Source organism: Prochlorococcus marinus str. MIT 9401, from assembly GCF_000760095.1.
GTDB lineage: Bacteria > Cyanobacteriota > Cyanobacteriia > PCC-6307 > Cyanobiaceae > Prochlorococcus_A > Prochlorococcus_A marinus_I.
The window spans coordinates 57,672-110,519 of sequence record NZ_JNAR01000002.1 but is presented as its reverse complement, the minus strand read 5'-3'; the positions used below and the strand labels follow the sequence as shown (position 1 = coordinate 110,519).

The following is a 52,848-nucleotide window of genomic DNA, read 5'->3' as shown; positions in this document are numbered from 1 at the left end:
TTTTGCGGGATTAATATTTTCCCACCTCAATTTTGCCTTTGGACATAAAGAATTACACAAATTTGAAACAACAAATGAATGTAAAAGATGTGATTTCAAAAATATTGATTTTTCTGGGCAGGATTTATCAGAATTAGATTTTTATCTTGCAAATTTTATTGGTGCTGACTTAACTAACACTAATTTATCTAAATCTTATTTATCTCTGACAAATTTATCCGGTGCTAATTTATCTGGCGCAAACCTATCTGATGCAAATTTATCTGGCGCAAACTTATCTGATGCAAATTTATCTGGGGCAAATTTATCTGGTGCAAACTTATCATATACAGAGTTATCCGGAGCAAATTTTGGTGGAGCAAATTTATCCGGTACAAAATTGTACGGGGCAAATTTTTCCGAAGCGTATTTTGATAGCACAAAAAAAATTCGAGTCCATAATCAGTCTCATTTCTAACAATACTTTTAGATAAAAAAGATATTGCCTGAACTCACCTGATATTGTCAGATACTAATTTAGAGAAAAGAATACCGATATTTATTTTTATTGCAATTATTTCAAAGATTTTGAAATTAGCAGAATTTCTCTGACACCGTCAGATACTAAAAAAATCCGGAGAGGGTGGGATTCGAACCCACGAATAGATCCCTATTAAACGATTTCGAGTCGTTCGCTTTCGACCACTCAGCCACCTCTCCTTATTTAAAGAATATCTATAAATAAATAAAATATTATTTTTTTCCTTAATGTGTAATTATTTCAATCCCAACCAGTCTCTTTCATTAATCTTATAGCAAGAGAATTGTTAATCCCGAGTTCTTCAATTGTAACTTTATCAGAAGTAAATTTCCCAAATTTTCTGACTATTTCATTCTGGTTTACTTCTTTTAGAGGGTGCTCAAAAGTTGGAGCCGCTAAACCTTTACTTCCTTTTGGGGATGCCAAATACTCAAGTAATTTAATAGCTTCAGTTTTATTTGTTGAATATTTAGCAATTCCTCCAGCACTTATATTCACGTGAGCTGGATTAGGTGTAATAACTGATGTTTTTTTTGCATACAAAGCATCTCTCCTCCCATTTACACCTGCAAGCATTCTTGCTACATAATAGTGATTTACTATACCTACTCCACACTTTTTCTTAGCAACAGCTCTAACTATAGAAATATCTCCTGGGAAAAAAGGTTGAGAAACATTTGAAATCATTCCACTCAACCAAGCTTTAGTTTGCATCTCACCTTTATTGACTATTTGATTAGCTACTAAAGACTGATTATATGGACTTTTTCTATTTCTTAAACAAACTTTACCCTTCAAAGATGGATCAGCAAGATCGGTGTAGTCTTTAATTTTTTCAACATCTACCACTTTTGGGTTTGCCACCATAACTCTGACTCTTCTTGTTAATGCATACCATTCCTTACCAGGATCTTTCAAACCATCTGGGACGTCATTTTCTAAATTTGATGATTGAATACTCTGAAGTAAGCCAGCTTTTGCTGCATTAGTAATTCTTGCTGCATCAACAAGCAAAATCAAATCAGCCTGTGAATTTTTCCCTTCCCTTTTTAATCTCTCAATTAAAGAAATACCTGAAGCTTCAATTAACCGTACTTTAATCCCTGTTTCCTCAGCAAATTTTTTATAAACACCTCTATCAGTGTTGTAATGTCTTCCTGAATAAACCTTAACTTCTCTTTCTGTAGCATTAACAGGAGCAATAACATTAAAAAGAAAAGTACATGATAAAGCTGAATAGAATAATTTTTTAAATTTTTGCACTTTTACAAATTAGTATCTATGGTTACTTTATATCTATCTTCTCTACTAAGCCTTTAAAAGATATTTTCTATACCTTCACTTGTATCATTTTTTATACATCAAATGAATTATTTAACTTGCGAACTTCTCATTGAAGATGAAATTGAAATATTAATTAAAGACCTAAATAAAGAATCCCAAGCTTGGGAGGATGGTAAAAAAACAGCTGGAAGTCATGCCTCAAAAGTTAAAAATAATATGCAACTAAATAGGGACTCAAAAACTTCAAGAAAATACTCTCATTTAATACTTAATAAAATTCTATCTAATTCATTAATAAAAAGTTTTGCCTTACCCAAAACAATTCATGGAATTATGTTCACGAAGTCTCTTGAAAATATGGAATATGGTAGACATATAGATAATCCATTTATGTCATCTGGAAGATCAGATTTATCTTTTACCATAGCATTAACAGATAAAAGTTCATATGGAGGAGGAGAACTAATTATTGAGGAGATAAATAACGAAAAAGAAGTCAAATTAAAAGCTGGAGAGATAATTATTTATCCTAGTTCTCACCTGCATTCAGTTAAGAAAGTTGAATACGGAGAAAGAATAGTATGTGTAGGTTGGATTGAAAGTTATGTAAAATCAATAGAAAAAAGAGAATATTTGTTTGATCTTGATGCAGGTGCTAGAGGTTTACTCGCTAAAAATGGTAGATCTGATGAATTGGATTTAATTTTTAAGTCATATTCAAATCTCTTAAGATTACTTGGTGACTAAAGAATCATTTTATACATTAAATAGAAAACTTAAAAAAAACTATCTACAATATATGGGAATATCAAAAGTTTTGAAATGCCAAAAAAAAGTTCTATCGCAATATTCATAGCTGCTACAAGTGCACTAACAATCTCATCATCTGTGAATAGTGGAGAAAACGATATGGGTGGACTTAAAGAATGGAACACAGATATGGACGTAGATGCAGATTTTGTCTTAGATGCTCAAGCCCAGAAGCTTGCTGATGAAGCAGCCAAATCTAGTGCTTGCATTCCTATTGGAGAAGGGGAAAATTGTTGGTAGATTTATAACTTATTTTTATGAAAAAAATAAGCTTTTAAAAAATTTCAATTAAAAAAAACGCCCTTTTCAGGGCGTTTTTTAATTTTCATATAGAAGTTTAGAATTTGAAAGTTGTGTTAAGAACGTAACCGAACATATCAACTTCAACATCGCTGGAGTTCTTATGAGTTCCACCGAAGACTGTAGGAGTTAGAGTTACTGAATCATTAACCTTGTATTCATAATAAACCTCATACAAGAATGGATCTACTGTATCATCCTCATGCTTTTGAGGCTGACCAATAGCTGCACCGATTCTGTCATCAGCATTGAAAATATCCTGCCAGTTAAGACCAACAAAATATGCTGTTGTATTTGAATTACCTGTGGCATCTGTTTCAGAAGTGTCATAACCTACTGAAATTGAAGGTGTAGCAGATCCAGTTTCTTCTGGTCTCCACCAAGCTCTTAAACCAATGTTTGTACTACTACCATCTCCTGGCCTTACAGCACCATCATCAGATGTGAAGTAAGAAGTATCAGCCCAACCATTATACTTTTGGTTAACTATAGCTGAAACAGAATATCTTGGTTGTGTATAACCAACTTGGGTAGCCCAACTTGTAGCTCCTTCATCTGTTAATAATCCTGTTGAATTTCCAGATTTAGTTGTGAAGTTTGAACTTACAGCAAAGCCATTATCAGCTTTATAAGCCCATCCTGCTCCAGGACTTGTGCTTGCACCATAAGCTGCAGCGTTACCTCCAAGTGTAAATGCCTTTAAAACAGGCTTATATATTGAAGGGGTTGTTGCGTGCATGTAATAGTTTTCAATTTTAGGTCCAACCCAAATTGTGTTGCTCTCACCTATTGGAGTTGTGTACCAAATTTTATCAACTTTAAGTGCATCTGAACTTCCTTTAGCAGCACTGATGTAAGTATTAGCTTCACCTTTTCCGACTGCGGCGCCAGAAGCATTACCAGTCTTAATTCTTACGTAAAGATTATCGTCACCAGTAAAACTTGAATTCAAGTTCATTGTGTAACTATACATACCTACAACATCGCCTTCAGTTGTAACAGTGTGTGGATCACTATCAAAAGCACCTATTGTAAATACAGCTTTACCATCAAGAGTTGTTGTATCAGAGAAGCTGCCAGCCTCAAAATTATTCTGCTGAGCCTGTAGTCCATCAATACGACCTTTAAGAGTCGCGAGTTCTTCACTAACTTCGTTAATGAATGTTTTATTATCGAATCTTTGAGATTTTGAATCTTTACGTCCGTAACTATTCATATCTTCAAGATTCATTGTTTCGGAAGCTTGTGCAGCTATTGGCGCAAAAAGACCAACTGCTGTACTAGCAACCAACAATTTTTGGAAGAGTTTCATTTTGCCTCACACGGAAAAAACCCATACGAATGGGTAACTATACTGTATCGTGTGTAACCAAAGAGGGAAGAAAAATTAGATATATGAGGATGTATATTTTGTTACATCCTTCCATCCTCAAAGGGTATTATGAAAATTCCTTTTTTTTTCTAATGGATATCCCAACAAATCTCTTTCTTCAATCCATGTCAATGCTACTTCTCTAGCTAACTTTCTAATCTTTTCAATATACTGTGCACGATCTGTAACTGATATTACTCCTCTTGCATCAAGTAAATTAAAAGAGTGGCTGCATTTAAGTACAAAATCAAGTGCAGGGTACGTAAGTTTCTTCTCGATTAGAGCACTTGCTTCATTCTGATAAATTTCAAATAATTTTATTATATTTTCAGGATTTGATTCACTAAAATTATAAGCACATTGACTCTTTTCAAATTGAAGCCAAATATCGCTATATTTTAAATCTTTATTCCATTTTAAATCCCAAATACTTTCCTTATCTTGCAAAAACATTGAAATTCTCTCTAAACCATAAGTTATTTCAATTGGAATTGGTTTACAATCTATGCCACCGCATTGTTGAAAATACGTAAACTGCGTAACTTCCATCCCGTCTAACCAAACTTCCCAACCAACTCCCCAAGCTCCTAAAGTAGGAGACTCCCAATTATCTTCAACAAATCTTATATCATGTCTTTTAGGATTAATTCCTAATTTTTCTAATGAAGCTAAATATTTTTCCTGTATTCCATCTGGTGAAGGTTTTATTATTACTTGATACTGAAAGTAATGTTGTGCTCTATTTGGATTCTCACCAAATCTTCCATCTGTAGGCCTTCTGCATGGCTCAACATATGCTACATTCCATGGTTCTGGTCCAATAGCTCTTAAAAAAGTATGAGGATTCATTGTTCCAGCACCCTTTTCGGTATCATATGGTTGCATTATTAGGCATCCTTCTTCAGACCAATATTCGTTTAAGTTCTGAATTATCTCTTGAAATAACATCTATTTTAAAAATTTGAGAAATTTGGGGCAATTCCTTAAGACATAATAACAAAGCTTCTAATAAAGGAAGAAATAAAAAATTTTTAAATATTACTTTTTTAAAAGAAAAATTATATTCTCAACTGTAGAAAATTAAAAGTTTTTTTTGATAATTGGAATTATGAAAAATACTTACCAAATTTAACTTCAGAATTATTTCTCCAGCAAATAAATTCAGGCATTAACATGCTATAAATTATTTAAAAAAATCTAATGGTAATGGTCCAAAAGTGCTAGATTCTTTAGATTCGTGATCATACTGACAAGTCAATAAAATTCCCTCTCCAAGACCATTCTCAGATCTAATAAAAACATTGCCAGTTTTTTGATTGCCTTTTAAAAAAACACTTCCCCTAGCATGAAGCGATTCTAAATCTCTGAACTTAACAGAGACATACTTTTTAGAAATTGAATTTAATGTCGAGATAGCATCATTATCAGAGTTTGCCATAATCCCTATAGTTATCCAATCGGCATCATTAATTTTCACTTCAAGCTCTTCAAGTAGTGTTTTTATTTGTTTTCTGCTTAATTTAGGTGCTGATCTAAGAGTATTTAGATCAAACAAACTATTTATTTCCATTTATCAATCCAATAAGAAGTTGACTGCTATCCAAATGTTCTACCATTCCATGCCCACATTGAAGCGGAAACATCATTAAAAGAAATATATATCTTATCTAATGGAATCCCCATTTTCTCATTGACAAAATTTGATAATGGCCTTGACATTTCTGAAGGGTTTAAAGAGCCTATTGAACTAAGTTCTAAAAAGCAGCAAGGTCTTTCGTCGTCAAAATACATTTCGCAATTATCTTCTAATTTTGCCATAACAAATCTTTTTGATTTATTAGTTAAAGAGGAAATTAATATTGAAATTTCTTCAAGTAATTTTTTTTTATCTTCCAGTATTACTGAAGTCGAAATATTAATGTAAGGCATCTCTAAGCAGCCAAATATTCTTTTTGCTTATGAGATTTTCGATGAACATTTTTGTTTTTTAAACTTTTTTTGGATGAAAGATATGCTATGTCATAGGTACTTATTCCATTTTCATAAGGATTGAAAAGAGCACTTTTAGACCTACTTTTTTTTGTCCTTTTGAATTCAATCATCTTAGTTAAATTATTAATTAATAATTTAACTTTTTTTGAATAGATGTCTAGTTCTTTTAAAAATTTTTAATTAATGTAAAAAAAATTGCTAAACACATTTTGAATTTCTATTTACTAGATTTGAGATATATTATTAAATAAATTGTTTTGGAAGTTTTAAATAAATATCAAAGAGCAAAACTTGATGAAAGCAATGACGAAGAATTTTATTCAAACCCAAAATTTGTTTATCATCTAGACGGAAACTTTAGAAAATATCTATCAGGTATTTATGAAAAGGAAATAGCAGAAAGTTCAACTGTCCTTGATTTAATGTCAAGTTGGGATAGCTATTTACCTAATGGGAAAAGATACAAAAAAGTTATTGGGCATGGATTAAACAAACAAGAACTGGAAAAAAACAAAATTTTTGATTCTTATTGGATCCAAAATTTTAATTTAAATCAAGAAATCCCTTTAGATAATGAAAGTGTTGATTATTGTCTAATGGTCGCAGCTTGGCAATATCTACAATATCCAGAAAATTTAACAAGAGAAATTCTAAGAATTTTGAGTAATAAGGGCAAATTTATAATTGCCTTTTCAAATAGAGCATTTTGGCATAAGGCTCCTAATATATGGACTACCTCTAATGAGGAAGAGAGAGTCAAATATGTAAGAAAAGTATTAATCACAAACGGATTTAAAGAACCAAAAATTATTAAAAAATTCAATCAACCTTCCCTTAATATCTTTAACTTGATAAACAAAGATCCATTTTATTGCTTAATTGCGGCTAAAGGATAAAAACTTTCTTAAGGACATTTAAGAAAGCTAATTAAAAAAATCTGCCATTTCAAAGACCAATAGCCATATATTTGAATCTTTACTACTATTGGATAGTTAGTATAAATAATATGGGATCTAAAAGAGAAAAGTATCCTGAAAAATGTCCTTGGGATCTTGGCCCTAATCAGCATTTAGCCAAAGAAGAAAACTGGACTTTAAGATTAGGAGAGGCAAACGTATGTTTCAGCAAAAATAAACTAGATAATAATTATTTTCATGTAATTAGTAATGAGAATGAAGAACAAATTTTAGCCTTCAGAGCCAGGCTACTTTACCAAAAACTACTTGATAAAGGATTTAGATTGGTAGAATAAATGAAGAAATTTTATTTTAATAAACTTAAATCCTCGAAGACAAACTTTTGTGTTTCTTCTTCTTGATTTAGATTTAAGTATTTTATTGTCCTAGAATTTAATATCCAATAATCGTCTTTACCCATATTTAGAAATTCATCTTCGTATTCCAATTTTTGAGAATTTGTCTCAAGTGTATTTGGATCAATTTGTTGACTAGTGTATTTTTTACTAAGGGAACCTGAGCCTGTATCAAAAAATTCTTCAACAAAAATTTCAATTATAGTTCCATGAATTTTTCTATAGACCATATTGATGCAGTTATTCTTAACTCTATATTTATCACCTTGATTCTTACCTGAAACACTCATTTCAATCCCACTTTCAGAATTTTTTAGTAAATTAAAATTATTTTCTGAATGAACGGTTTTAAATTCTCTCTTTACCCTGTGTATACATACTTCAAATAATTGAGAGGCGATACTTTTAACAATTTTCTCATCCTCTATTTTTTGAATATTTGGTTTAAAGTCTTTTCCTAATAAGAATTCACCTTCATGGATATTATTATTAATCAAAAAAATACATTTACCTTTGTAACCTTTAAATTCATTCTTCCAGGTGTACCTATTTTCATAAGCCTTTCGAAAAATCTCCTTACAATCAATTTCTCTGAAATTCTCCATTAATTTATCGAATATATTCAATAGTCTACAAAAAAAAACCTCCCTATTAAAGGAGAGGTTTTTTTATTAGTTTGAACTAGTTTTGAGTAATTTTTGTATTTTCAATATTGTCAAATGCTTGACCAATTTTCTTAAAGTCAAATCCCATTGCTCTTAATGCATGCCAAAGATGACCTTGTAAGAAAAAGAATCCCAAATAGAAATGAGTATTAGCAAGCCAAGCTCTTGAGCTGTATGCTCCTGAACCTAAATCAACTGTATCAGTAAAATAAGGTGCAAATTCAAATTGAAGCTTTAAAGGCTCTCCATAAAGATCTACTGGATATATGGTTGTATTTGAAGCACACCAAAAAGCAGCAACAAAAGCCATATAAGAAACACCAACTACTGAGTAAGATAAAATAGCCTCTGCTCCGAGTAATCCTTTTCCTTTAAATTCTGTATATTCTCCAAATTGTTTAGTACAAATATGGAAAACTCCTCCAATTATTTCGAGGAAAGCTAAGAAAGCATGCCCTCCCATAACATCTTCAAGACTATCAATTTTTAAAAAATCAAATTGATGATTCCAAATTGCAGCAATATCTAAATTGTAGACAACTTGTCTTGTAGATCCTATCGCTGGGTCGTAAATTCCATGAATTCTTGCCCATTCTACGAACATTATTGCTCCAAGACCAAGAAAAATCAGATGATGACCAAGAATAAAAGTTAATTTATCGGGATCATCCCACTCAAAATCAAATTTTTGTGGCTTGCTATTCTCTGGATAATCTCCAAGATCGCCTGCAAATTTGTTGGAATGTAATAATCCTCCAGCACCTAATACCGCTGAGAAAATTAGATGTAATGTGCAAATTACAACAATTCCATATGGTTCCGTAATAACACCATTTTCAATACCACCAATTCCAATACCCGCTAGGTGAGGCAAAACAATTGCTTTCTGTGCACCCATTGGAATACTGGCGTCGTAACGAGCCAATTCGAATAATCCAAAAGCTCCTGCCCAGAACATCATTAATCCTGCATGGGCAGCATGAGCTGCTATGAATTTACCTGAACGGCCAACAACACCCGAATTCCCTGCGTACCAGTCATAGGTGACATCAGATTTTCCGTAAGTTTGTAACACTTGATTTAAGTAAACAGCAAGTTGAGCTTATTGCTATTCAGTATTCTTTTTGACATGTTCTTTACAGATTTAATTACTTATGTAAAAAAAACATATTTTGAAAGAACAAATGTTACAAATTTATGGGAGTAATATCTTTGAAAGCTTACGCCAATGAGGGGATTTCGCCTTTCAGCTGAGAAGCCCATGTTTCAAGACGAGAATCAGTCAAATCAGATTCACTGTCTTCATCGAGAGGTAATCCACAAAAGCTTTCTCCAATGACGCTTTTAGATTCATCAAATGTATAAGAAGATTTATCCACATAACCGACCATTTCGGCACCTGCTTTGGTGAAGTAGCTATGAAGCTCTTCCATTGCGTCACAATAATTTTCTGTATATGTAGAAGAATCTCCTAAGCCAAAAATTGCAACTTTTTTTCCTGATAAACTTAGTTCACCAATATCCTCTAAGATTGAATCCCAAGCAGTTCCTGATCTTTCTTCATCAGCTCCGGTATTCCAAGTAGGTATCCCACAGATAATCCCGTCAAGACCTTCGAATTCCGAAAGATCATCTACATCAGATACATCTTTAGGTGCTTCTGCTGAAGAAATAAAGTTGTGGAGACGATCAGCTACGTCTTCAGTTTTTCCAGTTGTAGTTGCGTAATAAATTCCTACAGTCATAACTTCAAATTGTTTACCTTAAAATAATAAAATCTAGAAACATTAAATTAATTTCTTAAAAAACTTTTTCATGTAAAATTTTATACTAATTAAAGTAAGAAAATTTTTTTTAGAATAATTCATAAAAATATTTACACCATCGTGACTGACAAATTTCAAAATGATATTAATAATCTTGTTGAAAAACATAACTTTAAAGGAGAGAAAAAATTTAAATTAATTATTTTGTTTGGGTTGTTGGGAGATTTTGACAGCTTTGAATATGCAATTAATTTAAAAAATTTTATTGATAATGATCAAAATAAAAATTTAGATATTTTTGCCATTGCCATAGGCAACCAAAATGGGAAACAAAAATTCTGCGAATTTACTGGCTTTCCTGAAGAAAATTTAATTATTGTATCTGACAATAAAATCCATAATAATCTTAAAGTCGCAAAGGGATTAGATATTGGCCTAGGAGGCTGGATCAATATGCTTTTAATGCTTTCTGGAATAAATTCTTTTAAAACAATCAAGGAGGTGATTAGAGGTTATACGGGAGACCGTAAAGCAAAGCAAATTTATTCAGAATTTGACGAAATTGAAGTTTTAAAATTTCTAAAATTTTCAGGTAATTCTTTTAGACAAGTTTTCGGGGATGGTTTTTTGAGACCATTTGAATTGGCAACATTTAGGTTAAATAACATGAATGAGATAATCCAAAATTGGGGTGATTATATACTTGATGAAAAATACCTACCTCAAAGAGGAGCCTCTTTTTTATTAAATAATGACAATCAAGTTATTTATAAATTTTTTTCCAGTGATGTACTTGGATATTCATCAAATATGAGAGATCCTTTAGAATTTTTATCCAATTTAATTAAAAAATAGTTTTAACTTTTATGAAAACAGATATATTTGGATATTTTGCAGCGATTTTAACAACAGCCGCATTTCTACCTCAATTAATAAAGACTCTTAAAACAAAAAAGGCTGATGACGTTTCATTAGCAACTCTAATAATGTTTATTATTGGCGTCTTATCTTGGATTATTTACGGTTATAAAATTTCTTCTGCACCAATATTGATAGCTAATTTCATTACCTTAATTTTAAATCTCTTGATACTAATCTCAAAAGTATATTTTTCAAAAGTCGTAAATTAGCAATAATTATCTTGATAGTATTAAATTTATAGAGAAATTACTTAAATTTTATTTAACATAAGACTAAATTTTTGCTTATCTTGAAAACTTCAAAATGCTGGGTTTGGTTCAAAGGTAGCCTTAATAATGGCGGTTTTTGGAAAGAAGGCTTTTCTTGTACTTTTGATGAGAACCCCGGGGTTTTAATAGAGAGTCCTGCTTATGTCAGTTGTAGAGTTCCAAATTGGAGAGTATTGACTAAAGAACCAGAAGATCTATATAAATCTCCTTTAATTCCTGACAATGCAATATGGAAAATAATTTAATGTATTCATGCATAAAAAACTTTTTGACTGTTCTTCGGTAAGTTAATATTTCTTATATTGAATATTTAATTAATACCATCTACTCTCTCTTTATAAATATTATCCCTTTCTTAATTTCTGGATTCCTTCTTGGAAAAAAGAATCCAAAAATTTCTAAGTATATTGCAAGACCTTTAATAAGATTTGGCATTCCATTAAGTGTAATGGGCCTTTTATTAAAGGAGGGTGTAGATGTAAACCTTATCAAAAGCGCATTTTTAGCATTCTCACTAATTGGATTTTTAATATTTCTAATAAACATATTCCCAATATTAAAGAATAGACTTTCAAACTATACTTTGCAGCTAGCAGGCCTAATCGGCAATACTTCATTTCTTGGAATACCAATTGCAATAGCTCTTCTCCCTTCATCTACTATTAACTTCACTATTGGATTTGATTTAGGAACAACACTATTCGCTTGGATATTTGGACCTTTTTTCCTTCAAGGTAAATCCCAAAACAATAGTATTCCAAAGATCGAAGGCTTATTAAATGCTTTGATAAATAGTCCTGCATCAAGAGGGATTATTGGAGTACTTTTGGCATATCTTTTTCATCTAGATGAAATATTAAGCAATTACCTTTGGATACCTGCAAGAATAGTTATCGCTTTGGCGATAATAATTGTAGGAACAAGACTCGGAATAATAACAAATCAAAAAGATAAATTTTTTGATATTAGTGAAGAAATAAAATTCTCAATTTTATTAAAGTTATTTATTCTTCCTTTTATTGTTTTTTTAATCAGTAAATTATTAAATTTTGACTTCTATCAATCATCAGCAGTAATACTTCAGGCAGGAACCCCAACAGCAATTTCAACAATTTTAATGGCAGAGGCTTATGACGTAAAACAAAAAATTGCTTCAAAAATTCTTTTTACTACAACTTTAATTTCAATAGCTACAATTCCTCTCATGAAAATTCTAATGAATGCTTTTAACTAAAAAGCACATTGCATAATTAATGAATATTGTAAAGAAAATATCCCCATAACTACATAATGTCTTAAGATTTAGGTTATGAAGTCAGCGAACCCTGAAAATGAATATATCCCTTTAGATCTCAGGATTTCTGTGAGGAGGGATACTCTAAGACTAATCTCGGAGATGGCTCAAGATATGGGAATAAGCATTAATGAAGTTTTTAGCTTTTTAGCCGAAGATTCTGTCATCGATCTCGAATTACTTGAAGATTTAAATGAAATTGAAATCCCCAACAAGTGCAGTCTTAGTGACCTTAAAAACGCTCTTCTTAAAAAGAAGCTAAGTTAAAATTTCTCAACTTTTCTTTTTTTCCAGTTAGGTTTATAACCATTATTGATTAAAAATTCCGAATATTTATTCAAATCACTTTTCTGAATTCGCCATAAATTATATATTCCATATTCGCCCAATTTTTGATAATTGATGTTAGACCAGTGCTTTTCTCTCGAAGAGGATTCATCTATCACTACCAACAAAGATTTATATTCATAATCTGGTTGGTCCTTATGATTTTCTCTCCTATCATTATTAAGCCTGTCTGAAAGATTAATTAATCCTTCTTTAGTATTTGGTTCATAAAAAACTATTTGTCCTGAATAATAATGTAAAGAAGGTTTTCTTACCCCGATCATTGCTAAAGTTTCATTTCCTTCACGAATATCTAAAATTAATTTTGAGATATTCCTCAAGGGTAATTGCCTAGAATTATCCGCTAATTTTCTTATTGGCGACATCAAAAAAGGTTGACCTATTAAAAGTAAAATTTGAAGATAAAGAAATATATTTTTGGATCTTAAATAAAATAAAATTATTGCAAGAAGTGTAAGTACAGAGAAGAATAATTTGGCTTTAAAAATTATCCCAGAACTTATTAATTCAGATCCAAGATCAGGCATTTCAGGATCATTTATTGAAGTTAACCAAATATTTGAGAAAAAGAATGCTATTGAGACACCAAAAAATATTAAAATATTAAAGATCCATAAAATTGAATAAATTTTATTTGAATTTTTTAAGCTTATAAAGCTTCTACTAATTAAAATTGATGCCGCAGGAATTGCTGGCAGCCAATAGCTTGGAAGTTTCGTAGCAGAAATACTAAAGAATATTAAAACCGATATTAACCAACATAAGGAATATATATATAAGGTATCAGAGACATTGCTAATATCTTTTGAACTTTTCAAGAAATCCTCAAAAGCCTTAATTATCCCGTGATACAAAAAAGGAGTGAATGGTAATGAAGCAATTATCATCATGTAAAGAAAAAACCAGAATGGTTCAGAATGATTATTTACAACTGAGGTATATCTTTGAAAATTATGATATCCAAAAAAATTGTCCCAAAAAGGCTTTCCCTCTTTTACAAGTTCTAAGATGTACCATGGAACACTTATTAAAGTTGTTATTAAAAACCCTTTCTTAAGATTTATCCTGCAAAGCAAAGTTCTCCAATCCTTCTGACTAATAAAGAAAAATGAAATAGTCAATGTTGCCAAAACAAATGCAACAGGTCCTTTAGTTAAAATTGCAAGTCCTAAAAATACCCATGCTGAAATGCATTGATCATTATTCTCACTTACCATTCGTCTCCAAAACAACAGCAGACTAATCCCTAAGGTTCCAGTTAAAAGAGAGTCACTTACAGCAGTTCTACTCCAGATGATTATAAATGGAGAAAGGGCAAATCCTAATGATGCAACTATTGGGGTAAGGAATTGCTTATCACCCTTCTGAGGCCAACAAAACAAAGTATCTCCTATCATCAACATTAAAAATAATGATCCCAAAGCTGAAGGGAGTCTTGCTGAGATTGTTCCGAAACTATCCCAAATCTCGTTTTTCGGTAATGAGTAAAAAAAACCCATTAGCCAATATATTAGTGGGGGCTTATCAAAACGGAACATGCCATTGACTTTTGGAGTTAACCAATCACCAGATTCACTCATTGCCCGTCCAGCAGCGGCAAATAATGGAGGAGTTTCATCTATCAGTCCTGTACTGCCTAAACCTAAAATAAATATTATGATCCCACAAACTAAAACTATCAGTAAGGTTATAGGCCTTTTTTTTGATTTAAGAAGAATCATTTTATAGTTTTCTCTATTTATCTTCGTGCATTACCTTATTAAGCCAATTCACAACCTTCTTAGCAAATATATCTGTAGAGGCATTTTTTTCTACCCATTCTCTACATTTTTTACGCTTTATTTTTTCAACAATCTCTACATAATAAAGCATATTTTTTTTATCATCAGGATCAGCAAGATACCCGGTTTCCCCATGCTGAATAATTTCACAAGGTCCTCCCCTCTTATAGGCAATGACTGGCACCCCGCAGGCTAAAGCTTCAACAACTACGTTCCCATATGCCTCATTCCATTTTGGCGTATTTAGTAAAGCCCTACATTTACCAAGTTCTTTTTGTAATTCATTGGTTGATAAAAAACCCATCCAATCTATAGTTCCTTGAGGAAAAGATTTTTGTATCTTTGCGGCATAGTTCACATCTTCTTTAACTCCCCAAACCTTTAGTTTTTCGCCAAGTTCATTTGCAACATAAACTGCATCCTCTAAACCTTTCTCGGGTGCCACCCTTCCAACCCACGCCAATGGTCCCGTCACTGCATCTTGAAAAGTATAATTATCCAATTTAAAACCATTACCAATAACAATTGGTTCATTTATAAATGGATAATCATCAGCTTGTATTTTTGAATGAAAAGCAAAATTATATGGATGTTTAGCATATACCTTTGATATTAAATTACTAATTACCGAACTTTCCGAGCCCATACTAATAAGATGTGCAATGGGTAGCTCTACATTTAGAGTCATCCAGATAGGCAACCAATCATAAGACATATTCAACAATACATCTGCCTTTTTAGCGATAGCCAATCCCTTTTCAAGCATTCCGGCCAGAAGTGAATTATCTGGGATACTTACAAGAGAATTATAATTTTGATGCTGCCAACTAATTTGATCAACACCTTCTACAAAATGTAGTTTTGCTTTTTCGTTTCCTTTACTTAATTTAGAATTTTTAGGAGCAATTACATCAACTGAGTGACCTAAATTAAGCAAACCTGTCACTAAGGAATTTAAAGTTAATTCAACTCCACCACCTCTTCCACTTCCTAGGAAACCTATTGGAGTACTAATCAAAACTATTCGCATTATTTAAACTTTTTTCACAACAAGAAACTAACTAAATATTAGTATCAGTCATTTTATTTTCCCATAAAGATCTTCTCTGACTTACAAAAAATACTGATATAAGAACAAAAACTACCCCTATCCATTGAAGAATAGTAAGTCTTTCATCTAACCAAATACCTCCACTTAAAAGAGCAAATACTGGTGTTAAAAAAGCTAGTGTACTAAAACCAGTTATTTCTTTATTATTAGCGAAGTAGAAAAACAGTCCATAAGCTATTGCCCCTCCAAAAACACTAGCGAATGACATTAGTCCCCAATCAAATATTGACCAATCAGGGATTATTTGAAAATTTGATTTAAGACAATGCTTAATAATTAAGGGAACGCTTCCTATAACCATATGCCAGCCTGTAACGGCGACTGGATCACTTTTAGTACAGGTGAATCTGATTAAAATTGTTCCTAGTGCCATAGCTAGCGAAGCTGCAAGCATCCAAAGTTCTCCAAAATTAAAAGCCACATTAGTCATGGAAGTATCAGACATTAACCACCAATTTTCTAAAAATTCCTGCGGAACCCCTAAGAATATTATTCCTCCCAATCCAAAAAGTAACCCTAACCAACCTATTGGATTAATTAAATTCCCAAAAATTGCTCTTGCTAAAATAGCAACCAAAAGTGGCTGAGAATCAATCAATATTGAGCCGAGACCCGCTCCAGTTTTTTCAATACCGTAAGTTAAAAACAACTGAAAAAAAGTAGCATCTACAATTGTAAAAACCAAAAACCATTTCAAATCGCATTTATAAATTTTCAAATCTCTTTTAAATAAATATGTTGTAATTAGAACAAGAATTCCTGCAGGAAGTAATCTTAAAGAAGCTACAAACTCTGGTCCAGCACTAGATACTAAGGGAGTCATAGCCGCCATTGAAGTACCCCAAAGTGCAAAAGGGAGTATCATTAAAAACCAATTTAGGATTGAATTCATTAGTTCTGCTGATAATCTTTTTAAAGTAGTTTTATGTATTTACCTTAAAAGAATGATTTGGCCTTTTAGACGAAAGTCAAAAAAAAGAATGGCTCGTATTGTAATTGAAGAGCCTATTACAAGTTCAACAAGAGTTTCTGTCCTTAAAGCTCTTAAACAAATTGAGGATAGAGAATTTCCTGCTCTAATCGTGAGAATTGATTCTCCAGGAGGTACTGTTGGGGATAGCCAAGAGATATACTCTGCCATTAAAAGACTAAAAAATAAAGGGTGTAAAGTAATTGCTAGTTTTGGGAACATCTCAGCATCGGGAGGGGTATACATTGGTGTTGCAGCTGACAAAATAGTTGCAAATCCTGGCACAATTACAGGTTCTATTGGTGTGATTATAAGAGGAAATAATCTATCTCAATTATTAGATAAAATTGGCATTAAATTTGAAACTGTTAAAAGCGGCGTATTTAAAGATATACTTTCTCCAGATAAACCTCTGAGTAAGGAAGGTAGAGAACTTCTTCAAGGGCTGATAGATGAGAGCTACAAACAATTTACTGAAGCTGTTTCTGAAGGAAGAAATTTACCTGTTGAAGAAGTAAGAAAATTTGCTGATGGAAGAATTTTCACTGGAACACAAGCAAAAGAATTAGGTCTTGTTGATGAGATTGGGGATGAATTTGTTGCGAGGGAACTTGCTTCAAAAATGGTTAATATTGATCCTAAAATTCAGCCTTTAACATTTGGGAAGAAAAAAAAGAAAATTCTTGGAATAATTCCTGGGAATAGAGTGATTGAAAAAATTATCAATAATATCTTTTTTGAGTTTGACTCATCTAATAAAGTACTTTGGTTATATAAGCCTTAAATAAATATGTCTGAAAAAATAAAAGATGATTATAAAATGAAATTTATTCGAGGTGCTACAACAGCATCTGGAAATTCTGTTAAGGAAATAGAGGCTGCAGTAGTGGAATTAATTGATGAATTGATTTTGCGTAACAATCTTAATAAGACAAACTTATTGTCTATTATTTTTACCGCAACAAAAGATTTGGATGCATGCTTCCCTGCTTCCATTGCTAGAAAATGTAATGGACTTGATTCAGTAGCATTTTTAGACTGTCAACAAATGTATGTTAATGATGATGTCGATTTTTGTATAAGAATAATGGCACAAGTATTATTACCATCAAATAATACTATTAAGCATCCATACTTAAGAGGTGCTTCAAAATTAAGGACTGATAGGTGTTAACCTAAAAAACAATTATTCCACTTTAATCTGGATAGAACCAATTAACTCTCGAAACATTCATTTTATTTAGTGTAAAAAACAATGAAAATTACTTTAAATTTTAAAATTCTAAAATTTCTTCTAATCCCCACAATTTTATTTTCAGCTCCACTTTTAAATGATATCCAAGATGCTAAGGCAGGGTTGGAATTTCAATGGGACCAAAACTCCGGGCACAGACGATTAAAATGGCTACAAAAACAAAATAAAAGAAATTTTAGAAATAAGATTTATTTTTTCTTGAGACCATTTGATAGAAATAGTGATCTACTAAAAGTAAATCTAGCCGTCCCAAAATCTTTTAAATCAACTTTAAAGAAAGAAAAAATTAGTTTTTGCAAGGTAAGAATAGGTGGTTTTGAAAATCGTACAAAATGTATAGAAGACATTCCAGCTGATATTGAAATCAATACAGATGAATCATCCTTACGATCAATAAATATCTACCCTTATAAGGCAATTCCTGCTAATAAAGAAAGCTATGCGATTGTCTTAAAAGTATTTAATCCAAAAAAATCGGGCCTATATCAATTTCATTCATATGGGCAACCTAAAGGGAAATCAGTTTCAAGTTATTTAGGAAGCTGGACTATAGTGATCGATTAAATGATAAATTAATTAAGGATAATTAAAAAAATGACTAAAAGAACTTTTGGTGGAACTTCAAGAAAAAGAAAACGTGTATCTGGTTTTAGAGTTAGAATGCGTTCTCATACTGGTAGAAGAGTAATTAAGAGTAGAAGACAAAAAGGCAGAGAAAGAATAGCCGTCTAACGCAAAACTACAATGGCCTTACCTAGTGAAATGCGTTTAAAGGGTCATAGGACTTTTAACTATATTCATAAAAATTCAATAAAATATTACGGGAAATTAATGACTTTTAAGGTCGCAAGATCAAACCCAAAAATTTTTTTATCCCATAACAATAGATCTACATCAAATAATTTAAGGGTAGCAATAGCTATTAGTAAAAAAGTTTCTAAAAAAGCTGTAGTTAGAAATAAAATCAAGAGAATAATGCAAGAGTGGTTATTAACAAATATCCAGAAAATTCATAGCCACAAACCTTATTGGTTACTTGTTAACCTTAAAATTGGAGATTTCTACAATGATAAAAATAAACTTTTGGAGGAATTTCAAAACTTGATGTTCAAATCTAGACTAATCAAATGATTAACATGACGGAAGAAACCTTTTATGAAGGTGGCCCTGCAAAAAGTGATTTAATATTAAATCTACTTGGAAGTATAACTATTCTTGGTTTGCCATTTACCTTCGCAGCAATAGTTAGAGCCTTATGGTTGAGATTCAAAATCACAAATAAAAGAATTACTATAGATGGTGGTTGGTTTGGCAAAAATAAAACACAAGTTTCATTGAGTAACATTGAAGAAATAAGATCTATTCCTAGAGGATTTGGATCATATGGTGATATGGTTCTTATTCTTAACGATGGATCAAAGGTTGAAATGAAGTCATTACCACTATTCAGAGATAAGCAAAAATTTATTGAAGAACATATAAATAAAAGAACACAAATCCCAAATCTTAACGAGGTACAAGGATTTGCAACTAAATCCTAAAGAAATTAATTACAAAAACCTTTTTTTCCTGTAAAATAAAATGTCTAGTAAAATTACACTCTCTTTAATATCGTGATAGGGTTCATTTCTGAAAAATTACTTATCCCGATTCTAGATTTTTTCTACGGTCTAGTCCCCAGTTATGGATTAGCGATTGTTGCATTAACAGTCGTAATCAGAATTGCACTTTTTCCTCTTAGCGCTGGTTCCATTAGAAGCGCACGAAGAATGAAAATTGCTCAACCCGTAATGCAAAAAAGGCAAGCAGAAATAAAATCTAAGTTTTCAGGTGATCCTAAGAAACAGCAAGAAGAACTTGGGAAACTAATGAATGAATTTGGCAGTCCTCTCGCGGGTTGCCTTCCTTTAATTGTTCAGATGCCTGTGCTATTTGCATTGTTTGCAACCCTAAGGGGGTCTCCATTTGCTGATGTTCCCTACAACATAAACCTCAAAGTATTACCTCAAGATCAAATAGCAGCTATTGACCCAAAACCGTATAAATCGCCAAGACACTCAATTTTTATTACAGAGAAATCACATTTCCCTGTAATAGCGACCATTCCTAATGGAACAAAATTAGGTACAGAAGAATCAATAAAAATAAATTTAGAAACAACAAATGGTAATAGCTATTCAGAAGTTTTATCTAAATACGACAATGGATCAAAATTTCTCCCGACTTGGAAGGTTTCTAAAGGATCCGAAAATCTTAAAGTTTCCCAGGACGGTATAGTTACAGCAATCAAACCAGGGGATGCAACAATCGAGGCAAAAATCCCTGGTCTAGCTGCTAAAAGTGGATTTTTATTTATTAAAGCTCTTGGTCAAGTTGGTTTTTATGTGGATGGGGCAATTAATTGGGATATTGCTGCATTAGTTGGTGCCTTTGGATTAACCCTACTTCTTTCTCAAGTTTTATCTAGTCAGGGGATGCCTGCGAATCCACAGCAATCAACGGCGAACAAAATTACACCAGTAATGATTACTGGAATGTTTCTGTTTTTCCCACTTCCTGCAGGAGTTTTGCTATATATGGTTGTTGCTAACATTTTCCAAGCATTTCAAACTTTTCTGCTTAATAAAGAAGCTCTTCCTGAGAATTTACAGAAAATCCTGGATCAGCAATTATTAGCCAAAAATGAAGTGATAACAACTTCTACCTCAACGATCACAGATAAAAGATTACCTTTTGAACCTAATAGTAAAAAATAGTCTGAATCTTACATAATGAATTCTTGGTGTAGAAATTTAGAATTACTCATAAAATCAAGAACTGCATTAATTTGGGTCAGGACTAAAGAAGAGGAGAGATTAGAAAAACTGGTTAATTTCTCTTGTGAAAGACTGAATATAAAAAGATTCGTTTGCTGGGATTGTGTTAACGGAATAAAAGGGTTAATCAATGAAGAAGGTAAATTTTCTAACAATCCGTTAGGGGTGCTCAATTGGCTCAAAGAACAAAGTTCTGAAGTCTCAACTATTTTGCTAGTAAAAGATTTTCATAAATTTTATGACGATCCCTCTATCAATAGAACTATTAAGGAACTATCTTCAAAGCTTAAAAAAACTAATCACAATTTAATTATTTGTTCTCATTTATTTCCATCTTCAGAAGAGCTGGATGAATTAATGACAATTTTAAATTTACCACTACCTAATCAACAAGAATTGAAAAATCTAATAAAAAAAATTGCTATCAATACCAATTCAAATCTTGAAGAACAAGACTTAAACGAACTTTCTATAGCCTCAAGCGGACTTACCGAAATAAAAGTAAAGCAAGTCACGGCAAAGGCCCTTGCTCAAAGAGGAAAAATAAGTAAAGAAGATATTCAAGATATTCTTGAGGAAAAAAAACAAGTGATCGCAAGAAGTGAAATTTTAGAATTTTTCGAGGCTAAATCAAGTCAAGATGATATTGGTGGTTTAAATGTTTTAAAAGTTTGGCTTAAGCAAAGATATAGTGCATTTTCTAAAGAAGCTAGAGATTATGGATTACCTATCCCCAAGGGCGTCTTACTCGTCGGAGCACAAGGTACAGGGAAATCGCTTACCGCAAAATCAATTTCTAAGAGTTGGTCGATGCCTCTACTTAGGTTAGATGTTGGAAGACTGTTTTCTAGCCTCGTTGGTTCAAGCGAAGCAAGAACTAGAGAAACAATTTTAAGAGCTGAAGCCATGTCTCCGTGTATCCTGTGGATCGATGAAATTGACAAGGGCTTTGGTGGCGACGCTAGAAGCGATGGAGGAACAAGTCAGAGGGTTTTGGCAAGTCTGCTAACCTGGATGGCTGAAAAAGAATCCACCGTATTTGTCATTGCTACAGCTAACGCTATAGACAAGCTTCCTGCTGAATTATTAAGGAAAGGTAGGTTTGATGAGATATTTTTTCTTGATTTGCCAAATTCCGAAGAAAGACTAAGTATTTTGGATTTGCATCTAAAAAAAAGAAGACCAAATTACAGTTTTCCTCTATCTACGATTGTGGATAGAACAGATGGATTCTCAGGGGCAGAACTTGAACAAGCAGTAATAGAGGGGATGCACATTTCATTCTCTGAAAATAGAGAGCTAATGGAGAAAGATTTAATAAAAGCAGTTTCTGAACTAGTTCCTTTATCGAGAACCGCTAAAGAGCAAATTGATTTCCTAAAAGAATGGTCATCCACAGGAAGGGCCCGCTCTGCATCTTAAATAAAGTTAAATTTTTAAAATATCCATAAGTCAGGAATCATTAATTAAGTTAATTTTTAATCAAAAAACCCAAATAATTAATTGAGATTAACTATCTTAATTAATGTATAAAAAAAAAAGAGTGTTAGATCAAAAATTAATAAGAGAAAATCCAAAATCTGTTGGAGAGAATTTATCCTTGAGAGGAAAGGTTTATAATATATCCCACATTCACGAATTAACTGTTAAGAAAAAAGATATTGATATAGAAATATCCAGCCTTAAATCTGAGAGCAAAAAATTAAGCAAATTAATTGGTAAAGAAATCAGCCAATCTAAAAACAATGATTCTCCAGAATTAATTTCTTTAAAAAAGAAGGGAAACCAATACAGAATTAAAATTTCTGAACTCGAAGAGAAACAAAGAATACTAGACAAAGAAGTAGATGAAGAGATTTATAATTTGCCAAATTTTCCTAGCAAAGACGCGCCTATTGGGAAAGATGAAAGTGATAATTTACAAATAAAAACTTGGGGGGATCCTTTAATAAAAGAGAATATAAAATCACACTGGGAGATAGGAGAAAGTCTGAATATTTTTGACTCTGTAAAATCAACAAAAACATCAAAAAGTCGTTTTATCACTCTTATAGGTAATGGTGCCAGATTAGAGAGGGCATTAATTAATTTTATGCTCGATATGCATACTAAAAATGGTTACTTGGAGTTAATGCCGCCAGCTTTAGTAAATTCAGAAAGTCTTACTGGATCTGGTCAATTACCTAAATTTTCAAATGAAAGTTTTAAGTGCTCCAATGACGATTTATGGCTTTCTCCAACAGCTGAAGTTCCGCTAACTGCTTTTCATAGAAACGAGCTTATTGATCCTAATCAGCTACCTATAAAGTATGTTGCATATAGTCCATGTTTTAGGAGAGAAGCTGGAAGTTATGGAAAGGATACTAAAGGTTTAATAAGACTTCATCAATTTAATAAGGTTGAACTCTATTGGTTTTGTGATCCAAGTAAATCTTTAGAAGCTCATAAAAAAATTACCTCTGATGCAGAGAGCATTTTAAAAAAGCTCAACTTACCCTACAGATTAGTAGATATTTGTACTGGAGACTTAGGTTTTTCTTCCAGTAGAACTTTTGATCTTGAAGTTTGGCTTCCAAGTAGTAAATGTTATAGAGAAATTTCTAGTTGCAGCAATTGCCTTGACTTTCAAGCACGTAGATCATCAATAAGATCAAAAATTGATAAAAAAAATATATATATACATACCTTAAATGGCAGTGGTCTTGCTATTGGAAGAACAATGGCGGCGATTCTTGAGAATGGCCAACAAACAGATGGAAGCGTTAAGATCCCAGATGCTCTGGTTCCATATTTTGGATCAAATTTTTTAAAAACTGCTTAATATAACAAAATGAATGTTTTAACCTCAATAACAGTACTTGGATTCCTCATATTTTTTCATGAGATGGGGCATTTTCTTGCGGCCATTTTACAAGGTATTTATGTTGATGGATTTTCAATTGGCTTTGGGCCCTCAATTATTCAAAAAAAATTTAGAGATATTACTTATTCATTCAGGGCATTTCCTCTTGGAGGCTTTGTATCCTTCCCTGATGAAGAACTTAATAATATTGACCCTAAAGATCCAAACCTATTAAAAAATAGGCCAATAATTCAAAGAGTCATTGTAATTTCCGCTGGAGTATTTGCCAACTTGATACTTGCTTACTCAATCTTGATTATAAATGTAACTACTGTTGGTATTCCATTTGATCCAGAACCAGGTATTTTAGTTTTGGCTACTCAACCTGAAAAGGCTGCCTCTCTTGCTGGTTTAGAACCAGGTGATAAAATTTTAGAAATAGAATCTAGTACTTTGGGAGTTGGTGACCAAGCCGTTTCCACTTTAGTAAAAGAAATTCAAAATTCATCAGACGAACCAATTTCAATAAAAATTGAAAGAGATGGGAGTTTCAAAGATTTAACTTTGGTACCAAAAAATATTGATGGGAAAGGAACAATAGGTGCTCAATTGCAACCGAATGTAAGAAAAGAAACAAAAAAAACTAAAAACGTTTTTGAACTTTTTAAATACACTAATAATGAATTTTCATCACTTTTGGTAAAAACAATTCAAGGTTATAAAGGTTTAATAACAAATTTCTCCTCAACAGCTCAACAATTAAGTGGGCCAGTAAAAATCGTTGAAATCGGTGCACAATTATCTCAACAAGGAGGAACAGGCATATTATTATTTGCGGCTTTAATTTCTATTAATTTAGCAGTACTTAATTCATTACCTTTACCATTGTTAGATGGTGGACAACTTGTTTTCACTTTAATTGAAGGGTTTAGGGGGAAACCTGTTCCAGTCAAGGTACAAATGGTTGTTACTCAGTCCAGTTTTTTCCTTTTAGTTGGACTAAGCGTTCTGCTTATTATCAGAGATACTAGTCAACTATTAATCGTTCAAAGATTATTAAACCAATAAATAAATTTTAAAAACTGTTCTATAAGCTGTTAGTATAATATCTAGATTTAAATATTCTGACTAAATGGCGAAAAAGTCCATGATTGCGAGAGAAGTTAAACGCAAAAAACTTGTGAATAAATATGCTGCAAAAAGAAAAGCATTATTAGATGAATTTAATGCCGCAAAAGATCCAATGGAAAGGTTAGAAATACATAGAAAGATTCAAGGTCTGCCAAGGAACTCTGCACCAAACAGAGTAAGAAATAGGTGTTGGGCAACTGGTAAACCTAGAGGAGTATATAGAGATTTTGGTCTTTGCAGGAATCAGTTAAGACAAAGAGCTCATAACGGTGAACTTCCTGGAGTTGTTAAATCTAGTTGGTAGTATAAGTTTTTAACTTAAGTACGATATTTCTCAAGAAAAAAAATACTACTTTTAAAAATTAAACTCATTTTTAAGGCATTTTTAAAAATTTTTATAGCTTATCTAAATAATTTACTCAATATGTCCCTATTAAATGTAAGAATAAATTATGTATAGATTTATAATTTAAAAAGTGGAAGGACAAAATAAGTCGATCACGTTTGACGGACGAGAGATACGACTAACTACAGGACTATATGCTCCTCAAGCAAATGGATCAGTAATGATTGAGTGTGGTGATACCTCACTATTAGTTACAGCTACAAAAACTACCAAAAAAGAACCATCAGACTTTCTACCTCTGATATGCGACTATGAAGAAAAACTTTATGCTGCGGGGAGAATTCCTGGTGGTTTTATGAGGAGAGAAGGTCGCCCACCAGAAAGAGCGACTCTAATTGCAAGATTAATTGATAGGCCAATGAGGCCACTTTTTCCCACATGGATGAGAGATGAGATTCAAATAGTCGCATCATGCCTTTCTCTAGATGAAAGAGTTCCAGCAGATGTTTTGGCTGTTACGGGGGCTTCAATAGCAACTTTAGTTGGAGAGATTCCATTTTATGGGCCAATGGCTGCGGTAAGAGTTGGGCTTATAGGGGATGATTTCATCTTAAATCCTAGCTATAGAGAGATTGAGAAAGGCGATTTAGACATTGTTGTTGCAGGATCACCAGACGGTATCGTCATGATTGAAGCAGGTGCAAATCAATTATCAGAACAAGATACAATCGAAGCTATAGATTTTGGATATGAGGCTGTTACTGAACTGATTAAATCGCAAGAAGATTTGCTAAAAGATTTAGGAATAAAACAGATTAAGCCATCTGACCCTGAAGAAGATAAAACATTGCCCTCTTATCTAGAAAAAAATTGCACAAAACCTATTGAGTTAGTTTTAAAGAAATTTGAACTTTCAAAGGAAGAGAGAGATCTTGAACTCGAAAATATTAAAACTGAAACTCAAAGCAAAATTGATTCACTTAAAGATGACAATCAAGTAAAAGTTCTAACCTCCGAAAATGAAAAATTAATTCATTCCGACTTTAAAAAATTAACGAAAAAATTAATGAGGTCGCAAATCATAAATGATGGGAAAAGAGTTGATGGAAGGGATCTAGATGAAGTTAGAAAAATATCAGCCTCTGCAGGAATTCTTCCAAAAAGAGTTCATGGTTCTGCATTATTCCAGAGAGGTTTAACCCAAGTTTTATCGACAACCACATTAGGTACTCCTAGTGATGCTCAAGAAATGGATGACCTGAATCCAAGCACTGAAAAAACTTATCTACATCACTACAATTTCCCTCCTTATTCAGTGGGAGAAACAAGACCAATGAGAACTCCTGGCAGAAGAGAAATTGGTCATGGAGCGCTTGCAGAAAGAGCACTAATTCCAGTTCTACCTGGTAAAGAAACATTTCCATATGTACTAAGAGTTGTTAGTGAAGTTTTAAGTTCCAACGGATCAACCTCTATGGGTTCAGTTTGTGGAAGCACACTCTCACTACTAGATGCAGGTGTTCCTTTGAAAGCTCCTGTGAGTGGTACTGCTATGGGATTAATCAAAGAAGATAAAGAAGTTAGAATTCTCACAGATATACAAGGTATTGAAGATTTTCTTGGGGACATGGATTTTAAAGTTGCAGGAACAGAAAAAGGAATTACTGCTTTACAAATGGATATGAAAATTACAGGTTTGCCAGTATCAATTATTTCTGATGCAATAAAAAAAGCTCGCCCTGCCAGAATACATATTTTAGAAAAGATGCAAGAGGCTATAAATAAGCCCCAAGAATCTTTATCTCCTCATGCCCCAAGACTTTTAAGCTTTAGGATTGACCCTGAGCTCATAGGAACAGTTATTGGACCAGGTGGTAGAACTATAAAAGGTATTACAGAGAGAACTAATACCAAAATAGACATCGAGGATGGAGGTATAGTGACCATTGCTTCTCATGACGGAGCTGCCGCGGAAGAAGCTCAAAAAATAATAGAGGGATTAACCAGAAAAGTTCACGAAGGAGAAATCTTCTCTGGGGTTGTTACTCGAATTATTCCAATTGGTGCTTTCGTTGAAATTCTCCCTGGGAAAGAAGGAATGGTTCATATATCTCAACTTTCTGAAGCTAGAGTAGAGAGAGTTGAAGATGTTGTTAGACAAGGTGATGAAGTCACTGTAAGGGTCCGCGAAATTGATAGCCGAGGGAGGATAAATTTAACTTTGAGAGGAGTTTCTCAAAATAGCGGGATGTCTTATCCTGAGCCAACACCTACCCCGGTAGCCCCTCTCAATTAAATGAAAAGCTAAATCGAGCAAATATCGTATTTTTCGATTATTTCTTTTATTTGTAAGCATACGTTTCTATGGTTATTTTTATTGTTGGAAGCAATAATTATTCCAGGATGCTCAAAGCTTTTACTGTTATATACCAGTTCCTTATTATTAATAGTAGTTATTGCACCTCCTGCAGCTTTTAAAATAGCTTCAGGGGCTGCAAAATCCCAATCTTTCGGGGAGCTTTGACCTGGCAAACTCAAAGATATATAAATATCACTATCTCCTCTTAAAATAGAGGCTACCTTACACCCAATACTACCCATAACATTAATTTTTTTAAAATTTGCCTTATAAATTAAATCTTTTAGTATTTCATTTCTGTGATTCTTACTTGTTACTACAGACATATCTTTAATAATTCTTTTTTTGGAGATATTAATTTTTTTATTAATACCCTCTTTATTTTCACAATAAAGTGTAGTCCCGTCTGATATCCATAATTCGCCTCTTTCTGGAATAAGAACCACTCCTATGAGGGGTTTTTGCTTATAGTTTAGTGCTAAATGCATCGCAAAATCTTTTGTACCTTGAATAAAATCTTTTGTCCCATCCAATGGATCAAGAACCCATAACCATTCTGAATAAGTATTACAAGAAGAACTATTAATTTTGACATTTTCTTCACTCAAAATTTCCCAACTTATATTTTTATATTTCTCCTTTATTCTTCTAATAATTAATTGATTTACTTCTAAATCAGCTAATGTTACAGGATCGTCATTATTACTATTTTTGATAATATTGTTTTTTTTATTGATATCTTTAATCTTTTTTGAATAGAACAATAAAATTTCTGCTGCTTCCCAGCTAATAATCCTAAGATCCTCGATAAGATTAATAATATCTACTCCAATAGGTAATTTAATCACAAAATGAATAATAATCTCCCATTATCCCACAGAACCCAAGAACCTGAAAGAAGTGTTTTATATATGGTTGGGACCCCTATTGGGAATTTAAATGATATTTCTTATAGAGCAATAAATATTCTTAAAAATGTTTCTTTGATTGCCTGCGAAGATACCAGACATACAAAAAAAATAATGAATAAATACAATATTACTAATAATCTTATAAGTTTTAATAAACACAACTCCTACAACAAGATCCCAAGAATAGTAAAAGATCTTAAGGAAAGAAAATCAATTGCAATCGTCAGTGATGCTGGAATGCCAGGCATTTGTGATCCGGGAGAAAATATTGCCAAGGAAGTTAAATTAGAAGGATTTGATGTTATATGTATCCCTGGGCCGTGTGCTGCCTTAACCGCTCTAATCTCTAGCGGAATGCCTTCATCAAGTTTTATTTTTGAAGGTTTTCTTCCGAAAAAGAAGTGTGAAAGGGAAAAAATTCTTTTTGAAATAAGTAAAAATGACAAAACAACAATACTATTTGAATCCCCACATCGTCTAAAGAAATTATTGAGAGAATTATCTGAATATTGTGGGGGAGAAAGGGAAATCGAAATTTTCAGAGAGTTGACAAAAAAGTTTGAAGAGCACATTGGCAATAACATAAAAAGTGTAATAAGTTTTTTTGAAAAAGAAGAAGTCAAAGGCGAAATAACAATTGTTATCAAAGGAATTACGAAAAAAAAAGGGTTAGATTTTTGTGAGTCAGATCTTAAGAATGAGCTTAAGGAATTAATTAATGCAGGTTTAAGCTTATCTTCAGCTTCTAAATATTTAGCGAAGAAAACAGGTTTAAAAAAAAGCGTAATTTATGATTTAAGCTAAAATTTTAGAAGTTAAAAAAAATATGTTCTTGTTAATTAGAAAAGTAATTTTTGCGTTTTTATTCAATTCATCTCTATTTTTAATATTATTTATTGGATTACAAAATAATTCAAATAAAAGCAAGGTTAATTTTCTACTTGGGAAAACAGTAAGTCTTCCAATAGGTTTTATCGTAGGCACAAGTTTTATAAGCGGATCGATTTTAGGTGGTCTTTTGAATGTACAATTTAGTGATGAGAATTGATTTTAGAGAGAGATTAAAGTGTCTGCGCTTACGATTCTTGAGATGCCTTTTGAGATTAAAAATGGAGCGGCAATTTTAAATACATTCGTATTTGGAACTTTGATTACTTTTTGTTCCTTATTACAAAACCTTTTTGCAATTTTCAAATCATAGAATATTTCTATTGTTTTTCTATTCAAATCTTCAATTGGTAGAAATCCCCATTCTGGGAACTCTTTCAATAATTTTATTTCTAATTCAATTTTTTTGTCTACGATCATATATACAATTTGAGGGAAATCAATATCTGAAATAGGAACAGAAGATAGCTCTTTACGATGATCATTATCAATTTCATAATCAAGTGGAGTAATTTCCATAAATGATTGTTTATAGAAATCATCCTCACTCGCAATATTAAGGTTATTTTTAATCCCTTGAATATCTTCTTTAATATCTTCTTTATGAATTTCTGAATATTGTTGAATATTAAAATCTTTATTATTATCGTCTTTAAAAAGAATATTTTTTTTATTTAAATTTTTATTAGTTTCTCTTAATTCCTTAAAAGTTAGTTCTCCAAGAGCAATTTTAAGATTTCTTATGATAGTAAGTTTTGTACAATTAAATTCCCTTGAAAGAAAATCAACAGTTTTTCCATCTTTGAAGCACTGTATTATTTCCTTTTTCTGTTTTTCAGTAAGTCTTTTGGCCAATTCAAATGTATAACTAAAGGATATAATAAGCAAAATCTGGAATAAAGGAAATAAGATCAAAATACAAAACAAATTAATAATAAAAAAAGGGATATTTTAATTGTTTAAGCCTTTCCATTCAGATATAATAAAATGATGCTTCCTTAGCTCAGCTGGATAGAGCAACTGCCTTCTAAGCAGTGGGCCGCAGGTTCGAATCCTGCAGGAAGCGTTAAATAAAAGTTTTATTAGGGTTTGAAAACTTATAATAACATTGAAGATTCTTTATAAAATTAGCTAAAATCTTAGATGCTAGGAATACAGAAAACATCTGAATTTAAACCAAGCAATTTAGGAATTAAATTTCTATATATTGGAGTTTTAGTACTACCAACAGCCCCAGCTATAGCCTTATTATCACTAATATTTTCATTACTTTTAAGTAGTAATAATAATCCCATAAATTTCTTTAAAGAAAAGTCAAATAAGTATTTCATAATAATTTCTTTCTTAATGATTCTTAGTTGTATCGTTAATTCTTTTGACAATTCAAATAAAATCATCGAAGAAATTGGTTCCTTATCATGGATAAGTTTAATTAATTGGATTCCATTCTTTTGGCTTTTTTGGAGTTTTGAACCCTACCTAAAAGAAATTCGAGTAAGAAAAGCTATTGCTAAATTTCTTTTAATAGGAACGATCCCAGTTATATTTTCAGGATTTCTACAATACTTCTTCAATATAACTGGTCCATTTGAAATACTAAATGGTTTGATAATTTGGTATCAAAGACCATTAAGCATTACAGATGGAATTACTGGTCCTTTTAATAACGCAAATTATGCAGGTGCTTGGTTAGCTTTAGTTTGGCCATTTTCGTTTTCACTTTTTATAACTAACAAAAATAAATTTAAAAAATTAATAACAACCTTATTTTGCTTATTATTTATAACAGCTTTGTTACTTACTAACTCAAGGAATGCATGGTTGGGCATGTTTCTTACAATTCCAGTAATTATTGGATTTGAGTATATATTTTGGCTAATCCCGTTAATTATATTAATTGGGCTTTTTTTAACGTTTTTGATTTCACTTATTCCAGATTATTTAAGAGAAAATTTGGTATCTTTTTTGACAATAAATATATTTAATAATTTCCCTGAAAATTCATTATCATTACAAGAAGCATTCCCTAGGTTAAATATATGGTCTTTTAGTATAAAAGCTATTTTTGAAAGACCACTTTTCGGATGGGGTGGCGGAACTTTCCCAGTGATACATAAAGCAATTAATGGCAGATGGATTGGCCACACTCATAATATTATTCTTGAATTAGCAATTAATTATGGTATCTTAACTTCTCTTATTCTCTCAATTACAGTTTTTAGATATTTAGAGAAATACTATAAATTTATAATTTTAAATTCTAAAACCACACTAGAAAAAATTAAAAATAACTTAACTTTTGAGAAAGCTTGGTTCGCTTCTATTTTATTTATATCGTACTCTCATCTTTTTGATATTCAATACTTTGATTTAAGAATAAGTATTATAACTTGGATCTTATTAACAGGATTAAAGGCATCAATGATTTAAAATCAAAAAATATTGATAAATTCTTCTTTTTTTATTCAGCAAAATGAAGATTAAAGTAAAGACAATTTGCTGCATCGGAGCAGGATATGTTGGCGGTCCTACTATGGCAGTAATTGCTGATAAGTGTAAGGATTTAAAAGTAATTGTTGTTGACCTAGACAAAAAACGAATAAGTGATTGGAATAGTGAAGATTTAACTAAGTTGCCTGTTTATGAACCTGGGTTAGGAGAAATAATAGAAAGATGCAGAGGCAAAAACCTTTTCTTTACAAATAAGGTAAGCGAATCTATTGCACAATCAGACATGATATTCATTTCAGTAAATACGCCTACGAAAACAACTGGATTAGGTGCAGGAGAAGCAAGTGACTTAAAATACGTAGAGAATTGCGCTAGAGAAATAGCATCGTCCGCTAGGGGACACACTATAGTTGTTGAAAAAAGCACAATACCTGTCAAAACAGCCGAGGTCATTAAAAATATTCTTTCCTCATCCCAAAAAAATTCTCAAAAGAATAAAACCAAATCTTTTTCGGTTCTTTCAAGTCCTGAATTCCTAGCTGAGGGAACTGCTATTAACGATTTAATAAATCCAAGTAGAGTTTTAATTGGAGGAGAAAATAATCTAGCAATAAATGCTTTGATAGATATATATAAAAATTGGGTTAGTGAAGATAAAATTATTAAAACAAATATATGGAGTTCTGAATTATCCAAATTAACCGCTAATGCATTCTTAGCTCAAAGAGTAAGTTCTATAAATTCAATTTCAGCTTTATGCGAAAAAACAGGTGCTGATATATCTGAAGTTGCAAAGGCAGTTGGAATGGATTACAGAATTGGAGAACACTTCCTTAAATCAGGGCCAGGTTTTGGAGGAAGTTGTTTTAAAAAAGATATTTTGAATTTAATTTATATATCCAAATTATATGGTCTTGAAGAAGTAGCTAAATATTGGAAACAAGTTATTGAAATTAACCAGTGGCAACAAGAAAGATTGACAAATATTATTGTGAAAAATTTGTTTGGGACAGTTTCAAATAAAAAAATTGCTATTTTAGGTTTTGCTTTCAAAGAGAATACAAATGATACTAGAGAATCACCTGCAATTAATATTTGTACTAATCTTCTAATAGAGGGAGCTAAGTTATCAATCTATGATCCAAAAGTTGATGAATCGAAAATAACTTATGACTTAAATCAATCGATATCAGCTATTGATCCTTCTTTGATAATTAACGATAAAGTTGAAACTGTTTCTTCATATGAAAACCTTGCAGAAGGTGCTGATGCAATTGTAATTTTGACAGAATGGTATGATTTTAAAAAAATTGATTGGTCTAATCTTTCTAAACTAATGCGAAAACCTTCCTGGATATTTGATTGTAGAGATGTAGTGGATTTTGGGGAACTTCAAGAAAATAGTTTAAACATATGGAAACTAGGGCATGGATTTAATATTAATTTTAAAAATAATTATCAAATAAATTAAAAGTGAAAGGGATTATATTAGCTGGGGGCAAAGGTTCACGGCTTGCACCACTCACTGATACTTTTAGTAAACAACTTTTGCCTGTTTACGATAAACCAATGATCTACTATCCATTAAGCACTTTAATGCTTATGGGTATTAAGGAGATATTAATTATAACTACAAAAAGAGACGAAATCTTATTCAAGAATTTATTTGGAGATGGAGGAAACCTTGGCATTAAGCTTTCTTATGAGGTCCAAGAAGAGGCAAATGGGATACCTCAAGCATTCATTCTGGCTGAAAAATTTATCAAAAATTCAAAAGTTGCTTTGATACTTGGTGATAATATTTTTTATGGTCATGATTTAACAAATCAACTAATTGCATCAACTAAAAATAAATCTGAAGCAACTATTTTTGCATATAGGGTCTTAGATCCAAGTAGATTTGGAATCATAAATTTAGATCAATCAAATCGTCCACTTTCCATAGAAGAAAAACCTAAATCTTCAAAAAGTGACTTTGCTATAACTGGCTTATATATTTATGAAAGTAACGTAATTGAGTATGTCAAGCAGCTTAAATTATCTAATAGAGGAGAATTAGAAATAACTGACCTTAATAATATTTATCTCGATCAAAAAAAATTAAAAGTTGAAATATTAGGTAGAGGAATAGCATGGCTCGACACTGGTACTTTCGACTCTTTACAAGACGCAAGCTTATTTATTAAAACAATAGAGATGAGACAAGGATTAAAGATAGGCTGTCCAGAGGAAATAGCATGGAGATTAAATTATATTAGTGATATTGAATTTAAAAATGTAGCAAATAAATATTTAAATAGTCCTTATGGTGATTACTTAATTAAAATACTCAATGAACCAGAAAATAAATAGTATATTGAAGTTTTAGACTAATTAAATATTTAAATCAAATAAGTAACCATGTTATTATTGACTGATAAAAATAGATAAAAATATCGCGCTTCGAAATTATGGAAGGATACAATACTACAGTTAATTTAGTAACAGGTGGAGCTGGTTTTCTAGGTTCACACTTGATAGATAGATTAATGAATAAAGGTGAGCAAGTGATTTGCTTAGATAATTTCTTTACTGGTACAAAAGATAATTTACTTAAGTGGAATAACAATCCTAATTTTGAATTAATAAGGCACGATATCACAAAGCCCATAACTCTTGAAGTTAACAAAATTTGGCACTTGGCTTGTCCTGCTTCGCCAATACATTATCAGTTCAATCCTATAAAAACCGCAAAAACTAGTTTTCTTGGAACATATAATATGTTGGGGATGGCAAAAAGAGTTGGAGCAAAATTCTTCTTAGCTAGTACCAGCGAAATTTATGGGGATCCTGAGATACATCCTCAGCCAGAAACTTATAGAGGTAATGTTAACCCAATTGGAGTAAGAAGCTGTTATGACGAAGGTAAAAGAATTGCAGAAACATTGACCTTTGATTACAAGAGATCACATGATTTAGAAATAAAAGTAGCTAGGATTTTTAATACATATGGACCTAGAATGCTTCCTAATGATGGAAGAGTTATTAGCAATTTAATTATGCAGGGATTAAGTAGTGAAAGTATGACTCTTTATGGCGATGGATGCCAAACTCGCTCTTTCTGTTATGTAAATGATTTAATTGAGGGATTTATTAGATTAATGGACTCCAGAGAGAGTGGTCCATTAAATTTAGGAAATCCCAATGAAATCACGATCATAGATCTTGCAAGATTAATTTCAAAGAAATTAAATATAAAGGAAAAGTTTATATTTAAAGAACTGCCTCAAGATGATCCTTTACAAAGAAAACCAATAATCCAAAAAGCTCAAGAAAAATTAAATTGGGATCCGAAAATTGATTTAGATAGTGGACTTGAGAAAACAATTGCATATTTCAAAACCATAAAAAATTAAAAATTGAAAAAGCTTCTTAATAAAAAAGAAATTCTCGATTTATGGGATTTGATTCTCAAAGACAAAAATAATTTATATATTTGTACGTTAACGACAAAAAACATATCAAATAACTTTGCATTTTTATTTAGAAACAGAATCATAAAATATTTAGCCCCTCCAAAAGTGAAAATTATTAATTTAGATTTTGATTTAATAGACTGCAAAGAAGAGGTAGAAAAAACCAAAAATAATAAAAGCAAGCATACTATTCATTCTTATATGATTTCGGAATCAATCAAATTATTAGAAAAAAATAGTTTTTGTTTACTAATTGATATTGATGCGTTCCCACTAAATGAAATGGCTATTAAGACTTCTTTTAGCTTGGCAAAATTAAAAGGAATTAATGGAAATATGCAAAGAACAAATTGTATAGAAAATAATAAAAATATTTTCATTGCAGAATCTTTTATTTGCTTCAATGTAGATATGGTTAAAGATCATGGTGATAATTTATGGAAAGTTAATGAGAGATCAGATGTCAGTGAAGAAATATCATGGCTTTACCCAGAACTTATTGATGAACATTTGTTTAAACCTGTAAAAACATTATTTAAGCCAATTTGGAATTTAAAAGAAGAATTTCCCGAATATGGAATCGGTACAACATTTGGATACGGGAATCAAAAAATAAATTATCATCATTTTTATGCAAGAAATTTTTTAAGTAGACTACATTTTTTCTTTATAAGTTTTATATTTTACCTAAAAATAATCTCTAGAAATAAGAAAAAAATAAATTTAGAATTTAGCAAAATTTTAATCTCCCTTATAAGCGAGATTAAATTTTCGTTGAAATATATTTTAGGGAAATTAGATTAGTGTTTATAAAGGCATTCATAATACACAATAAATCGAAAGATAGGTATTTATTGCGCTCAAATATTTCTAAGATTCTTAAAAAAAATATGATCAAATACAAAATGATAAGTAAACAAAACAAAATCATTATTAATTCAAATAACTTAACCAATAGACTTAAATTTTTCTATTATCTTTTCAAAAGATTTGAATTTGACTTAAAGCATAAAAATGAAAAGAGAATATATAAAAGACTTTTTTGCAGTTTCTTATATCTATCTAAACTTACATTTAATTTTGTATTTTTTAGCAATAATAAAGTTTCAAATTCTTTAAAAAGAATAATGATTGAAAATGAAGTTACTAAAAAGCATATTAAAGCTTGGAGGAATTTCAATATCAGTTCTGCAGAGTATATTATGGTTTTCGAAGATGATGTTGTTTGCAAAAAATATTCAAATAAAAAATTAAAAGAATTAATTAAGAGTTTAAAAACCGCTAATTTTAAGTATCAATATATTGACTTGGCAGGTGGTTATTCACTAGAAAAGGTGATTCCAAAAAACAAAATAATTCAGAAAAATGATGATTTCATAATTACTAATGGCATATTTACTAATACAGCTTGTGGGTATTTAATAAACAAGAGCTTAGTAAGAAATTGGCTTAATCATCTTGATAAAGAAAAATTTGATAAAAAATTTCCAATAGATTTTCTTATGAATTATTTAGGAGATAATATTAAATCAAAAACAATTTCAAAACATTTTATAGATCCAATCTTTTTACATGGTTCATTTAATGGCAAAGTAAATTCATGGCAAGCTGCTTTTAAATCTCAAAAAACTATTTGAAAATAAATAAGGTTTATATTATGAAAAAAGAAAAATTTAAAACTCCAATTTTGCTTATTGCTTGGAAAAGACCAGATAAAACGTTAAAAATTCTTAATGCAATTAAAAAAGTAAAACCACAATATTTTTATATTGCCTGTGATGGAGCAAATAATAATGACGATTTTTTAAAGTTTCAAGTAAATTTGACTAGAAAAAAAATATTGGAAAATATAACTTGGGATTGTGAACTAAAAACTTTATTTTCTGAAATAAACCAAGGATGTAAAATAGGAGTTAGTAATGCAATTTCATGGTTTTTTAATAATGTAGAGAAAGGCATTATTATTGAGGATGATTGTTTGCCTCATCAAGATTTTTTCTATTTTTGTGATGAATTATTAGACAAATATGAGGATGACAAAAGAATATGGAGCATTTCAGGAAATAATATACATAGAGAAAAACCTATTGAGCCAGATTCATATTTTTTTAGTAAATATTCTCATTGTTGGGGTTGGGCCACATGGAAAAGATGTTGGTCAAAATATGATAGAGATATTTTAGATTGGCCAGCTTATAAGTCGAAAGGAGTACTTAACAGAATATTTGATTCAGAAAGAGAAAAAGTTTTCTGGATGAAAACTCTTGATAATATTTATTACCATTCAAAACCAAATACATGGGATTATCAGTGGAGTTATACATGTTTTATTAATTCAGGGTTGAGTATTATCCCTAAAGAAAATCTTATTTATAATATTGGTTTTGATGATGAAGCTACTCATACAAGATATGGAAATCCCAATGAAGCTTTAAAAAGTTACAAAAGATTCACTAGCAAAGTTTTTCCATTAAAACATCCTTTAAATATTCACCGCAGCATTGAAATAGATAAATATACTGATGCAATTTGTTATTCTGGTCCTGAACTTTTTACAAAATTATGGATAAAAATTAATTTTAAAAAAATAATAATTAAGATTAAAATTATTTTAAAAATTATATTTAATAAATTTAATAATTTTTTTTAATGAAAGTAATTCACTTATCTCATACCCATGACAAAAGCGGAGCAGGAATAGCTGCAAAAAGAATTCATTCGAGCATTTTTCAGAATAAAAAATTAAATATTAAAAGCTCAATGCGTGTTAATAGATTATTTGATAAAAATGACCAATCAATTTATGGCCCCAGTTACATTAATAAAATAATAGTTTTAATTAAAATGTTTTTAGAAAGAAAAATTATTAATTTTTTAGCATATAAAGACAGTAATTTTCATTCTCTATCGATTCTTCCAAATTACCTTTATAAAGAAATAAACAATTATGATATTGACTTAGTACATCTCCACTGGGTTCAGCATGAGATGCTATCAATTGAATCAATCGGTAAGATCAAAAAACCAATAATATGGACATTCCATGACTCATGGCCTTATCAAAAAACAGCTCACTATCCTATTTTTAAAAAAAAAGTAAATCAAATTAATCAAAAATATAAATTACAGAAACTTGTAGACAATTGGTGTTTAAGAAGAAAAAAAGATTCATGGAACAATTATATGGCGATAGTTTGTCCAAGCACATGGATGGCTAATAATGTAAAAAAGTCAGAATTAATGAATAAACACCATATTGAAGTTATACCTAATCCTCTTGATACAAACATTTTCAAACCTTTTGAGGCTAATCAAGCAAGATCCATATTAGGGATAAATAAAAAAAGTAAAGTTATTTTGTTTGGTGCTTTAGATGGTTCAAAAGATCCAAGAAAAGGATTTGATTTATTTAAAAAAATAATTGAAAAATTACCTCAAGACTTTAACGAAATCGAAGTTTTAATCTTTGGTAGCAAATTAGCTCCTTCTCAATTTAAAAATAAAATACCCATAAGAAACTTAGGAATAATAAAGGATCGAAGACATTTAGCAAAAATTTATTCTGCTTCTGATCTAATGGTAATTCCTTCTAGGTTAGAATCCTTTGGACAAACCGCTAGTGAAGCTCATAGTTGCGGAACCCCTGTAATAGCTTTTGATACATCTGGATTAAAAGATATAGTATTAAATGAATCCACAGGATTTTTAATTAAAAAATATGACTGTGAAGAAATGTCTAGGAAGATTATTTCTTTAATAGAAAACAAAAAATTAATAAAGAAGTTTAGTGATAATGCGAGAAAAAGAGCTTTAGAAAAATGGTCTTATGAAGTTGTATCTCATGAATATTTTAAATTGTATGAGAAAGTATATAATTTAACTATTCAATGAATTATATTAAAGACTTATATATAATTACTCCTTTTAAAGGTAATAATATTAAAAGATTAAAAGAAACTATAGAATCTTTAAAAAAACTCAAAGTTGGTTTTAAGGTAACTCACTTATTGATTCATTATAGTTCAAAATTAGAAATCATAGAAAATTTAAAAAGTTTTAACAAAACAAAAACATATGATTTATTGACTTATTCAATAAAAAAACCTGGAATTTATAACGCAATTAATAAAGGACTTGATAATATAAGAATAGATGATTCATATTTAGTTTTAGGATCTGGAGATATATTAAAATCAGAAAATAATCAGAAAATAAATCTTTTAAATGAGAATATAATTTTTATAAATTATAAATTATCCAACAATTTAGAAACAAAATTATTTAGAAATAAGTACCTTGGAATGCCCTATTGCCATAATGCAATAATATTCAAAAATAATTATCTAAGATACTCTACAAAATATAAAATCTCATCAGATTATGAATATTTCATGAATTACATTAGGATTAATAAAATAAACCTTGAAAAATGTAAGAATAATATAAACTATCAGATAAATTTAATTTTTGAAGCAGAATCAGGAATAAGTTCGAATTCAATTTTCAGAAAAAATTTTGAAAATTTACTCATATGTTTTAGATATTTTGGTCTGAAAGGGATTTTTATAAATTTAATAAATAAAATACTCAAGATTTTTTCTTATTTAAGGTAAATGCAATATTGCGATATCATAATTCCAATTTGGGAAAAAAGTGAGAAAAAAGAATTAATTAAATCCTTAGATTCTCTAATAGATGAAGAAAAATTTATAAAAAATATTATTTTAGTAATAGATGGATTTAAAAATTTTCCAGAATATTTGCCAAATATACATTTTCTTCAATCTAAATTTATTGTTGTCTACAAATTCAATAATTCTGGGCCAGGATATGCAAGAAACTGTGGTGTAATTTTTTCAACGAGTGAAAATATAATTTTTCTAGATTCAGGAGATATAAATACAAATAAAAGAATAAAAAAACAATTAAATGCACTTAAGAATAGAGATGCTTGTTTTGGAAATATTGAGGAGATTCGACCAAGATCAACTAAATTAGTTAGAAAATCATGTCCAAATCTTGCCATAGCAAAGAAATTAATAGCTTATAAAACTCCTTTTAATAATGTTACATTAGCTATCAAGAAAAAATCTTTTTTAGAAATTGGTGGATACCCCAGTTTAAGAACAGCCGAAGACTGGGTTTTAATGGGCAAAATAATTAAAAACAATTTAAAGATAAAGGTAATTGATCAGATTTTAGTCTCTATTGATATAGATCCAAGATTTAATTCCAGAAGGAGAGGATTATTAGTTTACAAAGATATATACAGATGTTTAAGTTTTAATTATCAACAAAATTTATATAGTAGATTTGATTTTATATTATCTATAGTTATAAACTTTTTATTTAGAGTAGTTATTCCAAAACCAATTTTTTCGTATCTATATAGAATTTTAAGAACCTATTTTTTAAATTCCTTAGCAACTTTGGCGTTCAAAAAGAAACCTAATAATAGTATTATCAAAGAAACAAAAGCAAGGTGAATTATATTGTTATAAATTGGATTAATACATAGCAATGAGACAGAACCTATATATATGAGAGAGATTTTACTGTGACTTAAACCTGATTGATATAATCTTTGATATAAATGCAGTTTATGTGGCAAAAGTATATTTTGATGATTAAATGCGCGGCCAATAATTGTGAAAGTACAATCGAGGATGAAAGGCGTTAATAAAAATAAAAACTTTATTGCTTCTGATATATTTGGCTGATTTAATAACATTATTAAAAAAGCTCCTCCAAGAAATAGACTTCCAGTATCGCCCAAAAATAATTTGGCTGGACTCCAATTAAAGATAAGTAATGATATTAAACAGGGTATTAAGAAATATGCAGGATAATGATTCGTCACACAAAATTTTATTGTTATGACTAGAAAAGAACCACATATTAAACCATCAATCCCATCCATAAAATTAATATAGTTGACTATAGTTAGAGCAAAAAATAAAAATCCAAGGATTATAAAAAATTGGTATTCGTTATTCAAGAATAAATTATTATTAAAATAAAAAATTAAGATAGAGAATACTATTTGAAAGAATAATTTAAATTTATATGATAATTTAAATGCATCATCAAAAAATCCTATTAAAGCTAATGGAATTGTTAAAAGCCATTTATAATCTTTAGTAATTATTGAAAATAATAAAATTATTAATATAAATATTATTCCCCCACCACTTGGTGTTGATTTAACGTGGGAACTTCTTTCATTCGGCATATCAAGTATGTATCTATGAGAAAAAGGAATGAAAAGAAACAAAAACAATAGAGATATTAAAAATAGAATTAAAAAGTACATTTTCAAATTTTAATGTTGAAATAATTAAAAACACTTAAACTAAATATTGGATGATATTATTAGAAAAAAAAAAAATTGAAAAATAATTCTTCTTGGTGTTTTCTTTATCATCATGATAAAAACGAAAAATGGAGCTTACCTGTTGGATTTGCCAATGAATTAGAGTCACAAGGAATAAGTTTAAAAAGAAAAGAGTTCCATAACCCCTTAGAGTTTAAGTTACCAAATAATGAATATATAAAAAAGAATAAAATAACAGTTTTACTTATTTTTTATTCTGGATATAGTGATTACTTAGACAAGGAATTAATAAATTTTAAAAAACAATTTCCAAAGATTCTTATAATTAACGAACTTGGAGATGAACCACAAACTCGACCATTAAATTACATCAGGGCGGCATTATCAGATATATCACTATCTCCAGATTATGAATCATTTTTATATTGGAAAAATAAAGGATTTAATTGTTATTGGTTTACGCATTGGGCTGATAGCAAAATTTTTTACCAAAATAATTATCAAGATAGAAAGATATTAATTGGAACTTCTTCTGGCAAAAGAAAATATACTTCTATGCTTAAAATACTTTTTCGAAATAATTTTCAAAATAAACGATTGAGAGATGAAGAAAATACGCTTTTTTATAACAACGTTAAAATAGTTTTTCAATATGCAAGATGGTTTGAAATAACACGAAGAATATTTGAAGCAAGTGCCTGTGGATGTTGTGTTATTACTAATAAATTACCAAAAGAAAAAAGACTTGAAAATATTTTTAATCATAATGAAAGCATAATTTTTTATGAAAATAGATTATCTTTAATACTTGAGATTTTAAAACTTATTTTGAATCCAAAAAAGATACAAAGGATAGCTAATACTGCCTCTTACATAGTAAATCAGAATCATACAGTAAAAAAACGGGTAGAATTTTTAATAAACGAAGTAAATAAATTACAAAAAAAAATTTAATTTTAATCTTGACATGAAATTATTAATTTATATTGAACAGTCAAAAATTTTGGAAAATATGTTGCTGCCTGCACAAGTTAATCCTGGATTTGGAGGGACAACTTATTCAGCAATAAGGCTTGCCTTTGAGCTTCACCAAAAATACCAACTAGAAGAAAGCGATATTAAAGTTTCACTCATAACTAAAAACTTTGATGAAAAAAATTTTAATGGAATGGAAGTTATTAATTTCAATCAATTAGAAAACTATTTTTGTGATATTTTTTTGATTTCTGGTGATATTTTTGATTTTTTATTAAAACAAAATATAAGACTTAATACAAAAAGATTAATAGCGTGGATACATCATCCATTTGATTATGACAAAATAAATAAGTCAAAAAAATTAAATGCAGAGATTGTATCTGTAGGCAAATCACAGTTTATATCAAATTATTTTATTGCAGGAAACCACAATCATATTGAAAATTTATTTTGTGCGAGAAGGATTAGAAAAAGTGCAATATTTGATAAATTAATCAATCAAAATAAAAAAAATAGATTAAATGATTTTAAGAACAATATTACTTTTGGTTATATGGGAGCTTTAGTACCTAGTAAAGGATTCCATCAAATAGCGAGATATTGGAGAGATATTTTAGATTTGTGTTACGCAAGAGATTTACAACCAAGATTAGAAGTGATTGGGGGTACAAATTTATACGGGTTTGATGAAAATCATTCTAAAATTCCTACAACATTGGAATATGGGAATTTAATAGAAAAAATGATTGGGAAAGAAATAGATAGTACAGTTTTTTTTCATGGTACGTTAGATCAAAAAAGATATAAATTGATGTCAAGATGTGACATCGCAATAGTGAATCCAGAAGGCTATGGCGAGGCATTTCCTGCATCTATTCTTGAGTGGATGAGTTTATCAATTCCAGTTATAGGATCTCAAAACTATGGTTGTTATGATGCAATGAGATTTAATTATCCTCTAACAATCAAAAGCAATAAAGAAATAGTTAAAAAAATAAAATTCTTTTTAAATTTGAATACTCTTGAAAAAGAGAATTTGAAAGACCTAAGTTATAATATTGCCAACTATTTCTCATCAAAGCAAGAATATATAGTCAATAAATGGATTCTTTTATTTAAACAACAATTTCAAAAAATCAATGAATATCCCTCAAAAATTATTGTTATAAAATTACTTTATGATTGGTTGAAATATGTTTTTAAAAAAATTTTTAAAAAATTATTTTTGATGAAAATAAAAAATAAATAATTTTCTTTTTTGGATCTAATCATAGATATTTTAAAAAGACTTTTTTAATTAGAATTTATGAAGACATCAATTTCTTCATTAAAAATAAATGGGACTTTTAGATTGATACAATTGTCTCCAAAGCATTAAGTGAGTTATCATAAAAATAAAATAATATAAAGTTAATTATTTCTAAAGAAATATAAAAACTTTAAAGTAAACTCATATCTTTGAATAATTTTGATCATGAAAAAAATAAGGAAATTACTTCACTCTAAAAAAATAGGAAAAAAAGGCAGACTTTTCATTTTAATTTTTTTAGATGCCATCTTAATTATTTCTTCTGTTTTAATTGTTTTCTTCGTTTTACAAAATGAAAGCATATACCCTCTTATTTATATTAGTAAGTGGTTAATTCCCTCTTTGATTTTTCTAGGATTACCTTTCTATCTATTCAGCAATCAATATCAGAGTTTAACAAGATATGTAGGGGCAAAATCTTTTTATGCTTTAGCAAGCAGAAATGGCATATTATTGATTCTAATAGCATTTATTAGTGAAATATTAGGTCTTCCAAGACCATCTAAAAGTAGTTGGATACTTATTTGGATTACATTATCATTACTATCAACACTTTTTAGATTTGCCGCAAGAGATTTATTAATAAACTTTGATAATGCAAATTTACAAAATAGTAAAAGAGTAGCGATATATGGTTCAGGATCTGCCGCAGTCCAACTCGTCGCAGCACTAAAAGTTTCTGGTAGAAACAAAATAGTATGTTTTATTGAGGACATCCCTGCTTTATGGGGAAGAACAATTTGGGATATTCCAATAAAATCTGAAAAGTTTCTTGAAGGTATAAGTAATATTGAGCAGATATTATTAGCCAAGCCCAGTATGAGTCAATCCAAAAGGCGATCAATTATAAAACTTGCAAAAAATAAAAATATTTCAGTAATGCAAATACCATCATTAGATGATTTAACGACAGGAAAAGCAAAAATTGATTCACTAGAACCTATATCAATAGAAGATTTATTAGGAAGAGATTCAATAAAGATAGACATCAGCACTATAAAACCAAATATACAAAACAAATCTATATGTGTTACTGGAGGGGGAGGCTCAATTGGTTTTGAATTATGTAATCAGATCATAAGTCTTAATCCCAAATACTTAATCATAATTGATAATAATGAACCAAGTCTTTATCAAACTAATCAAGAACTAAAAAATAAAGTCCCGAAAGATACTACTATAGTTCCAGTTTTAGGATCTGCAAAAAATTATTTATTATTGAAAGAAACTTTTGAAACTTATAAAGTCAATATTATTTTTCATGCAGCTGCTTATAAACATGTACCGATTGTAGAGAATAATCCTATGACTGGTATAGAAAATAATGTTTTTGCCACCAAGACGGTTTGTGAAGCAGCAGTAAATACAAATATTGAACAAGTCATATTAATATCAACAGATAAAGCAGTAAGACCAGAAAATATAATGGGGGCATCTAAAAGACTCTCTGAATTGATAATTCAAGGATATGCAGAAGAAGAAAAAAAGAAAAGTTCGAATGATCGTTACTACCCTATGACTTTATTTTCTATGGTGAGATTCGGAAATGTACTTGCATCTTCTGGTTCGGTTGTCCCATTATTTAAGAAACAAATTCTTAATGGTGGTCCAGTTACACTTACGCATAAAGATATAGTGAGATACTTTATGACAATTTCTGAAGCAACTCAATTAGTCTTAATTTCATCATCTATGGCGCAAGGTGGGGATGTCTTTTTACTTGATATGGGAGAGCCAGTTAAAATAATTTTATTAGCAGAACAAATGATTAAACTTAGTGGTTTGAAAGTCAAAAACAATTCAAATCCAAATGGAGATATCGAAATAATTGAAACCGGTTTAAGGCCAGGAGAAAAATTGTTTGAAGAACTACTTATAAATGCTGAAGCAAAAAAAACCAATCATCCGTTAATTTTTAGAGCTGTTGAAAATTCATGGCCATTTAAAGAACTAATTAATGAATTAAAATTTATGAAAAAAAATCTTGACATTAACGAGAAATCTAAAGTATTGATGTCCCTCTCAAAATTAGTTCCTGAATGGAATAAATTCTCCTGAAATGAATTTAGAATTTATTAATCCTAAGAAAAGATTCATTCAACCAATTTTGATTTAATAAATACCAATCTATTGTGGAAGATAATGCATTTTTAAATTTATACCTTGGCTTCCAATGTAAATCTTTTGATATTTTTGCATTATCTATGGCATATCTAAAATCGTGTCCAGCTCTATCTTTAACATAATTAATAAGACTATTATGAGATTTATCCCATGGAATTTTTTGATCTAGATCCTCACAAATAGATTTAACAACATTAATGTTTGATAACTGATTGTTACCTCCAACACAAAAAGTTTCTCCAGCTTTTGCATTTCGCACACATATCAATAAAGCCTCAATATGGTCATCAATATATATCCAGTCTCTAACGTTAAGACCATTTCCATAAATAGGGATATTCTGATGATTTAAACATTTATAAATTGTTAATGGAATTAACTTTTCAGGGATTTGCCATTTACCAAAGTTATTTGAGCAATTAGTAATAATCGAAGGAAGTCCGTATGTATTTAGCCAAGATCTTACAAGATGATCACATGAAGCTTTAGATGCGGAATAAGGACTCATCGGATTATATTTTGATACCTCTGAAAAAAATCCTTCCTCATCTAATGAACCAAATACTTCATCCGTACTAATATAATGAAATAGAAAATTTGAAGATTTTTCATAACTTAATGTTTTCCAATATTCAGTAGCAGATTCAAGTAAATTTATAGTTCCACAAATATTATTTGATATAAAACTGCTTGGATTTTTTATTGATCTATCTACATGACTTTCAGCCGCTAAGTGCATTATAATGTCTGGTTCTGATAATGAAATTATCTCTTTTGTAGATGAAAAATGATTTAAATCAGCCTTAAAAAATTTATATCTATTTCTATCTATAGATTTATTGCTATCTATAAATTGATTTATACTCTCTGGGTTGCTGGCGTAAGTTAATTTATCTAAATTAAATATATTGCAATTTGTATTTTCTAAAAAATACCTTACCAAAGCTCCTCCAATAAAGCCTGAACCGCCTGTTATGAGAATATTTTTAAAAGATCTAGACAAAAGTTTAATTGCAATACTCAATTATAGTATTAACTTAAACAAGTTATTAAAAATAGTTGAGATTTATAAAATTATTTTGCTGTATAATTAAGATTTAAAAAAATTTGATTTTTAGATACGATTTCTAAAATAGATTTTTCTTACTTTCTTTCTATTTGATAAGTCATAGAAAACAAAAAAAATAAAAAATATTATTGTAATTAATATAGAACCAACAAATGCATTAGCATTTCCAGCTGAAACAAATTTTTGACTGATAATACTTGGATATATTTTATAAATAAAAAATATAGATGCTATTAAAAAATTAATAAATGAAGCAATAAAAAAAAGTGTGCCAAGATTTAATTTTAAAAAATAATGTTGATTTATTCTTCTTGCTATTGAAAAGATCCAAAATTTTAAAATCGGTACAATCATATCTATGCTATTCATAGCACTTTCCCAATCTTCACCATAGATAGCTTCCATATGAAACTCATGAATATCCACGTTTAGATTACTACAAGCCTTTAAAAGACTAGATTCAAATAAATAACGCTTTTCTATTTTCTGAGAAAATTTTGGAGAAATTAAATATAGAAGAGTCAATTTATTCAATGAAATAAACCCATTAGCTATATCAGTTAAGCCTTTATACGATAATGAGATTCTTGCCAAAGGTTCAAGAAAATAAGAGCCTAATCTTCTGAAATAAGGTGATTCAATATTTGAAACAGGCATACAAAATCTACTACCTTTGACAAGGACAAGTTTGTTAGCTGAAATAGTCAAAAGATAAGGGATTAAATCAAATAAATAATCTGCTGGATGTTGTCCATCAGCATCCATTTTTATAAAAAAATCATGCTTATCCTGGAGTGCCTTTTTGAACCCAAAAAAAGTAGCAAAACCAACGCCTTGATTTTTGCCTAAGTGAAATATAAATAGTCCCTCCCTTTTACCAACTTCCTTAAAACTTTTATCTGGACAACAATCATCAATAAGATAAACAAAAAGTTTACATGAGTCTGATATTGCATCTCTAACTCTAAAAACTTCATCTATAAATTTACCTACTTTATTTTTAGCTTTATAACAGGGAACTATTATTGAAATAGAAGCTTTCATAAAGCAAAATTATTTTCAATTTTATTATACATTTTGATTAAAAAATTTATTATCAAATCAATTTACCAAGTAATAATTTTTTGATTTTATATTAAAAAAATTTATTACAGAAAGGTCATTTAAAGATAGACTGTAATAGGATTTTTGATATCGCTGTATGTTAATTATTACATCCAATGAATATGGCTTTAAAAAATAATTTTTTAGATGTTTTTTTATCTTTTAATTTATGGAAATATATCTCAAATAAAAGGAAACGTCAACTCGGATTTTTAAGCATACTAATTATTATAAGCGGAATAAGTGAAATCTTTACTCTCACATCTATTGCTCCTTTTTTAGAAATACTAGCTAATCCACAAAGCAAGATTGAAAATAACATTCTCAGAAATATTTATGATTTACAATTTAGTTTTTTAAGTCTAGATAAGTTAACCTTTATGCTTATCGTTTTTCTTTTATTTTTAACATTATCTGCATTAATTAGATTATTAATTTTATATTTAAATGATTTCATTTCCGCACTTATTGGCAATGAATTAGGAGTAAAAACATTTTCAAGTTTTCTATATAGACCATATGAATTTCATTTAGAAAATAATACAAGTAAAATGATATCTTTAATTGTTACGAAAATTGATTCAGCAATAGATTCTATAAGAAGCATCATAAATATAATTTGTTCAGCAATAATTCTAATTTCTATATTCACTACACTAATAGGAATAAATATTTTTATCACAACAGCAACATTAGCCTCTATTCTCTTATTTTATTTACTGCTCGCTTTAATACTTAGAAAAAGACTTGGAGTCATCAGCAAAAAGAGATCTTTTTTAATAAGATCGCAAACACAATCAATACAGGAAGGGCTTGGATTTATTAGAGATATTATAATTGATAATTGTCAAAATTATTTTTTAAAAATATTTACTTTTAATGATCGGTCTTTAAGAATAATAGATGCAAGAAGTTATTTTATAGCTGGCTCACCAAAGTATATTTTAGAAGTTCTTGGAATTATATTTTTATTAGTAACTTCAATTTTGTATAAAGAAAATATAGGCAATGAATTATCAATAATACCTTTATTAGGATCTATTGCATTTGGAATGCAGCGAATTCTTCCAGTAATACAACAAATTTATTCCTCTTTTGTCATTCTTTCTACTAATAAAGATTCAATATTAGATTTAGTTGAGATATTAAAACATACTGGTAAAAGTCAGGAATTTATTAACGCCTCATCTCGAAAAATTCTTAAATTTGAAGAAGAAATTTCTTTAGAAAAAATCTCCTTTAAGTATTCAAATAACCCTAAATATATTATTGAAAATTTAAATTTAAATATAAAAAAAGGCTCAGTTCTTGGAATTATTGGCAAGTCAGGATCTGGCAAGAGTACACTTATAGATATAATAATGGGCTTGATTAAACCTCAAAAAGGTTCCGTTAAAGTAGATGGAGTGGAACTATTATTTGGAGAGAATGGAAATACGAAGCAATGGTTCCCAAGAATTTCTCATGTTCCACAGGAAATCTTTATTTCTGATAATTCAATACAAGAAAATATTGCATTTGGAATAAATAAGGACTCAATAGACAATGCGCAATTATTAAAAGCAATAAAAAATTCACAACTTGATTCATTAATTCGCAACACCAAATATGGTTTAAATATGTATGTTGGAGAAAGAGGGGCTTTGTTGAGTGGAGGTCAAAAACAGAGAATAGGTTTTGCTAGAGCTTTATATAAAGGTGGCGATTTGCTAATTCTTGATGAATTTACAAGTGCATTGGATGTAAAGACTGAAGAATCTTTAATAGAAACTATTAAAAACCTAAAGCGCCAAGTGACCATAATCATTGTTAGCCACAAAAAATCGTTATTAGGATTTTGCGATGAAATAATTGAACTAGAAAGTAATTGTTGAAAAATTAAATTTATATTATTTAGAATAAAATCACCATATTTATAGTCTACAAATTAGACTTATCTTAATTTTTAAAAGTTTTATGCATAATATTTCTCAGAAAGGGATGAATGAATTTCCAATACTTCAACCTGAAGAAGGTATCCCATTGTTCTATCCATTCATAGCTCCAGAAGCAAAAGATGAAATATTAGATACTCTCTCATCAAGATGGATAGGACAAGGTCCGAAAGTTGATAAATTTGAAAACCTTTTTAAGAAAATGATTTGTCCTAATAATTATGTAGTTGCCACAGGAAGTGGGACTGATTCGCTGCATTTGGCCTACATTTTAGCTGGTATAAAAGAGGGTGATGAAGTTATAACTCCAGTATTCACTTGTACAGCAACAAATCTACCTATCCTATACGAGAGAGCAAAACCTGTTTTTGCAGATATAGATCCTGAAACTATGAATATAAATGTGGATGATATTGAACATAGAATTACTTCGCGAACCAAAGCAATTGTCTCTGTTGATTATGGTGGTATTCCAGCTGATTATATAAATTTAAAAAAAATTGCCGTTAAATATAATTTAAAATTAATCTCAGACTCTGCTCAATCTTTAGGCTCAAAGATAAAAGGAAAGTCCCCCGCTGAATATGCTGATTTTACAACCTATTCTTTTCAAGCTATCAAAACTATTACAACTGCTGATGGAGGTTTACTGTCCATTAAGGATCAAAAACTTTACGATTTAGCAAAAAGAATTAGGTGGTTTGGAATAGATAGGAAATTAAAACAAAAAGGTACTTGGGAAAATGATATAAAAGAGATAGGATTCAAATATCAAATGACAGATTTATCTGCATGTTTGGGTATATCTGGATTAAAACATCTTGACAGAATAATACTTAAGAGAAAAGAGTTATTTAAAATATATCATGATAATATTGATCATCATGATATTAAATTGATTTATCCAAATAAGGATTTGGATTTTGATATAGTTCCTTGGTTATGCACTGTGATAGTAAATAGAAATAGATACGGACTTATGAAAAAATTAAGAGAGAATGGAATAGAAAGTGCTCAAGTACATTATAGAAATGATAGATATTCAGTTTTTGGTAAAAGACTTAATAACCTTACTAATATGAATTCCTTAGAAGATAAATATTTAGTTTTACCCCTTCATCATATGATGCAAAATTCAGATTGCCTAAATATATGCAAAACAATAAATGAGGGATGGGAGTAATTTTAGAAAATTATTTTTTCGAAAATAAAATATTTGTATATATAGTCCTATCTAAATATTTTTTTTCTACACTAGCAAACTTATTATCAATTACAGATTTAAAACTTATTTCGTACCCTCTTATTTCAAAAAAGGTAAATAATTCATCTATAGATCTAACGTATTGTTTCCCTTTATATCCTGTAAACTGCAATGATTCAAAATTTTTTTTAATTGAAAGGGGTGTATGAGTAAAGAGAATATATTTGGATAACAAATTTTTATTTGATTCCAAAAGCTCAAACAAACCTTCAATATATTGCGTAGAAGATCCAAAAATAGATAAATCATAATTTCTGCTCATAATGGATTCCAAGCTTGAATCAATCTGAATATCATCAATGTTTCTTTCATATTTATTATTTGAGCAAAAAGGATCATATATAAAAACTTTTAATTTATCAATATTGATTTTATTTTTTAAATTTGCCCATGGAAGAATATTAGATCCATAATCCAAAACTCTTAAACTTCCGTTTTTGCTAGCTTTTAAAATAACTAAAGCCAAGATATCATGAATATGGTTATAAAACGAATCCTCTACAAAATTAAATTTATTATTTTGATTATGAATAATAATTTTATTATTCAAATTAATAATGGCTTTATTGTAGTTTGACCAATAATTCATGAATAAAGTATTATGTGTTTTTTTGAGATTTAAGATAAGAAAAATTAGTTTCTTCTCTTTTTGGTATAAATTGCCATAACAATAACATAGGTATTAAAGGTAATAAATATCTCATATGTGCTGCACCATACAATGTTGGTAATAAAATTGAAAATGGAATTAATATAATCAAATTTTTTAAAGAGAAATTCATTTTAATCCAAAAGATTAGTTTTATTAATAAAAAAGTATGAAATAAAAAGAAACCTAATGTTGAAAATAAGTTAACAAAACTACTAGATGCTATTTCAACTGGCAAGTTAAAACAATATAAAGAGATAGCCTCCCTTGCTCCAAGATTTAAGCCTAAGTGTATCAACGGGGTAGTTATTAATGAAATAAATTTTGAAAAATTAATTCCAAAATATTGATTGAAAAATTCTGAAATATTCTCAAAAGAAAAGCATCCAAAATTTTGATTTACATACTCTATTCCATAACCTATCTGTGATACGAGTATAAAAGTTGTACAAATCATTGATCCAAAAATCAAATATTTATGGATTTTTGTAAAATTATTTTTTTCAAAAAATAAAAGAATGTATATAAGCATTGAAAAAGGTAATAAAGAATTTCTTAAAAACAAACATAATGTCGAAGTAATTATTAAAAATATATAATTTCTAGTATTCTTAAAAAATAAATATAAGTTAAATATTGAAATTGCTAATAATGGGAAAATACTTGAATCAAGCTTAAGTGAATATAAAACTAAATATGGATGAGAAGCTAATAATATATTAAATAAATATCTACTTTTTTTATTTAAAACTTTAGTAGAAATTAATACATATGGAAAAACAAAAATTATTGAAACTATTGATGAAAAAAATATAAAAATATTGTCGTGCATTGTATTAGCACTATAACCAATAGTACTTACTAGTTTGCTATAAAAATAGTTTGGACTAAAAATATTTAATCCCTCTGCAGAA

At 29.8% G+C, this 52,848-nt stretch carries 59 protein-coding genes and 2 tRNA genes (1 of these 61 cut by a window edge); 40 read left to right on the top strand and 21 right to left on the bottom strand.

Annotated features, from left to right (window positions below):
- Positions 1-457, top strand: a 457-nt coding sequence (locus EV01_RS0108750; RefSeq protein ID WP_206537810.1) for a pentapeptide repeat-containing protein, incomplete at its 5' end; no start/stop codon positions are given.
- Positions 458-614: 157 nt separating this feature from the next.
- Here EV01_RS0108750 and EV01_RS07695 read toward each other — a convergent pair.
- Both EV01_RS07695 and EV01_RS07700 read right to left on the bottom strand, forming a co-directional pair.
- Positions 615-699: transfer RNA gene (locus EV01_RS07695), tRNA-Ser, on the bottom strand.
- A gap of 61 nt (positions 700-760) precedes the next feature.
- Positions 761-1,783, bottom strand: a complete 1,023-nt coding sequence (locus tag EV01_RS07700) for an extracellular solute-binding protein (RefSeq protein WP_032518361.1) — start codon at positions 1,781-1,783, stop codon at positions 761-763.
- A 102-nt stretch (positions 1,784-1,885) separates the two neighbouring features.
- Here EV01_RS07700 and EV01_RS07705 point away from each other — a divergent pair, with 102 nt between their 5' ends.
- A complete protein-coding gene (locus EV01_RS07705) occupies positions 1,886-2,551 on the top strand; it encodes a Fe2+-dependent dioxygenase (RefSeq protein WP_032518360.1) in 666 nt (221 codons plus the stop codon).
- A 75-nt stretch (positions 2,552-2,626) separates the two neighbouring features.
- Complete coding sequence (locus EV01_RS07710) at positions 2,627-2,854, top strand: hypothetical protein (protein ID WP_032518359.1); 228 nt, start codon at positions 2,627-2,629, stop codon at positions 2,852-2,854.
- A 97-nt stretch (positions 2,855-2,951) separates the two neighbouring features.
- Here EV01_RS07710 and EV01_RS07715 read toward each other — a convergent pair whose 3' ends face one another.
- From EV01_RS07715 to EV01_RS09595, 5 genes are all read right to left on the bottom strand, one after another.
- Positions 2,952-4,226 (bottom strand): iron uptake porin, encoded by a 1,275-nt coding sequence (locus EV01_RS07715; protein WP_032518358.1) that lies wholly within the window; start codon positions 4,224-4,226, stop codon positions 2,952-2,954.
- 117 nt (positions 4,227-4,343) lie between these two features.
- Positions 4,344-5,234, bottom strand: coding sequence for a glycine--tRNA ligase subunit alpha (gene glyQ / locus EV01_RS07720; protein ID WP_032518357.1), 891 nt, complete (start codon positions 5,232-5,234; stop codon positions 4,344-4,346).
- 235 nt (positions 5,235-5,469) lie between these two features.
- Positions 5,470-5,856, bottom strand: a complete 387-nt coding sequence (locus EV01_RS07725) for a DUF1824 family protein (RefSeq protein WP_032518356.1) — start codon at positions 5,854-5,856, stop codon at positions 5,470-5,472.
- 26 nt (positions 5,857-5,882) lie between these two features.
- Positions 5,883-6,215 (bottom strand): phenylpyruvate tautomerase MIF-related protein, encoded by a 333-nt coding sequence (locus tag EV01_RS07730; protein WP_032518355.1) that lies wholly within the window; start codon positions 6,213-6,215, stop codon positions 5,883-5,885.
- Positions 6,216-6,217: 2 nt separating this feature from the next.
- Positions 6,218-6,388 carry a hypothetical protein gene (locus EV01_RS09595; RefSeq protein ID WP_193741431.1) on the bottom strand — a complete coding sequence of 57 codons (171 nt, stop codon included), beginning with the start codon at positions 6,386-6,388 and terminating at the stop codon, positions 6,218-6,220.
- Positions 6,389-6,535: 147 nt separating this feature from the next.
- On the opposite strand from EV01_RS09595, the gene EV01_RS07735 reads away from it, so the two are divergent.
- The gene (locus EV01_RS07735) at positions 6,536-7,174 is read left to right on the top strand and encodes a methyltransferase domain-containing protein (protein ID WP_032518354.1); all 639 of its coding nucleotides are present in this window, start codon (positions 6,536-6,538) and stop codon (positions 7,172-7,174) included.
- Between the two features lie 110 nt (positions 7,175-7,284).
- Entirely contained in the window at positions 7,285-7,530 is a 246-nt protein-coding gene (locus tag EV01_RS07740) for a hypothetical protein (protein ID WP_002807817.1), read from the top strand.
- Positions 7,531-7,541: 11 nt separating this feature from the next.
- Here EV01_RS07740 and EV01_RS07745 read toward each other — a convergent pair whose 3' ends face one another.
- The 3 genes from EV01_RS07745 to fldA form a co-directional block, all read right to left on the bottom strand.
- Complete coding sequence (locus EV01_RS07745; protein WP_032518353.1) at positions 7,542-8,195, bottom strand: DUF3386 domain-containing protein; 654 nt, start codon at positions 8,193-8,195, stop codon at positions 7,542-7,544.
- Between the two features lie 76 nt (positions 8,196-8,271).
- A complete protein-coding gene (locus EV01_RS07750) occupies positions 8,272-9,330 on the bottom strand; it encodes a chlorophyll a/b binding light-harvesting protein (RefSeq protein WP_025935256.1) in 1,059 nt (352 codons plus the stop codon).
- Positions 9,331-9,475: 145 nt separating this feature from the next.
- The gene (fldA, locus tag EV01_RS07755; protein ID WP_011818786.1) at positions 9,476-10,000 is read right to left on the bottom strand and encodes a flavodoxin FldA; all 525 of its coding nucleotides are present in this window, start codon (positions 9,998-10,000) and stop codon (positions 9,476-9,478) included.
- A 141-nt stretch (positions 10,001-10,141) separates the two neighbouring features.
- Between fldA and EV01_RS07760 the strand changes: the two genes are divergently transcribed.
- The 5 genes from EV01_RS07760 to EV01_RS07780 all read left to right on the top strand — a co-directional run bounded on the left by EV01_RS07760 (position 10,142) and on the right by EV01_RS07780 (position 12,772).
- Entirely contained in the window at positions 10,142-10,876 is a 735-nt protein-coding gene (locus EV01_RS07760) for an AhpC/TSA family protein (protein ID WP_032518352.1), read from the top strand.
- Positions 10,877-10,887: 11 nt separating this feature from the next.
- Entirely contained in the window at positions 10,888-11,151 is a 264-nt protein-coding gene (locus EV01_RS07765) for a SemiSWEET family sugar transporter (protein WP_032518351.1), read from the top strand.
- Positions 11,152-11,231: 80 nt separating this feature from the next.
- Positions 11,232-11,456: a hypothetical protein gene (locus EV01_RS07770; protein WP_032518350.1), complete on the top strand. Its 225-nt coding sequence runs from the start codon at positions 11,232-11,234 to the stop codon at positions 11,454-11,456.
- 203 nt (positions 11,457-11,659) lie between these two features.
- A complete protein-coding gene (locus EV01_RS07775; protein WP_032518348.1) occupies positions 11,660-12,445 on the top strand; it encodes an AEC family transporter in 786 nt (261 codons plus the stop codon).
- A gap of 75 nt (positions 12,446-12,520) precedes the next feature.
- On the top strand, positions 12,521-12,772 hold the full coding sequence (locus tag EV01_RS07780; RefSeq protein ID WP_032518347.1) for a hypothetical protein: 252 nt from the start codon (positions 12,521-12,523) through the stop codon (positions 12,770-12,772).
- Here EV01_RS07780 and EV01_RS07785 read toward each other — a convergent pair.
- Genes EV01_RS07785 through EV01_RS07795 form a run of 3 tightly spaced genes read right to left on the bottom strand, consistent with a single transcriptional unit; the run spans position 12,769 to position 16,637 of the window.
- Complete coding sequence (locus EV01_RS07785; protein ID WP_032518346.1) at positions 12,769-14,574, bottom strand: ArnT family glycosyltransferase; 1,806 nt, start codon at positions 14,572-14,574, stop codon at positions 12,769-12,771. The genes EV01_RS07780 and EV01_RS07785 overlap by 4 nt on opposite strands.
- 13 nt (positions 14,575-14,587) lie before the next feature.
- The gene (locus tag EV01_RS07790; RefSeq protein WP_032518345.1) at positions 14,588-15,664 is read right to left on the bottom strand and encodes a glycosyltransferase family 4 protein; all 1,077 of its coding nucleotides are present in this window, start codon (positions 15,662-15,664) and stop codon (positions 14,588-14,590) included.
- 31 nt (positions 15,665-15,695) lie between these two features.
- A complete protein-coding gene (locus tag EV01_RS07795) occupies positions 15,696-16,637 on the bottom strand; it encodes a DMT family transporter (protein WP_032518344.1) in 942 nt (313 codons plus the stop codon).
- A 52-nt stretch (positions 16,638-16,689) separates the two neighbouring features.
- On the opposite strand from EV01_RS07795, the gene sppA reads away from it, so the two are divergent.
- From sppA to EV01_RS07855, 12 genes are all read left to right on the top strand, one after another.
- Complete coding sequence (gene sppA / locus EV01_RS07800) at positions 16,690-17,499, top strand: signal peptide peptidase SppA (protein WP_032518343.1); 810 nt, start codon at positions 16,690-16,692, stop codon at positions 17,497-17,499.
- A gap of 6 nt (positions 17,500-17,505) precedes the next feature.
- A complete protein-coding gene (gene aroH, locus EV01_RS07805) occupies positions 17,506-17,889 on the top strand; it encodes a chorismate mutase (RefSeq protein WP_032518342.1) in 384 nt (127 codons plus the stop codon).
- Between the two features lie 81 nt (positions 17,890-17,970).
- Positions 17,971-18,534 carry a DUF2808 domain-containing protein gene (locus EV01_RS07810; RefSeq protein ID WP_032518341.1) on the top strand — a complete coding sequence of 188 codons (564 nt, stop codon included), beginning with the start codon at positions 17,971-17,973 and terminating at the stop codon, positions 18,532-18,534.
- A 30-nt stretch (positions 18,535-18,564) separates the two neighbouring features.
- Complete coding sequence (gene rpmH, locus EV01_RS07815; RefSeq protein WP_002808184.1) at positions 18,565-18,702, top strand: 50S ribosomal protein L34; 138 nt, start codon at positions 18,565-18,567, stop codon at positions 18,700-18,702.
- A gap of 12 nt (positions 18,703-18,714) precedes the next feature.
- The gene (locus tag EV01_RS07820; RefSeq protein ID WP_032518340.1) at positions 18,715-19,101 is read left to right on the top strand and encodes a ribonuclease P protein component; all 387 of its coding nucleotides are present in this window, start codon (positions 18,715-18,717) and stop codon (positions 19,099-19,101) included.
- The gene (locus tag EV01_RS07825) at positions 19,098-19,511 is read left to right on the top strand and encodes a PH domain-containing protein (RefSeq protein WP_032518339.1); all 414 of its coding nucleotides are present in this window, start codon (positions 19,098-19,100) and stop codon (positions 19,509-19,511) included. The genes EV01_RS07820 and EV01_RS07825 overlap by 4 nt, the downstream gene beginning before the upstream one ends.
- Positions 19,512-19,583: 72 nt before the next feature.
- The gene (gene yidC, locus EV01_RS07830) at positions 19,584-20,726 is read left to right on the top strand and encodes a membrane protein insertase YidC (protein WP_032518338.1); all 1,143 of its coding nucleotides are present in this window, start codon (positions 19,584-19,586) and stop codon (positions 20,724-20,726) included.
- Between the two features lie 15 nt (positions 20,727-20,741).
- Positions 20,742-22,208 carry an AAA family ATPase gene (locus EV01_RS07835; RefSeq protein WP_032518337.1) on the top strand — a complete coding sequence of 489 codons (1,467 nt, stop codon included), beginning with the start codon at positions 20,742-20,744 and terminating at the stop codon, positions 22,206-22,208.
- A gap of 121 nt (positions 22,209-22,329) precedes the next feature.
- On the top strand, positions 22,330-23,607 hold the full coding sequence (gene serS, locus EV01_RS07840) for a serine--tRNA ligase (protein ID WP_032518462.1): 1,278 nt from the start codon (positions 22,330-22,332) through the stop codon (positions 23,605-23,607).
- Positions 23,608-23,616: 9 nt separating this feature from the next.
- Positions 23,617-24,696 (top strand): RIP metalloprotease RseP, encoded by a 1,080-nt coding sequence (gene rseP / locus EV01_RS07845; RefSeq protein ID WP_032518336.1) that lies wholly within the window; start codon positions 23,617-23,619, stop codon positions 24,694-24,696.
- A gap of 64 nt (positions 24,697-24,760) precedes the next feature.
- A complete protein-coding gene (gene rpsN, locus EV01_RS07850) occupies positions 24,761-25,063 on the top strand; it encodes a 30S ribosomal protein S14 (RefSeq protein WP_025906716.1) in 303 nt (100 codons plus the stop codon).
- 172 nt (positions 25,064-25,235) lie between these two features.
- The gene (locus EV01_RS07855; RefSeq protein ID WP_032518335.1) at positions 25,236-27,401 is read left to right on the top strand and encodes a polyribonucleotide nucleotidyltransferase; all 2,166 of its coding nucleotides are present in this window, start codon (positions 25,236-25,238) and stop codon (positions 27,399-27,401) included.
- A gap of 8 nt (positions 27,402-27,409) precedes the next feature.
- Here the strand turns inward: EV01_RS07855 and EV01_RS07860 are convergent, their stop codons facing one another.
- Positions 27,410-28,312 carry a 3'(2'),5'-bisphosphate nucleotidase CysQ gene (locus EV01_RS07860; protein WP_032518334.1) on the bottom strand — a complete coding sequence of 301 codons (903 nt, stop codon included), beginning with the start codon at positions 28,310-28,312 and terminating at the stop codon, positions 27,410-27,412.
- 3 nt (positions 28,313-28,315) lie between these two features.
- Here EV01_RS07860 and rsmI point away from each other — a divergent pair, with 3 nt between their 5' ends.
- Together rsmI and EV01_RS07870 are read left to right on the top strand one after the other, a co-directional pair.
- On the top strand, positions 28,316-29,179 hold the full coding sequence (gene rsmI / locus EV01_RS07865; RefSeq protein ID WP_032518333.1) for a 16S rRNA (cytidine(1402)-2'-O)-methyltransferase: 864 nt from the start codon (positions 28,316-28,318) through the stop codon (positions 29,177-29,179).
- A 22-nt stretch (positions 29,180-29,201) separates the two neighbouring features.
- Entirely contained in the window at positions 29,202-29,423 is a 222-nt protein-coding gene (locus tag EV01_RS07870) for a hypothetical protein (protein WP_032518332.1), read from the top strand.
- Positions 29,424-29,425: 2 nt separating this feature from the next.
- Here EV01_RS07870 and EV01_RS07875 read toward each other — a convergent pair whose 3' ends face one another.
- A complete protein-coding gene (locus EV01_RS07875) occupies positions 29,426-30,118 on the bottom strand; it encodes a hypothetical protein (protein WP_032518461.1) in 693 nt (230 codons plus the stop codon).
- A gap of 137 nt (positions 30,119-30,255) precedes the next feature.
- Between EV01_RS07875 and EV01_RS07880 the strand changes: the two genes are divergently transcribed.
- Positions 30,256-30,329, top strand: a tRNA-Arg gene (locus EV01_RS07880).
- 73 nt (positions 30,330-30,402) lie between these two features.
- Here the strand turns inward: EV01_RS07880 and EV01_RS09590 are convergent.
- Positions 30,403-30,594, bottom strand: a complete 192-nt coding sequence (locus tag EV01_RS09590; RefSeq protein WP_193741430.1) for a hypothetical protein — start codon at positions 30,592-30,594, stop codon at positions 30,403-30,405.
- A gap of 16 nt (positions 30,595-30,610) precedes the next feature.
- Here EV01_RS09590 and EV01_RS07885 point away from each other — a divergent pair, with 16 nt between their 5' ends.
- The 10 genes from EV01_RS07885 (at position 30,611) to EV01_RS07930 (ending at position 40,655) form a co-directional block, all read left to right on the top strand.
- Entirely contained in the window at positions 30,611-31,693 is a 1,083-nt protein-coding gene (locus EV01_RS07885) for an O-antigen ligase family protein (RefSeq protein ID WP_032518329.1), read from the top strand.
- Between the two features lie 43 nt (positions 31,694-31,736).
- The gene (locus tag EV01_RS07890; protein WP_032518328.1) at positions 31,737-33,185 is read left to right on the top strand and encodes a nucleotide sugar dehydrogenase; all 1,449 of its coding nucleotides are present in this window, start codon (positions 31,737-31,739) and stop codon (positions 33,183-33,185) included.
- Positions 33,186-33,187: 2 nt separating this feature from the next.
- Positions 33,188-34,066: a glucose-1-phosphate thymidylyltransferase RfbA gene (rfbA, locus tag EV01_RS07895; RefSeq protein ID WP_032518327.1), complete on the top strand. Its 879-nt coding sequence runs from the start codon at positions 33,188-33,190 to the stop codon at positions 34,064-34,066.
- A gap of 98 nt (positions 34,067-34,164) precedes the next feature.
- Positions 34,165-35,109, top strand: coding sequence for a UDP-glucuronic acid decarboxylase family protein (locus EV01_RS07900; protein ID WP_032518326.1), 945 nt, complete (start codon positions 34,165-34,167; stop codon positions 35,107-35,109).
- 3 nt (positions 35,110-35,112) lie between these two features.
- The gene (locus EV01_RS07905; RefSeq protein WP_032518325.1) at positions 35,113-35,973 is read left to right on the top strand and encodes a hypothetical protein; all 861 of its coding nucleotides are present in this window, start codon (positions 35,113-35,115) and stop codon (positions 35,971-35,973) included.
- 323 nt (positions 35,974-36,296) lie between these two features.
- Positions 36,297-36,806 (top strand): glycosyltransferase family 25 protein, encoded by a 510-nt coding sequence (locus EV01_RS07910; RefSeq protein WP_152556203.1) that lies wholly within the window; start codon positions 36,297-36,299, stop codon positions 36,804-36,806.
- Between the two features lie 20 nt (positions 36,807-36,826).
- Positions 36,827-37,819, top strand: coding sequence for a hypothetical protein (locus tag EV01_RS07915; protein WP_050496436.1), 993 nt, complete (start codon positions 36,827-36,829; stop codon positions 37,817-37,819).
- On the top strand, positions 37,819-39,060 hold the full coding sequence (locus EV01_RS07920) for a glycosyltransferase (RefSeq protein WP_032518323.1): 1,242 nt from the start codon (positions 37,819-37,821) through the stop codon (positions 39,058-39,060). Before EV01_RS07915 ends, EV01_RS07920 begins: the two co-directional genes overlap by 1 nt.
- The gene (locus EV01_RS07925) at positions 39,057-39,782 is read left to right on the top strand and encodes a hypothetical protein (RefSeq protein WP_032518322.1); all 726 of its coding nucleotides are present in this window, start codon (positions 39,057-39,059) and stop codon (positions 39,780-39,782) included. Before EV01_RS07920 ends, EV01_RS07925 begins: the two co-directional genes overlap by 4 nt.
- The gene (locus EV01_RS07930; protein WP_032518321.1) at positions 39,783-40,655 is read left to right on the top strand and encodes a glycosyltransferase; all 873 of its coding nucleotides are present in this window, start codon (positions 39,783-39,785) and stop codon (positions 40,653-40,655) included.
- Here the strand turns inward: EV01_RS07930 and EV01_RS0108740 are convergent.
- On the bottom strand, positions 40,574-41,443 hold the full coding sequence (locus EV01_RS0108740; RefSeq protein WP_032523267.1) for a hypothetical protein: 870 nt from the start codon (positions 41,441-41,443) through the stop codon (positions 40,574-40,576). The genes EV01_RS07930 and EV01_RS0108740 overlap by 82 nt on opposite strands.
- A 114-nt stretch (positions 41,444-41,557) precedes the next feature.
- On the opposite strand from EV01_RS0108740, the gene EV01_RS07935 reads away from it, so the two are divergent.
- From EV01_RS07935 to EV01_RS07945, 3 genes are all read left to right on the top strand, one after another.
- Positions 41,558-42,457, top strand: coding sequence for a glycosyltransferase (locus EV01_RS07935; RefSeq protein ID WP_032518562.1), 900 nt, complete (start codon positions 41,558-41,560; stop codon positions 42,455-42,457).
- 13 nt (positions 42,458-42,470) lie between these two features.
- Positions 42,471-43,730 carry a glycosyltransferase gene (locus EV01_RS07940; protein ID WP_032518318.1) on the top strand — a complete coding sequence of 420 codons (1,260 nt, stop codon included), beginning with the start codon at positions 42,471-42,473 and terminating at the stop codon, positions 43,728-43,730.
- Positions 43,731-43,955: 225 nt separating this feature from the next.
- A complete protein-coding gene (locus EV01_RS07945) occupies positions 43,956-45,848 on the top strand; it encodes a polysaccharide biosynthesis protein (protein WP_032518561.1) in 1,893 nt (630 codons plus the stop codon).
- Between the two features lie 7 nt (positions 45,849-45,855).
- Here EV01_RS07945 and rfbB read toward each other — a convergent pair whose 3' ends face one another.
- Together rfbB and EV01_RS07955 are read right to left on the bottom strand one after the other, a co-directional pair.
- A complete protein-coding gene (gene rfbB, locus EV01_RS07950) occupies positions 45,856-46,917 on the bottom strand; it encodes a dTDP-glucose 4,6-dehydratase (protein WP_032518459.1) in 1,062 nt (353 codons plus the stop codon).
- Positions 46,918-47,028: 111 nt separating this feature from the next.
- Positions 47,029-48,027, bottom strand: a complete 999-nt coding sequence (locus EV01_RS07955) for a glycosyltransferase family 2 protein (protein ID WP_032518316.1) — start codon at positions 48,025-48,027, stop codon at positions 47,029-47,031.
- Between the two features lie 182 nt (positions 48,028-48,209).
- Between EV01_RS07955 and EV01_RS07960 the strand changes: the two genes are divergently transcribed.
- Both EV01_RS07960 and EV01_RS07965 read left to right on the top strand, forming a co-directional pair.
- Complete coding sequence (locus EV01_RS07960; RefSeq protein ID WP_032518560.1) at positions 48,210-49,961, top strand: ATP-binding cassette domain-containing protein; 1,752 nt, start codon at positions 48,210-48,212, stop codon at positions 49,959-49,961.
- Positions 49,962-50,043: 82 nt separating this feature from the next.
- On the top strand, positions 50,044-51,204 hold the full coding sequence (locus EV01_RS07965; protein ID WP_050496397.1) for a DegT/DnrJ/EryC1/StrS family aminotransferase: 1,161 nt from the start codon (positions 50,044-50,046) through the stop codon (positions 51,202-51,204).
- Positions 51,205-51,214: 10 nt separating this feature from the next.
- Here the strand turns inward: EV01_RS07965 and EV01_RS07970 are convergent, their stop codons facing one another.
- Both EV01_RS07970 and EV01_RS07975 read right to left on the bottom strand, forming a co-directional pair.
- The gene (locus EV01_RS07970) at positions 51,215-51,874 is read right to left on the bottom strand and encodes a hypothetical protein (RefSeq protein WP_032518314.1); all 660 of its coding nucleotides are present in this window, start codon (positions 51,872-51,874) and stop codon (positions 51,215-51,217) included.
- Positions 51,875-51,884: 10 nt separating this feature from the next.
- Positions 51,885-52,848, bottom strand: the 3' portion of a protein-coding gene (locus EV01_RS07975; protein ID WP_032518313.1) for a hypothetical protein. 161 nt of this gene lie beyond the right edge of the window; only the last 964 of its 1,125 coding nucleotides appear in the window; its start codon lies beyond the right edge, outside the window; the stop codon is at positions 51,885-51,887.

Excerpts from the sequence above, each read along its gene's own strand:
- EV01_RS07705 (WP_032518360.1), top strand. The coding sequence starts at position 1,886 with ATGAATTATTTAACTTGCGAACTTCTCATTGAAGATGAAATTGAAATA.
- EV01_RS07710 (WP_032518359.1), top strand. The coding sequence starts at position 2,627 with ATGCCAAAAAAAAGTTCTATCGCAATATTCATAGCTGCTACAAGTGCA.
- EV01_RS07715 (WP_032518358.1), bottom strand. The coding sequence starts at position 4,226 with ATGAAACTCTTCCAAAAATTGTTGGTTGCTAGTACAGCAGTTGGTCTT.
- glyQ (WP_032518357.1), bottom strand. The coding sequence starts at position 5,234 with ATGTTATTTCAAGAGATAATTCAGAACTTAAACGAATATTGGTCTGAA.
- EV01_RS07725 (WP_032518356.1), bottom strand. The coding sequence starts at position 5,856 with ATGGAAATAAATAGTTTGTTTGATCTAAATACTCTTAGATCAGCACCT.
- EV01_RS07730 (WP_032518355.1), bottom strand. The coding sequence starts at position 6,215 with ATGCCTTACATTAATATTTCGACTTCAGTAATACTGGAAGATAAAAAA.
- EV01_RS09595 (WP_193741431.1), bottom strand. The coding sequence starts at position 6,388 with ATGATTGAATTCAAAAGGACAAAAAAAAGTAGGTCTAAAAGTGCTCTT.
- EV01_RS07740 (WP_002807817.1), top strand. The coding sequence starts at position 7,285 with ATGGGATCTAAAAGAGAAAAGTATCCTGAAAAATGTCCTTGGGATCTT.
- EV01_RS07745 (WP_032518353.1), bottom strand. The coding sequence starts at position 8,195 with ATGGAGAATTTCAGAGAAATTGATTGTAAGGAGATTTTTCGAAAGGCT.
- fldA (WP_011818786.1), bottom strand. The coding sequence starts at position 10,000 with ATGACTGTAGGAATTTATTACGCAACTACAACTGGAAAAACTGAAGAC.
- EV01_RS07765 (WP_032518351.1), top strand. The coding sequence starts at position 10,888 with ATGAAAACAGATATATTTGGATATTTTGCAGCGATTTTAACAACAGCC.
- EV01_RS07775 (WP_032518348.1), top strand. The coding sequence starts at position 11,660 with ATGGGCCTTTTATTAAAGGAGGGTGTAGATGTAAACCTTATCAAAAGC.
- EV01_RS07780 (WP_032518347.1), top strand. The coding sequence starts at position 12,521 with ATGAAGTCAGCGAACCCTGAAAATGAATATATCCCTTTAGATCTCAGG.
- EV01_RS07785 (WP_032518346.1), bottom strand. The coding sequence starts at position 14,574 with ATGATTCTTCTTAAATCAAAAAAAAGGCCTATAACCTTACTGATAGTT.
- EV01_RS07790 (WP_032518345.1), bottom strand. The coding sequence starts at position 15,664 with ATGCGAATAGTTTTGATTAGTACTCCAATAGGTTTCCTAGGAAGTGGA.
- EV01_RS07795 (WP_032518344.1), bottom strand. The coding sequence starts at position 16,637 with ATGAATTCAATCCTAAATTGGTTTTTAATGATACTCCCTTTTGCACTT.
- sppA (WP_032518343.1), top strand. The coding sequence starts at position 16,690 with ATGATTTGGCCTTTTAGACGAAAGTCAAAAAAAAGAATGGCTCGTATT.
- aroH (WP_032518342.1), top strand. The coding sequence starts at position 17,506 with ATGTCTGAAAAAATAAAAGATGATTATAAAATGAAATTTATTCGAGGT.
- EV01_RS07810 (WP_032518341.1), top strand. The coding sequence starts at position 17,971 with ATGAAAATTACTTTAAATTTTAAAATTCTAAAATTTCTTCTAATCCCC.
- rpmH (WP_002808184.1), top strand. The coding sequence starts at position 18,565 with ATGACTAAAAGAACTTTTGGTGGAACTTCAAGAAAAAGAAAACGTGTA.
- EV01_RS07820 (WP_032518340.1), top strand. The coding sequence starts at position 18,715 with ATGGCCTTACCTAGTGAAATGCGTTTAAAGGGTCATAGGACTTTTAAC.
- EV01_RS07825 (WP_032518339.1), top strand. The coding sequence starts at position 19,098 with ATGATTAACATGACGGAAGAAACCTTTTATGAAGGTGGCCCTGCAAAA.
- EV01_RS07835 (WP_032518337.1), top strand. The coding sequence starts at position 20,742 with ATGAATTCTTGGTGTAGAAATTTAGAATTACTCATAAAATCAAGAACT.
- rseP (WP_032518336.1), top strand. The coding sequence starts at position 23,617 with ATGAATGTTTTAACCTCAATAACAGTACTTGGATTCCTCATATTTTTT.
- rpsN (WP_025906716.1), top strand. The coding sequence starts at position 24,761 with ATGGCGAAAAAGTCCATGATTGCGAGAGAAGTTAAACGCAAAAAACTT.
- rsmI (WP_032518333.1), top strand. The coding sequence starts at position 28,316 with ATGAATAATAATCTCCCATTATCCCACAGAACCCAAGAACCTGAAAGA.
- EV01_RS07870 (WP_032518332.1), top strand. The coding sequence starts at position 29,202 with ATGTTCTTGTTAATTAGAAAAGTAATTTTTGCGTTTTTATTCAATTCA.
- EV01_RS09590 (WP_193741430.1), bottom strand. The coding sequence starts at position 30,594 with ATGAAATACTTATTTGACTTTTCTTTAAAGAAATTTATGGGATTATTA.
- EV01_RS07885 (WP_032518329.1), top strand. The coding sequence starts at position 30,611 with ATGATTCTTAGTTGTATCGTTAATTCTTTTGACAATTCAAATAAAATC.
- EV01_RS07890 (WP_032518328.1), top strand. The coding sequence starts at position 31,737 with ATGAAGATTAAAGTAAAGACAATTTGCTGCATCGGAGCAGGATATGTT.
- EV01_RS07900 (WP_032518326.1), top strand. The coding sequence starts at position 34,165 with ATGGAAGGATACAATACTACAGTTAATTTAGTAACAGGTGGAGCTGGT.
- EV01_RS07910 (WP_152556203.1), top strand. The coding sequence starts at position 36,297 with ATGATTGAAAATGAAGTTACTAAAAAGCATATTAAAGCTTGGAGGAAT.
- EV01_RS07915 (WP_050496436.1), top strand. The coding sequence starts at position 36,827 with ATGAAAAAAGAAAAATTTAAAACTCCAATTTTGCTTATTGCTTGGAAA.
- EV01_RS07920 (WP_032518323.1), top strand. The coding sequence starts at position 37,819 with ATGAAAGTAATTCACTTATCTCATACCCATGACAAAAGCGGAGCAGGA.
- EV01_RS07925 (WP_032518322.1), top strand. The coding sequence starts at position 39,057 with ATGAATTATATTAAAGACTTATATATAATTACTCCTTTTAAAGGTAAT.
- EV01_RS07930 (WP_032518321.1), top strand. The coding sequence starts at position 39,783 with ATGCAATATTGCGATATCATAATTCCAATTTGGGAAAAAAGTGAGAAA.
- EV01_RS07940 (WP_032518318.1), top strand. The coding sequence starts at position 42,471 with ATGAAATTATTAATTTATATTGAACAGTCAAAAATTTTGGAAAATATG.
- EV01_RS07945 (WP_032518561.1), top strand. The coding sequence starts at position 43,956 with ATGAAAAAAATAAGGAAATTACTTCACTCTAAAAAAATAGGAAAAAAA.
- EV01_RS07955 (WP_032518316.1), bottom strand. The coding sequence starts at position 48,027 with ATGAAAGCTTCTATTTCAATAATAGTTCCCTGTTATAAAGCTAAAAAT.
- EV01_RS07960 (WP_032518560.1), top strand. The coding sequence starts at position 48,210 with ATGGCTTTAAAAAATAATTTTTTAGATGTTTTTTTATCTTTTAATTTA.
- EV01_RS07965 (WP_050496397.1), top strand. The coding sequence starts at position 50,044 with ATGCATAATATTTCTCAGAAAGGGATGAATGAATTTCCAATACTTCAA.
- EV01_RS07970 (WP_032518314.1), bottom strand. The coding sequence starts at position 51,874 with ATGAATTATTGGTCAAACTACAATAAAGCCATTATTAATTTGAATAAT.